The 55,868-nt window shown below is 71.8% G+C and carries 51 protein-coding genes (1 of these 51 running past the window's edge); 26 read left to right on the top strand and 25 right to left on the bottom strand.

Going from position 1 to position 55,868, the window contains the following annotated elements:
• Positions 1-49 precede the first annotated feature (49 nt).
• The 5 genes from ACZCAH_RS12695 to panD all read right to left on the bottom strand — a co-directional run bounded on the left by ACZCAH_RS12695 (position 50) and on the right by panD (position 5,161).
• Positions 50-1,465 carry an extracellular solute-binding protein gene (locus ACZCAH_RS12695; protein WP_464341423.1) on the bottom strand — a complete coding sequence of 472 codons (1,416 nt, stop codon included), beginning with the start codon at positions 1,463-1,465 and terminating at the stop codon, positions 50-52.
• Positions 1,462-2,385, bottom strand: coding sequence for a carbohydrate ABC transporter permease (locus tag ACZCAH_RS12700; protein WP_464341424.1), 924 nt, complete (start codon positions 2,383-2,385; stop codon positions 1,462-1,464). Before ACZCAH_RS12700 ends, ACZCAH_RS12695 begins: the two co-directional genes overlap by 4 nt.
• 13 nt (positions 2,386-2,398) lie before the next feature.
• Positions 2,399-3,412, bottom strand: a complete 1,014-nt coding sequence (locus ACZCAH_RS12705) for a carbohydrate ABC transporter permease (protein ID WP_464341425.1) — start codon at positions 3,410-3,412, stop codon at positions 2,399-2,401.
• Between the two features lie 292 nt (positions 3,413-3,704).
• Positions 3,705-4,631: an AEC family transporter gene (locus tag ACZCAH_RS12710; RefSeq protein ID WP_464341426.1), complete on the bottom strand. Its 927-nt coding sequence runs from the start codon at positions 4,629-4,631 to the stop codon at positions 3,705-3,707.
• 104 nt (positions 4,632-4,735) lie between these two features.
• On the bottom strand, positions 4,736-5,161 hold the full coding sequence (panD, locus tag ACZCAH_RS12715) for an aspartate 1-decarboxylase (RefSeq protein WP_329744965.1): 426 nt from the start codon (positions 5,159-5,161) through the stop codon (positions 4,736-4,738).
• Between the two features lie 69 nt (positions 5,162-5,230).
• Here panD and ACZCAH_RS12720 point away from each other — a divergent pair, with 69 nt between their 5' ends.
• A complete protein-coding gene (locus ACZCAH_RS12720) occupies positions 5,231-6,913 on the top strand; it encodes a DEAD/DEAH box helicase (RefSeq protein ID WP_464341427.1) in 1,683 nt (560 codons plus the stop codon).
• Positions 6,913-8,316 carry an L-serine ammonia-lyase gene (locus tag ACZCAH_RS12725; protein WP_464341428.1) on the top strand — a complete coding sequence of 468 codons (1,404 nt, stop codon included), beginning with the start codon at positions 6,913-6,915 and terminating at the stop codon, positions 8,314-8,316. Before ACZCAH_RS12720 ends, ACZCAH_RS12725 begins: the two co-directional genes overlap by 1 nt.
• Here ACZCAH_RS12725 and ACZCAH_RS12730 read toward each other — a convergent pair.
• Genes ACZCAH_RS12730 through ACZCAH_RS12740 form a run of 3 tightly spaced genes read right to left on the bottom strand, consistent with a single transcriptional unit; the run spans position 8,297 to position 11,324 of the window.
• Positions 8,297-9,418 carry an AMP-binding protein gene (locus ACZCAH_RS12730; protein WP_464341429.1) on the bottom strand — a complete coding sequence of 374 codons (1,122 nt, stop codon included), beginning with the start codon at positions 9,416-9,418 and terminating at the stop codon, positions 8,297-8,299. The two genes, ACZCAH_RS12725 and ACZCAH_RS12730, sit on opposite strands and share 20 nt — an antisense overlap.
• Positions 9,415-10,221: an SDR family NAD(P)-dependent oxidoreductase gene (locus ACZCAH_RS12735; protein ID WP_464341430.1), complete on the bottom strand. Its 807-nt coding sequence runs from the start codon at positions 10,219-10,221 to the stop codon at positions 9,415-9,417. Before ACZCAH_RS12735 ends, ACZCAH_RS12730 begins: the two co-directional genes overlap by 4 nt.
• The gene (locus ACZCAH_RS12740) at positions 10,218-11,324 is read right to left on the bottom strand and encodes an NADH:flavin oxidoreductase/NADH oxidase (RefSeq protein WP_464341431.1); all 1,107 of its coding nucleotides are present in this window, start codon (positions 11,322-11,324) and stop codon (positions 10,218-10,220) included. Before ACZCAH_RS12740 ends, ACZCAH_RS12735 begins: the two co-directional genes overlap by 4 nt.
• A gap of 138 nt (positions 11,325-11,462) precedes the next feature.
• Here ACZCAH_RS12740 and acs point away from each other — a divergent pair, with 138 nt between their 5' ends.
• Positions 11,463-13,439 (top strand): acetate--CoA ligase, encoded by a 1,977-nt coding sequence (gene acs, locus ACZCAH_RS12745; protein ID WP_464341432.1) that lies wholly within the window; start codon positions 11,463-11,465, stop codon positions 13,437-13,439.
• Between the two features lie 68 nt (positions 13,440-13,507).
• On the opposite strand, the gene ACZCAH_RS12750 is transcribed toward acs, so the two are convergent.
• Genes ACZCAH_RS12750 through ACZCAH_RS12760 form a run of 3 tightly spaced genes read right to left on the bottom strand, consistent with a single transcriptional unit; the run spans position 13,508 to position 16,514 of the window.
• Positions 13,508-14,452 carry a DUF4097 family beta strand repeat-containing protein gene (locus ACZCAH_RS12750; protein ID WP_464341433.1) on the bottom strand — a complete coding sequence of 315 codons (945 nt, stop codon included), beginning with the start codon at positions 14,450-14,452 and terminating at the stop codon, positions 13,508-13,510.
• Positions 14,452-15,105 carry a LuxR C-terminal-related transcriptional regulator gene (locus ACZCAH_RS12755; protein ID WP_464341434.1) on the bottom strand — a complete coding sequence of 218 codons (654 nt, stop codon included), beginning with the start codon at positions 15,103-15,105 and terminating at the stop codon, positions 14,452-14,454. Before ACZCAH_RS12755 ends, ACZCAH_RS12750 begins: the two co-directional genes overlap by 1 nt.
• Complete coding sequence (locus ACZCAH_RS12760) at positions 15,102-16,514, bottom strand: sensor histidine kinase (RefSeq protein ID WP_464341435.1); 1,413 nt, start codon at positions 16,512-16,514, stop codon at positions 15,102-15,104. Before ACZCAH_RS12760 ends, ACZCAH_RS12755 begins: the two co-directional genes overlap by 4 nt.
• A gap of 97 nt (positions 16,515-16,611) precedes the next feature.
• Here ACZCAH_RS12760 and ACZCAH_RS12765 point away from each other — a divergent pair, with 97 nt between their 5' ends.
• The 4 genes from ACZCAH_RS12765 (at position 16,612) to rlmB (ending at position 20,731) form a co-directional block, all read left to right on the top strand.
• Positions 16,612-17,718 (top strand): LacI family DNA-binding transcriptional regulator, encoded by a 1,107-nt coding sequence (locus tag ACZCAH_RS12765; RefSeq protein WP_464341436.1) that lies wholly within the window; start codon positions 16,612-16,614, stop codon positions 17,716-17,718.
• Positions 17,719-17,812: 94 nt separating this feature from the next.
• A complete protein-coding gene (locus ACZCAH_RS12770) occupies positions 17,813-18,295 on the top strand; it encodes a phage holin family protein (protein ID WP_464341437.1) in 483 nt (160 codons plus the stop codon).
• 29 nt (positions 18,296-18,324) lie between these two features.
• Complete coding sequence (gene cysS / locus ACZCAH_RS12775) at positions 18,325-19,764, top strand: cysteine--tRNA ligase (protein WP_464341438.1); 1,440 nt, start codon at positions 18,325-18,327, stop codon at positions 19,762-19,764.
• 13 nt (positions 19,765-19,777) lie between these two features.
• Positions 19,778-20,731 carry a 23S rRNA (guanosine(2251)-2'-O)-methyltransferase RlmB gene (gene rlmB, locus ACZCAH_RS12780; RefSeq protein ID WP_329749895.1) on the top strand — a complete coding sequence of 318 codons (954 nt, stop codon included), beginning with the start codon at positions 19,778-19,780 and terminating at the stop codon, positions 20,729-20,731.
• A gap of 29 nt (positions 20,732-20,760) precedes the next feature.
• Here rlmB and yczE read toward each other — a convergent pair whose 3' ends face one another.
• The 3 genes from yczE to ACZCAH_RS12795 form a co-directional block, all read right to left on the bottom strand.
• Positions 20,761-21,498 (bottom strand): membrane protein YczE, encoded by a 738-nt coding sequence (gene yczE / locus ACZCAH_RS12785; protein ID WP_464341439.1) that lies wholly within the window; start codon positions 21,496-21,498, stop codon positions 20,761-20,763.
• An 11-nt stretch (positions 21,499-21,509) separates the two neighbouring features.
• Complete coding sequence (locus tag ACZCAH_RS12790) at positions 21,510-22,751, bottom strand: DUF4032 domain-containing protein (protein WP_464341440.1); 1,242 nt, start codon at positions 22,749-22,751, stop codon at positions 21,510-21,512.
• Positions 22,752-22,854: 103 nt separating this feature from the next.
• Entirely contained in the window at positions 22,855-23,940 is a 1,086-nt protein-coding gene (locus ACZCAH_RS12795) for an ABC transporter ATP-binding protein (RefSeq protein WP_464341441.1), read from the bottom strand.
• A 173-nt stretch (positions 23,941-24,113) separates the two neighbouring features.
• Between ACZCAH_RS12795 and ACZCAH_RS12800 the strand changes: the two genes are divergently transcribed.
• Both ACZCAH_RS12800 and ACZCAH_RS12805 read left to right on the top strand, forming a co-directional pair.
• Positions 24,114-24,809, top strand: a complete 696-nt coding sequence (locus ACZCAH_RS12800) for a peptide deformylase (RefSeq protein WP_464341442.1) — start codon at positions 24,114-24,116, stop codon at positions 24,807-24,809.
• A 55-nt stretch (positions 24,810-24,864) separates the two neighbouring features.
• Positions 24,865-25,605, top strand: a complete 741-nt coding sequence (locus tag ACZCAH_RS12805) for a hypothetical protein (RefSeq protein WP_464341443.1) — start codon at positions 24,865-24,867, stop codon at positions 25,603-25,605.
• A gap of 104 nt (positions 25,606-25,709) precedes the next feature.
• On the opposite strand, the gene ACZCAH_RS12810 is transcribed toward ACZCAH_RS12805, so the two are convergent.
• Positions 25,710-26,222 (bottom strand): inorganic diphosphatase, encoded by a 513-nt coding sequence (locus tag ACZCAH_RS12810; protein ID WP_464341444.1) that lies wholly within the window; start codon positions 26,220-26,222, stop codon positions 25,710-25,712.
• A gap of 67 nt (positions 26,223-26,289) precedes the next feature.
• Between ACZCAH_RS12810 and ACZCAH_RS12815 the strand changes: the two genes are divergently transcribed.
• From ACZCAH_RS12815 to ACZCAH_RS12885, 15 genes are all read left to right on the top strand, one after another.
• Positions 26,290-27,699, top strand: a complete 1,410-nt coding sequence (locus ACZCAH_RS12815; protein ID WP_464341445.1) for a D-alanyl-D-alanine carboxypeptidase/D-alanyl-D-alanine-endopeptidase — start codon at positions 26,290-26,292, stop codon at positions 27,697-27,699.
• Positions 27,699-28,793, top strand: coding sequence for a tRNA lysidine(34) synthetase TilS (gene tilS / locus ACZCAH_RS12820; RefSeq protein ID WP_464341446.1), 1,095 nt, complete (start codon positions 27,699-27,701; stop codon positions 28,791-28,793). The genes ACZCAH_RS12815 and tilS overlap by 1 nt, the downstream gene beginning before the upstream one ends.
• A 41-nt stretch (positions 28,794-28,834) precedes the next feature.
• A complete protein-coding gene (hpt, locus tag ACZCAH_RS12825) occupies positions 28,835-29,389 on the top strand; it encodes a hypoxanthine phosphoribosyltransferase (protein WP_329744985.1) in 555 nt (184 codons plus the stop codon).
• A gap of 2 nt (positions 29,390-29,391) precedes the next feature.
• The gene (gene ftsH, locus ACZCAH_RS12830; protein ID WP_464341447.1) at positions 29,392-31,461 is read left to right on the top strand and encodes an ATP-dependent zinc metalloprotease FtsH; all 2,070 of its coding nucleotides are present in this window, start codon (positions 29,392-29,394) and stop codon (positions 31,459-31,461) included.
• Between the two features lies 1 nt (position 31,462).
• On the top strand, positions 31,463-32,032 hold the full coding sequence (gene folE, locus ACZCAH_RS12835; protein WP_464341448.1) for a GTP cyclohydrolase I FolE: 570 nt from the start codon (positions 31,463-31,465) through the stop codon (positions 32,030-32,032).
• A 1-nt stretch (position 32,033) separates the two neighbouring features.
• Positions 32,034-32,894, top strand: coding sequence for a dihydropteroate synthase (gene folP, locus ACZCAH_RS12840; RefSeq protein WP_464341449.1), 861 nt, complete (start codon positions 32,034-32,036; stop codon positions 32,892-32,894).
• Positions 32,891-33,814 carry a 2-amino-4-hydroxy-6-hydroxymethyldihydropteridine diphosphokinase gene (gene folK / locus ACZCAH_RS12845; RefSeq protein WP_464341450.1) on the top strand — a complete coding sequence of 308 codons (924 nt, stop codon included), beginning with the start codon at positions 32,891-32,893 and terminating at the stop codon, positions 33,812-33,814. The genes folP and folK overlap by 4 nt, the downstream gene beginning before the upstream one ends.
• The gene (locus ACZCAH_RS12850; RefSeq protein WP_329744990.1) at positions 33,811-34,320 is read left to right on the top strand and encodes a DUF3180 domain-containing protein; all 510 of its coding nucleotides are present in this window, start codon (positions 33,811-33,813) and stop codon (positions 34,318-34,320) included. Before folK ends, ACZCAH_RS12850 begins: the two co-directional genes overlap by 4 nt.
• 409 nt (positions 34,321-34,729) lie before the next feature.
• On the top strand, positions 34,730-35,191 hold the full coding sequence (locus ACZCAH_RS12855) for a PH domain-containing protein (protein ID WP_464341451.1): 462 nt from the start codon (positions 34,730-34,732) through the stop codon (positions 35,189-35,191).
• Entirely contained in the window at positions 35,188-36,816 is a 1,629-nt protein-coding gene (locus tag ACZCAH_RS12860; protein ID WP_464341452.1) for a PH domain-containing protein, read from the top strand. Before ACZCAH_RS12855 ends, ACZCAH_RS12860 begins: the two co-directional genes overlap by 4 nt.
• A complete protein-coding gene (locus ACZCAH_RS12865) occupies positions 36,813-37,715 on the top strand; it encodes a Rossmann-like and DUF2520 domain-containing protein (protein WP_464341453.1) in 903 nt (300 codons plus the stop codon). Before ACZCAH_RS12860 ends, ACZCAH_RS12865 begins: the two co-directional genes overlap by 4 nt.
• Positions 37,712-38,575, top strand: coding sequence for a pantoate--beta-alanine ligase (gene panC / locus ACZCAH_RS12870; RefSeq protein ID WP_464341454.1), 864 nt, complete (start codon positions 37,712-37,714; stop codon positions 38,573-38,575). Before ACZCAH_RS12865 ends, panC begins: the two co-directional genes overlap by 4 nt.
• 43 nt (positions 38,576-38,618) lie before the next feature.
• Complete coding sequence (lysS, locus tag ACZCAH_RS12875) at positions 38,619-40,127, top strand: lysine--tRNA ligase (protein WP_464341455.1); 1,509 nt, start codon at positions 38,619-38,621, stop codon at positions 40,125-40,127.
• Between the two features lies 1 nt (position 40,128).
• A complete protein-coding gene (locus tag ACZCAH_RS12880; protein WP_329744996.1) occupies positions 40,129-40,332 on the top strand; it encodes a hypothetical protein in 204 nt (67 codons plus the stop codon).
• Between the two features lie 90 nt (positions 40,333-40,422).
• The gene (locus ACZCAH_RS12885; protein ID WP_464341456.1) at positions 40,423-40,761 is read left to right on the top strand and encodes a histone-like nucleoid-structuring protein Lsr2; all 339 of its coding nucleotides are present in this window, start codon (positions 40,423-40,425) and stop codon (positions 40,759-40,761) included.
• Positions 40,762-40,876: 115 nt separating this feature from the next.
• Here ACZCAH_RS12885 and ACZCAH_RS12890 read toward each other — a convergent pair whose 3' ends face one another.
• The 6 genes from ACZCAH_RS12890 to ACZCAH_RS12915 form a co-directional block, all read right to left on the bottom strand.
• On the bottom strand, positions 40,877-41,833 hold the full coding sequence (locus ACZCAH_RS12890) for an aldose 1-epimerase family protein (RefSeq protein ID WP_464341457.1): 957 nt from the start codon (positions 41,831-41,833) through the stop codon (positions 40,877-40,879).
• A complete protein-coding gene (locus ACZCAH_RS12895) occupies positions 41,830-42,606 on the bottom strand; it encodes a LutC/YkgG family protein (RefSeq protein WP_464341458.1) in 777 nt (258 codons plus the stop codon). The genes ACZCAH_RS12890 and ACZCAH_RS12895 overlap by 4 nt, the downstream gene beginning before the upstream one ends.
• Positions 42,603-44,192 (bottom strand): lactate utilization protein B, encoded by a 1,590-nt coding sequence (locus ACZCAH_RS12900; RefSeq protein ID WP_464341459.1) that lies wholly within the window; start codon positions 44,190-44,192, stop codon positions 42,603-42,605. The genes ACZCAH_RS12895 and ACZCAH_RS12900 overlap by 4 nt, the downstream gene beginning before the upstream one ends.
• A 49-nt stretch (positions 44,193-44,241) precedes the next feature.
• Positions 44,242-45,036, bottom strand: a complete 795-nt coding sequence (locus tag ACZCAH_RS12905) for a (Fe-S)-binding protein (protein WP_464341460.1) — start codon at positions 45,034-45,036, stop codon at positions 44,242-44,244.
• A gap of 40 nt (positions 45,037-45,076) precedes the next feature.
• Complete coding sequence (locus tag ACZCAH_RS12910; protein WP_464341461.1) at positions 45,077-46,561, bottom strand: malate:quinone oxidoreductase; 1,485 nt, start codon at positions 46,559-46,561, stop codon at positions 45,077-45,079.
• 84 nt (positions 46,562-46,645) lie between these two features.
• The gene (locus ACZCAH_RS12915) at positions 46,646-47,374 is read right to left on the bottom strand and encodes a DUF624 domain-containing protein (RefSeq protein WP_464341462.1); all 729 of its coding nucleotides are present in this window, start codon (positions 47,372-47,374) and stop codon (positions 46,646-46,648) included.
• An 81-nt stretch (positions 47,375-47,455) separates the two neighbouring features.
• Between ACZCAH_RS12915 and ACZCAH_RS12920 the strand changes: the two genes are divergently transcribed.
• Positions 47,456-48,742, top strand: a complete 1,287-nt coding sequence (locus tag ACZCAH_RS12920) for an alpha-L-fucosidase (RefSeq protein WP_464341463.1) — start codon at positions 47,456-47,458, stop codon at positions 48,740-48,742.
• A gap of 87 nt (positions 48,743-48,829) precedes the next feature.
• Here the strand turns inward: ACZCAH_RS12920 and ACZCAH_RS12925 are convergent, their stop codons facing one another.
• The 4 genes from ACZCAH_RS12925 to ACZCAH_RS12940 all read right to left on the bottom strand — a co-directional run bounded on the left by ACZCAH_RS12925 (position 48,830) and on the right by ACZCAH_RS12940 (position 54,535).
• Positions 48,830-50,578: an extracellular solute-binding protein gene (locus ACZCAH_RS12925; protein WP_464341464.1), complete on the bottom strand. Its 1,749-nt coding sequence runs from the start codon at positions 50,576-50,578 to the stop codon at positions 48,830-48,832.
• A gap of 58 nt (positions 50,579-50,636) precedes the next feature.
• Positions 50,637-52,448, bottom strand: coding sequence for an extracellular solute-binding protein (locus ACZCAH_RS12930; protein WP_464341465.1), 1,812 nt, complete (start codon positions 52,446-52,448; stop codon positions 50,637-50,639).
• Between the two features lie 67 nt (positions 52,449-52,515).
• Positions 52,516-53,532, bottom strand: a complete 1,017-nt coding sequence (locus ACZCAH_RS12935; protein ID WP_464341466.1) for an ABC transporter permease — start codon at positions 53,530-53,532, stop codon at positions 52,516-52,518.
• A gap of 7 nt (positions 53,533-53,539) precedes the next feature.
• Positions 53,540-54,535 (bottom strand): carbohydrate ABC transporter permease, encoded by a 996-nt coding sequence (locus ACZCAH_RS12940; RefSeq protein WP_464341467.1) that lies wholly within the window; start codon positions 54,533-54,535, stop codon positions 53,540-53,542.
• Between the two features lie 234 nt (positions 54,536-54,769).
• Between ACZCAH_RS12940 and ACZCAH_RS12945 the strand changes: the two genes are divergently transcribed.
• Positions 54,770-55,868, top strand: the 5' portion of a protein-coding gene (locus ACZCAH_RS12945; RefSeq protein WP_464341468.1) for an enolase C-terminal domain-like protein. Its footprint extends 224 nt past the window's final position; the window shows 1,099 of its 1,323 coding nt (coding positions 1-1,099); its start codon is at positions 54,770-54,772; the stop codon falls past the right edge of the window.

A 55,868-nucleotide genomic window follows, 5' to 3' on the forward strand; every position in this document is an offset into this window, starting at 1 on the left:
CTTCTCCGCCGGGCGGCGGTGACGGGGCACGCGGGGGGACGGAGCGGGATCAGCCGACGTCCGCGGCATCCTCCTGGGTGAAGTTCGGGTCCGGCTCGCCGAAGCCCTCGGGCAGGGAGATCGGGCAGAACTGCTGCATCGTCGGGTCCACGTACTGCTGGGCCTCCTTGACCAGGTTCTCCGGGGTGTCGGAGCCCTGGTTGAGGCTGCCCTGCATGGTGAACATGGCGTCCCACAGCTTGGTGCCCACCGGCAGCGGCGGCCGGGACTTCGCCACGCCCATCAGTTCCACGAAGAACTTGATGTCCGGGCTCCACCCCTGGGGGTCCTTGATCGTCTCGATGTTCGTGGGGATGTTCGTGAGTTTCGGCATGAGGATCTTCTGGCCCTCGTAGCCCGCATAGAACTTGAAAAAGTCCCAGGCCGCCTTCGACATGCTGGCGCCCTTCGGCATCGCGAGCGCGAAGCCGCCGGCCCAGGTGAAGGGGTCGTCGCCCTCGTTGGGAACGGGGAGATACGTGAGCCCGTAGTCCATGTCGGGCTTGTACTGCTTGAGGCCCTTGACCGCCCAGGACCCGGTGATCTGGAACAGCTGACGGTCGGAGAAGAAGCTGGTCTGAGTGGGCGGTGCGTTGGGCGGCTGGTACGTGGCCTTGAACGCATCGAGGCGCGCGAAGTCCAGGCGCTCGACCCATCCGGCGTACATCTTTGCGACCGAGAGCATCTCCGGCGAGTCCAGCAGCACGTGGCAGGACTCGTTGGAGAACATCGGGACGTCGTTCGCCATCGCCCACATGAGCAGCGACGCCTGATCGTCCCAGGGGATCCAGGTGACCTTCTCGTAGGTGCCGCGGTCGTCCTGGACGTTGAACTGGTCGTTGATCTCCCAGATCTGGTCGTAGGACATCGGTCCGTTGGCAGGGTCCAGGAGCGCCGGGTCGATCCCGGCCTCCGTCGCGAGAGTCCTGTTCACGAACAGGGCACGGGTGTCGGTGTCCACCGGGAGCCCGAAGTACTGCCCGTCGTAGAACAGCTCGTCGGTGGCGAACTTGATCCACTGGGACATGAACTCCTCGACGCTGACGCCCTCGTACTCCTCGATGAGGCCGTCGATGGGCTCGAGCAGGCCGAGGGAGGCGAACTGGGCGCCGTTGAAGCGGTCCACGAAGTACACGTCCGGGCCGGTGCGACCGCGGACCGCGGTGATCGCGCTGGACGCATCGCCCTGACCGTTCGACGGGACCTGGGAGACCTCGATCTTCACATCGGGGTTCTGCTCGGTGAAGGCCTCGATGATGAGGGCCTCGAGCTCGGCATTGGTGCCGCCCTGGCCCCACAGCTTGACGACGTTGGGGTCGCGCTGGTCCCCGACGGGACGGCTCGTGCAGCCGACGATCGAGCCGCCGGCGACGGTGACGCTGGCTCCGGCGCCGAGGGCGCGCAACAGGGTGCGACGGTTGATCACTTGAAACCTCCGAGGGTGATGCCGCTGATGAAGTAGCGCTGGAACATGAAGAACAGGAGCACCAGCGGGAGGAGCACGAGGAACGAGGCCGCCATGAGCAGGTTGAACTGGATGTCCTGCGAGTTGACGGAGCGGAAGACCTGCATACCGATGGAGAGCGTCTGCTTGTCCTGGTCCTGCAGGTAGATCAGCGGACCCATGAAGTCGTTCCAGGTGCCGACCGCGGAGAAGATCGCGATCACGGTGACCGCGGGGCGGGCGGTGGGGAACACGATCCGCCAGGCGATCGTCCACTCGCTGGCGCCGTCCACCCGGGCGGCGTCGAGCATGTCGCGCGGGGTCTGCAGCATGAACTGTCGCAGCAGGAAGGTGAAGAACCCGCCGGCGAAGAGCGCCGGGGCGATGAGCGGGACGAAGGTGTTCACGAAGCCCAGCCCGGCCCACATGTCGAACATCGGGATGAGGGTCACGGGGAAGGGCAGGAACAGGGTCGCGAGCACGATGAAGAAGACCCGGTTGCGCCCGGGCCAGTCGATGCACGCGAAGCCGTAGGCCACGATGAAGTTCGAGACCACGCTGAAGACGACCACGCAGATCGTGATGATGGCGCTGTTCCGGAAGAAGGTCCAGAACGGCATGATCGTCACGGCGTCCGAGAAGTTCTGCCAGCGCAGCTCCGTGGGGAACAGCGTGGGCGGGAACTGCGCGAGCTCCTCGGGGGTCTTCAGCGCCGAGATCAGCATCCAGTAGAGGGGCAGCGAGAAGAGCAGGAGCACGACGAGCATGACGAGGCGCGAGATCCAGGCGCTCAGCGCGCTGGGTCGGGAGCCGTCGGGGTTGCGCCCGTAGTTCGAGCGGGACTTGATCGAGGCGCCGGAGCCGAGGTTCTGCGCTCCGGTGCTGACGGTGTTGATGGCCATGTCGGGGTCCTCCTCAGCCGGCCGAGACGTCGTAGTTCACGAACCGGCGGGAGAGCCAGTAGATGAGTCCGGCGAGCACCATGCCGAACAGGAACAGCAGCACCGCGAGCGCCGAGGCGAAGCCGAGCTGACCGTAGGAGAAGGCGTTCCGGTAGAGGTACAGCATGTAGAACAGCGTCGAGTTGTCGGGACCGCCGTTGGTCATGATGTACGCCTCGGTGAACACCATCATCGCGCCGGAGACACCGGTGATCAGGTTGAACAGGATCGTCGGGGTGAGCAGCGGCAGCGTGATCGCGGTGAACTGACGGAAGCGGGAGGCGCCGTCGATGCGGGCCGCCTCGTAGAGGGTGTCGGGGATGTTGCGCAGGCCCGCGAGGTAGATCAGGGCGGCGTTGCCCGCACCCAGCTGGGCCATCACGATCATCACGATCTTCGCGTACCGCGGCTCGCCCAGCAGGTTCGTGTCGGGCATGCCGAACAGGCCCAGGAACTGGTTGACGATGCCGAACTGCGGGTTGACGAACACGATGAAGATGAACGACATGGCGAACATCGGGATGAGCGAGGGCAGGTACAGCAGCGTCCGGTAGATCGCCACCTCCCGCACGTTGCGGTTCATCGCGATCGCAAGCAGCAGGGCCACGACCATGCCGACCGGTACGGCCAGCAGCATGTAGTAGACGGTGTTGCCGACCGAGGTGCGGACCATCGGGTCGACGAAGGCCGAGATGTAGTTCCGCAGGCCGATGAAGGTCGGCGTCTGCATCCCGGAGTACTGGGTCAGGCTGATCACGAAGGAGTAGATCAGCGGGTAGATCACGAACACTGCGACGCCGATGATCCACGGCGAGATGAACAGCAGTCCGTTGCGGAGGTTGCGCTTCTCCCGTCCGGTGAGGGGCCGGCGCGTGGGCCGCCCGCCTTCGGAAGGGGCCCGTGCCCCCGTCCCTGTGTTCTGGTCGCTGACGGCTGCGGTGCCCGGTGTGCCCGGTCCGCCCGTCGCGACGGCGTTGCTCGCGCTCATCGCTCTCCCTTCGCTGGGCCGCCGCACCCTCGTTGGTGCGGTGGAGGGATCAAGGCCGACCGGCCCTCGGCCGCCCGCGATCACGGGACGGCCGAACCCTGTGACGGAGGTTACTCACAACGATGGACTAATGCAATGGGGCGCGGGACGGCGTGCCGGAGCGTCCGGTGGACGGTGGCGGAGCAGCGCGCGCCGAGGCGCGGCAACATGCTGTGTGGGGCCGAGGCGCGGCAACACTCCGTGTGGGGCAGAGGGGCAGGGTGGAGGGGCGGGACGCGACCCGGCCCCAGGCTCAGATCCCGGCGACGCCCGAGATCAGCAGCAGCACCAGCACGGTGCCGATCGTCGTGATCAGCACGGTGTCGCGGGCGAGGTTCTCGGCGGCGCGGTACCGGGCGGCGGCGACGAAGACGTTCTGCGCCGTGGGCAGGGCCGCCATCACGACCACCTCGTAGAGTCCGGCGCCCCGCAGTCCCAGGGCGAGCCCGACCCCGAGGGCGATCACGGGCATGGCGAGCAGCTTCGCCGACGAGGCCACGGCGATCAGTCCGCGGTAGCCGTCGTCCTTCGCGAGCGGCTTCGATCCGTACAGCGACAGGCCGTAGGCGAGCAGCATCGCGGGGATCGCCATGTCCCCGAGGGACTGGAAGGGGTCCAGCACCACCTGCGGGACCTTCACGTGGAGCAGGGCGAGGGCCACGCCGACGGCGGCCGCGATGATGGTCGGGTTGGCGCCGATGCTGCGCAGGATCCCGGCGGGCCCCTGCGCGTCCTTCTGGGTCACGTGGTGCAGCGCGAAGAGATAGAGCGGCGTGTAGATCGCCTGCTGGAAGAGGATCACCGGCAGGGCGTGGGAGATGTCCCCGAGCACGTACGCCGCGATCGGGAAGCCCATGTTCGCGCCGTTGACCACGGAGCCGCTGATCGCCGTGACCACGAGCTCGGCGCCGCGGCGCTTCGTGAACAGCCGCACCCCGAGCAGCAGCAGGGCGCCGGTGAGCACGCCGGAGATCCCGGCGACCGCCATCGGCGCGGAGAAGATCTCGGCGAGCTCGGAGTCGAGCAGCCCCACCAGCACGAGCGCGGGGGAGCAGAGGAAGAAGGTCGAGCGGTTCAGGACGTACCGACCGTGCGGACCGAGGATCCCGGTGCGGCCGGCGATCCAGCCGACGCCGATGATCGACCAGACGATGAAGAACCCGGCGAGGACCCCGCTCATCGGCGGCGGAGGGGCTGGGTGCAGGTCACCCGCGAAATCCTATCGGGTTCGCCGAGGGCGAACGGGTCGCGTCCGGTTCCCGGACCGCTCGGCGCCGCCTGCCGTCAGTGACGGCCGACGGAGGTGCGCCCGTTGATCTGATCGGGCATGCCGGGGACCGGCTCGGCGCCGTCGTCCCCGATCGCCACGATGCGGTTCTCGCCGTCGACGTGCACCACGCGCGGGTGGTGCCCGGGGATCTCGGCGGCCTCGAGCTGCCCGTAGGCCATGATGATCACCAGGTCGCCGGGGCTGACGAGGTGGGCGGCCGCGCCGTTGATCCCGATCACGCCGCTGCCGCGCTCGCCGGCGATCACATAGGTGACGAGCCGGGCGCCGGAGGTGATGTCGGCGATGGTGACCTGCTCGTGCTCGACCAGGCCCGCGGCCTCGACGAGATCGGCGTCGATCGTCACCGACCCGACGTAGTGCAGGTCAGCCTGCGTGACCGTGGCCCGGTGGATCTTCGAGGTCATGAGAGTGCGCATCATCGGGACCAGTCTCCCACGCCCCGTCCATGCGCGATGATGGGCACTGCCCGCTTCGTCAGGAGGATCACCATGCCCAAGGCCCGCCGCCGCTCGGCGGACAGCTCCGAGCGCTTCGAGGACATGGCGCTGCCGGACGAGCTGCTCGGCGTGCTCGCCGAGCAGGGACTCTCGCGCGCCTTCGAGATCCAGGCCGCGATCCTTCCCGACGCCCTCGCCGGACGCGACGTCCTGGCCCGGGCGGAGACCGGATCCGGCAAGACCCTCGCCTTCACCCTCGCCATGACCAGCCGGTTCCGGGGGCGCAAGCAGCATCGTCGGCGTCCGCTCGGCGTGGTGCTGGTGCCCACCCGCGAGCTCGCGGTGCAGGTGGTCGACACCATCCATCCCTTCGCGCGCGCGGTGGGGCTGCGGGCCCAGCTGGTGGCGGGCGGCATGAACATCGAGAAGCAGGCCGAGGCCGTCGCCCGCGGCGTCGCGATAGTCGTCGCCACCCCGGGCCGACTCATCGACCTCGCCGAGCGGGGTGCGCTCCAGCTCGACCTCGTCGAGACGACCGTGATCGACGAGGCCGACCACATGGCCGACCTCGGGTTCCTGCCGGCGGTGCGCGACATCCTCGCCGCGACCACGATGGGCACCCAGAAGATGCTGTTCTCCGCGACGCTCGACGGACAGGTCGAGGAGCTCGTCGACAGCTTCCTCGTGGATCCGATCAGCCACGAGACCACCCCCGTCGCCGCGGCCGTGAAGACCATGACGCACGAGGTGCTCGCGATCGCCCCCGCCGCGAAGCGCGAGGTCACCGCCCAGCTCGCCGCCCGGAAGGGCCGCACCCTGATGTTCACCCGCACCCAGCTCGGCGCCGAGCGCGTCGCCCAGGAGCTCGTCGAGGTGGGGGTGAGGGCCGCGGCGCTGCACGGCAACAAGCAGCAGGGCCTGCGCACCAACGTGCTCGCCGGCTTCCGCGAGGGCGCCTATCCGGTGCTCGTCGCGACCGACGTCGCCGCCCGCGGCCTGCACATCGACGACGTGACGATGGTGGTCCACGTCGATCCGGCCGATGACGTCAAGGAGTACGTGCACCGCTCGGGCCGCACCGCCCGCGCCGGGGCGCAGGGCACCGTGGTGACCCTCGCCCTCCCGCACCAGACCGGCTCGACCCGGCAGATCCTCGAGGCCGCCGAGGTCGAGGGCGTCTGGTCCGATGTCGTCGAGGCCGCGGATCCCGCGCTCGAGCGGCTCGGCGGCCGTGCTCCGAGCGGCGAGCCGGCGGAGGACCCCGCGCTCGAGAAGCACAAGGGCGCCCCGCGCAAGCTGGACTTCAAGCGCGGTGGTGCGAACCGGCGCCTCGCCGAGGAGCGGCGTGCCAACGAGGAGCGGCGCGCCTCCTGGGAGGAGGAGCCCGAGGCGGCACCGGGAGATCGCCGCGGCGGCCGGTCCGGGCAGGGCGGCGGCCGCGGAGCGGCCTCGCGCGGTGCGTCCCGCGGTGCGAGCGGCACCCGCGGCGCGAGCACCTCGCGCGGCGCGGGCGGCGGACGCGGGGCGACGGGCCGGTCCGCCGGGTCCCGCGGTGCCGGCACCCGCGGCGAGACTCCTCGAGACGGTGGCGCACGCGGCGCCGGCGGTCGCGGAACCGGCGGTACCGGGGGCCGGGGAACCGGCGGCGCGCGCGGGACCGGGGGTCGCGGAGCAGGCGGCACCGGAGGGCGTGGCCCCTCGGGCCGCGGCGGCGGACGGGGCGGTGGTCGCTGATGAGCATCAGCACCTTCGACCTGTTCAAGATCGGGATCGGTCCCTCGAGCTCGCACACCGTCGGCCCCATGCGCGCGGCCGCGACCTTCGCCCGCGAGGTGCTCGCCGATCCCGCGACCGGAGCGCGCGTCGACGACGTGGCGGTGCACCTCTACGGCTCGCTCGCCGCGACCGGCGCGGGGCACGGCACCCTCGATGCCGTGGTGATGGGGCTCGAGGGCGCTGACCCGGAGACCGTCGATCCGGTCGCCGGGCGGGAGCGGGTCGCACGGATCGAGGCCGAGGGCGGTCTCCTCCTGGACGGGCGGGTGCCGGTCTCCCTGCGGCCCTCGACGATCGTGCTGCATCCCCTGACCTTCCTGCCGCAGCACTCCAACGGCATGACCTTCGTGGCCCTGGACGCCGCGGGGGACGAGCTCCTGCGCCGGCCCATGTTCTCCGTAGGCGGCGGCTTCGTGGTCGACGAGGCGGACATGGACCAGTCCATCGCCGAGGTCGCCGCCGAGGAGCAGGGGCGCACCATCTTCACCACCGGCGCCGAGCTGCTGCGCGTGTGCGAGGAGCGGGGGATCTCGATCTCCGAGGCGATGCTGCTGCGCGAGCGGCAGTGGCGCAGCGACGAGGAGATTCGTTCCGGGCTGCTGGGCATCTGGCGCGCCATGCACGACTGCATCGAGCGGGGGATCCGCAGCACCGGGATCCTCCCCGGCGGGCTCGAGGTGCGCCGTCGCGCCGCCTCCTGGTACGACTCCCTCTCCGCCGAGGACCCGGTGCGTCTGCCGATGAACTCCTTCGAGTGGGTCTCCCTCGCCGCACTCGCCGTGAACGAGGAGAACGCGGCGGGCGGCCGCGTGGTCACCGCGCCCACCAACGGCGCGGCCGGGATCATCCCGGCGGTGCTGTTCTTCGCCACCACCTACATCGAGGGCGTCGACCCCGACGAGATCGCCGTGCGCTTCCTGCTGACGGCCGGGGCGATCGGCTCGCTGTACAAGGAGCACGCGTCGATCTCGGGCGCCGAAGTGGGATGCCAGGGCGAGGTCGGGTCGGCCTGCTCGATGGCCGCCGCCGCCCTCTGCGAGGCGATGGGCGGCAAGCCCGCCCAGGTGGAGAACGCCGCCGAGATCGCGATGGAGCACAACCTGGGCCTGACCTGCGACCCCGTCGGCGGGCTGGTGCAGGTGCCGTGCATCGAGCGCAACGCCATGGCGGCGGTCAAGGCGATCACCGCCGCGCGCTTCGCCCTGCGCGGCTCGGGCGAGCACTTCGTCTCGCTCGACACGGTCATCGAGACCATGCGGCAGACCGGCAAGGACATGAACGAGCGGTACAAGGAGACGGCGATGGGCGGCCTCGCGATCACCGTCGGCCCGGGGGTCCCGGTCAGCGTCCCGGACTGCTGAATCGCAGCTCGCGGGGTACCGCAGCCGCCCCGAGCCGGTCCCGCACCAGCGCCCTCAGCGCCGCGGGCGACAGGGCGTCGGCCTGCAGCGCCGCGGCGTCCTCGGGGCTCAGCGAGGGGTCGAGGGTCACCTCGGCGACGGTCCGAGCACCGAGGCGCGCATCCTCCACGACCCGCAGCCGGACGGTGTCCACGCCGCGCTGAGCACGCAGCAGACGCACCACGTCCGTCGGGTGGTGGATCATCCCGCTTGAGGCGACCGAGCCGTCGGCCCGGCCCAGCACCCGCACCCTCCCGCGCGCATCGACCGTGCCGCGGTCGGTCACCAGCTCCCTGCCCGCGGTGAAGGGCGTGCGCGCCCGGAGCAGCCCGTCCACGGCGCGGATCCGCACCCCGGCGAGCGGCCGGCCGTCGACCGTGAGCGATCCGGTCTCGGTGGTGCCGTAGACGTCGTGCACCCGGGCCCGGAACCGCCGTGCGAGGTCGGCCCGGAGGGCGGGGGTGAGGACATCGGATCCGGAGACCACGCGCGGGATCCGCAGGGCCCGGTTGCCACCCCAGGTCGCCTCCGCCTCCAGCAGGTCGTACAGGTGCACGGGCAGCCCGGTGAGGACATGCGGTCCGGTGCGCTGCAGCAGCTCGACCCGTCGTCGGGGTGGCAGATGGGTGAGGTCCACGAGAGGGCAGCGCAGGGCGAGGGCGCCCAGCGCCATCAGGAGGCCGTGCCCGTGAACCCCGGGGGCGAGGGAGGCGACCACGCGCCCGGGGCGCATCCCGACCCGACGGGAGAGGTCGAGGAGCTGGGCGAGCTGGGCGGGGGAGACCGGGCCTCGGCGCTGGGTACGCGGGGTGCCGGTGGAGCCCGACGAGCGGGGCTCGAGGGTGCCGTCCCCGGCGAGCACCGTGAGCAGCACCTCCCGCAGCGGCGCCTGCGGGGGGAGATCCGCCAGCCGCAGCGGGGCGGCACCGCGCCGCGAGCGCAGGTGGACCTGCCCGAGCAGGTCCCCGGCGCGCAGCTCCCCGCGGTCATCGAGGAGCACGACCGCCCGGGGACGTGTCGCGGCGCGCAGTCGCAGCGCCGTGCCGGCCTGCAGCAGCCTCATCGTCGGCCGTCCCGGCGCAGGCTGCGCTCGGCGAATCGACCGGCGAGGCCCACGCCCCGCGCGGACAAGGTGGGGGCGGCCTGGGCGAGCACCGCCCCGAGGCGGGCCCAGGCGGGGGAGGCGAGGTCGGTGCCCCGGTCGAGGCAGCGCAGCACCCGCTCGGCCGCCTGCTCCGGACGGAGCGCCCCGCGCGGAGCGGTCCCGTAGACGGGCTCCGCCATCGAGGTCGCGACGAGCGGGAGCTCGAGGATCGAGATGCCCACCCCGGCCGCGGCGGCCTCGGGGCGGAGGGCCCGCAGCCAGGAGTCCAGGCCCGCCTTGGACGCACCGTAGGCGGCCCAGCCGGGGGCGGGGATGCGCGCCGTCGCGCTCGTGACGGCGAGGATCCGGCCGCGACCGGCCGAGATCATCGGCCCCAGCAGCCCGAGGATCAGCGTGGCCGGGCCGAGCAGGTTCGTGCCAGTGAGCCGCACCAGGTCGTGGGGCCGGTCGAGCGAATCGGCGAGGGGACGGCGGATCGAATGCCCCGCGAGGGAGAGCACCGCGGCGGGCGCGCCCAGCTCGGCGGGGATCCGGGCGGCGAGATCCTCGACCGCAGGCTGGTCGCGCAGATCGCAGGGGTGCACCACGGCGCTCCCGCCGCGGGAGCGCACCTGGTCCGCGAGCGCTGCGAGCCGGATCTCGTCGCGGGCGGTAAGCACCAGGAGCTCGCCGCGCGCGGCGAGGCGCAGCGCGAGGGCGGTGCCCACGCCGCCGGTCGCCCCGGTCAGCACGATCGGCGCTCGCGCGCCCGGGGAGCTCACCACGAGCCGCGTCGGTAGGCGCCGGGATAGAGGGCGGCGTCGCGCACCCCGAGCTCGTGGGCGGCGCGCAGCGGCCAGGCGGGCTCGCGCAGGGCGGCGCGTCCGATGGCCACGAAGTCCGCATCGCCCCGGTCGAGGACCGCCTGCGCACCCGTCGGATCGGTGATGAGCCCGACGGCGGCGACCGGCAGGGAGACCGCCTCGCGCAGGGTGCGGGCGAAGCCCACCTGGTACTCGGGGCCCACGGCGATGTCGGCGATGACCGCCCCGCCGGTGGAGACGTGGAGGGCGTCGACGCCGACCGACTCGAGCTCCCGGGCGAGCTCGGCGGACTGCTCGACGTCCCAGCCCCCGTCGATCCAGTCCGTCGCGCTGAGACGCACGATGAGCGGGCGATCGGCGGGCCAGCGCTCCCGCACCGCGACGGCGATCTCCCGGGCGAGGCGGCGCCGGCCCGGACCGTCGCCCCCGTACTCGTCGGTGCGGGTGTTCACGAGCGGGGAGAGGAACTCGTGCACCAGGTAGCCGTGGGCGAAATGCAGCTCGAGGGCGTCGAAGCCGGCCTCCTCGGCACGCCCGGCGGCGGCCACGAAGTCCGCGACGACCCCGGCGATCTCCTCCCGGCTGAGGGCATCAGGGGCGTCGAGCCCCGGGAAGGGGTCCGTGGTCGGGCCGACGGTCCGCCAGCCGGCGGCGAACTCGGGCACGGTGCCGCGGCGGCGGGAGTAGGCGGGCAGCGCCGGCCAGGTCGAGGCCTTCCGACCCGCGTGCGCGAGCTGCACGGCGATGCGCGATCCCTGCTCCTGGCAGAAACGGACGATGCGAGCCCAGGCGCGGGCCTGCTCGTCGCTCCACAGTCCCGTGTCGCGCGGGCTGATCCTCCCCTCGGGGGCAACGGCCGTCGCCTCGGTGATGACGAGGCCGAAGCCGCCGGCGGCGCGGGAGCCGAGGTGCACCAGGTGCCAGTCCGTGGGCACCCCGTCCTCGGCCTCGACCATGTACTGGCACATCGGGGCGAGCCAGATCCGGTTGCGCAGCGGGAGCTCGCCGAGTCGGACCGGCGCGAGGAGCGAGGGGGAGGGGGCGCCGGGGGAGAGCTGCATGGCCCCACGGTAGTCGCCCGGGCGCTGCCGACCCCGGGGCGCCCGGCGGCGGACGACAGGCGTGACGTGCATCTCCTGCGATACGGTGACCCCGTCCATCCCGCCCCGCACGTCGGGGCCCGTCCAGCAGGAGAGCCGATGTCCGACGCAGCCCCCGGGATCGAGAACCTCAGCCAGGAGAACCGCACTTTCTCCCCGACCTCCGAGTTCGTGCAGAACGCGGTGGCGCGTCCCTCGCTCTACACCGAGGCCGAGCGCGACCGCCTCGCCTTCTGGCGTTCGCGGGCGAGCCTGCTGAGCTGGCGGACCCCCTTCACCGAGACCCTGGACTGGTCCAACCCGCCCTTCGCCCGCTGGTTCGGCGACGGCACCCTCAACGCCGCCTACAACTGCGTGGACCGCCACGTCGAGTCCGGGCACGGCGGCCAGGTCGCCCTGCTCGCCGAGTACGAGGACGGCTCCGACGCCCGCTTCACCTACGCCGACGTCAAGGACGAGATCTCCCGCATGGCCAATGTGCTCGCCGACCTCGGCGTGCGCACGGGCGACCGGGTCGCGATCTACCTGCCCATGGTCCCCGAGGCCGTCTTCGCGATGCTCGCCTGCGCGCGGCTCGGCGCCCCGCACTCCGTGGTCTTCGGCGGCTTCAGCGCCGAGGCGCTGCGCAGCCGCATCGAGGACGCCGAGGCGCGCGTGGTGATCACTGCCGACGGGCAGAACCGCCGCGGCAAGCAGATGCCCCTCAAGCCCGCCGTCGACGAGGCGCTCGCCGGGGGCGCCTCCTCGGTGCAGAAAGTGCTCGTGGTGCGCCGCACCGGCGGCGAGGTCGACTGGACCGAGGGTCGGGACGTGTGGTGGCACGAGGCACGCGAGACCGCCTCGACCGAGCACGAGCCGGTGTGGGTCGAGGCCGAGCACCCGCTGTTCATCCTCTACACCTCGGGGACCACCGGGAAGCCCAAGGGCATCGTCCACACCACCGGCGGCTATCTCACCCAGGCGGCCTACACCCATCGCAACGTCTTCGACCTCAAGCCGTCCTCGGACGTCTACTGGTGCACCGCGGACGTCGGCTGGATCACCGGCCACTCGTATGTGGTGTACGGGCCGATGGCCAATCGCAGCACCCAGGTGATCTACGAGGGCACCCCGGACACCCCGCACCAGGGTCGCTGGTGGGAGATCGTGGAGAAGTACGGCGTCTCGCTGTTCTACTCCTCGCCCACGGCGATCCGCACCGCCATGAAGTGGGGCGAGGACATCCCGGCGAAGCACGACCTCTCCTCCCTGCGCCTGCTCGGCAGCGTCGGCGAGGCCATCAACCCCGAGGCCTGGATGTGGTACCGCCGCGTCATCGGCCAGGACCGCTGCCCGATCGTGGACACCTGGTGGCAGACGGAGACCGGCGGCATCATGATCTCTCCGCTGCCGGGCATCACCGCGGCCAAGCCCGGCTCGGCCCAGGTGCCGCTGCCCGGCATCAGCGCCGACGTCATCAACGACGCGGGGGAGTCGGTCGGCAACGGCGAGGGCGGCTATCTCGTCCTCGACCAGCCGTGGCCGGGCATGCTGCGCGGCATCTGGGGCGACCCGGAGCGGTTCAAGGAGACCTACTGGTCGCGCTTCCCCGGCTACTACTTCGCGGGCGACGGCGCGAAGCGCGACGAGGACGGCGACATCTGGCTGCTGGGCCGGGTCGACGACGTCATGAACGTCTCCGGGCACCGCCTCTCCACCATGGAGATCGAGTCGGCGCTGGTCAGCCACGAATGGGTGGCCGAGGCCGCCGTCGTCGGCGCGGCCGACGACACGACCGGCCAGACCCCGGTCGCCTTCGTGATCCTCCGCTCCGGGAACGATGCGGCGATCGAGGCGGCGGGCGGGGAGGAGAAGGTGTCCGAGCTGCTGCGCGCCCATGTCGGCAAGGAGATCGGCCCCATCGCGAAGCCGAAGAAGGTCCTCCTGGTCACCGAGCTGCCGAAGACCCGCTCCGGGAAGATCATGCGACGCCTGCTGCGCGACGTCGCGGAGAACCGTCAGGTCGGCGACACCCAGACCCTCGCCGACGCCTCGGTGATGGATCTGATCCAGCAGGGACTCCAGCCCAAGGGCTGACCCGCCCCGCAGGACGGAGGACCCCGGGGTCCTCTCCGCGATCGGGCCCCGTCGTGCGGGGCCCGGGCTCAGCGGGTGACGTCGACGTCCCCGACGGCGGCGCTCACGCGCAGGGTCCCGACGATGTCGCCCGAGGCGCCGGTGATGCGGGAGTCGATACGGGTCTCGCCCACCTCGGCGGTGGCCTCGACCTGACGCCGTGCCGAGCCGGGCACCTGGACCGTGACGTCCCCGGTCTCCGCGGTGATGTCGGCATCGCCCTCCGCATCGGGAGCGAGGCGCAGCGTCACGTCGCCGACCGAGGTCGCCAGATCGATGCCGCCGGGCACGGGGCCGGCGAGGGAGACGTCGATCCCCCCGACGTCGGCGCGGATCCCGAGGCCGTCGGGGGCGGTGACCTGATCGAGGGTCACCTCGCCGAGTCCCGTCTCGAGCGTGATCGAGGAGAAATCCCCGGTCAGATCGATGTCGCCGACGTCCGCCGTCAGAGTGAAAGCGGGCGCGAGGGCCGCGGGGACGACCACGAGCAGATCGTGGGTCTGCCGCTCCCAGGGGAGTGCGGAGTCGCGCAGCGGCTCCCGCACCGTGACGCTCTTGGAGGTTCCGTTCGTCTCGACGGCCAGCTCGGCCCGGACCACGGTCCCCTCGGGAGGGACCGTGCTCGCCCCCGTCTCGACCAGGGACACCGTCACCTCCGTGGCGTCGTCGCGGCGGATCACGCGGACGTCGTTCACCTCGCTGTCGATCTGCAGCGCGGTGGGGGCGCCGAGATGCGCCGTCGCCGGGACGTCGGAGTAGGAGCGGGCATCGAGCCGCGGGGCGAGCGACCAGTCGGCGAGACCGACCAGCAGGAGCAGGACGATCAGCGCCGCGCCGATCGCGGCGGCCACGCGCCACAGCGCGTCCAGTCCGGGGTCGGGGCGGAGCCTGCGGGCGGGATCCAGGCGGGTCCCGCGCTGGTCGTCCGGTGCGGTGCGGGGATCGGGGGCGGGGGCGAGATCGGTGGGGGTCATCATCGGTCCTCGGACTCCAGGTAGCGCAGCACGGCCATGACGCGTCGGTTCTCGCCGTCGACCGGCGGGAGATCGAGCTTGGTGAGCAGCGAGGAGATGTGTTTCTCGACGCTGCCGGCAGAGACGAACAGGGTGTCGGCGATGGCTTGGTTGGATCGGCCCTGCGCCATGAGGGAGAGCACCTCCCGCTCGCGCGGGGTGAGCGCCTCGAGCACGCGCCGCCGCCGGGATCGGATGAAGATCTGCTGGACCACCTCGGGGTCCAGCCAGGTGCCACCGGCCCCGACCTCGTCGACCACGCCGAGGAAGTCCTCGACGTCGGCGACACGGTCCTTGAGCACGTAGCCGAGCGAGCGCGGCGAGTCGGCGATCAGCTCCGAGGCGTACCGCTCCTCGACGTACTGGGAGAGCACCAGGAGCGCGACGTCGGGATCCTGGCGACGGATGAGCGTCGCCGCGCGCACCCCCTCGTCGGTGAACGTGGGCGGCATGCGCACGTCGACCACGGCGAGGTCCGGGCGGTGCTCAGTCACCGCGGAGAGCAGCGCGGTCGCATCGCCGACGGCGGCGAGCACCTCGTGCCCGGCCTCGGTCAGCAGGCGCTCGAGCCCTGCCCGCAGCAGCACGGCGTCATCAGCGATCACGATCCTCATCGGGGGTCCTCCTGGGCGGGCGTGTGGGCGGGAGCGGCAGCGGGCACAGCAGCGGGCACAGCAGCGGGCGCTGCGGCGCGGTCCGGGACACGCACGGCGTTGGGCAGCGCGCGGGGGCGATCCGACGCGGACGCGGCGGTCGCGGCGGCCGACGGGGGCGTCGTGGGGATCTCCGCGAGGAGGAGGGTGCCGCCGCTCGCGGGGCTCGACACCTCGAGCCGGCCGCCGGTGGCGCGCACGCGGTCGGTGAGCCCGGCGAGCCCGGTGGAGACCCCGTCGCGGCGCACCCGGGCGCCGCCGCGGCCGTCGTCCTCGATGCGCACTCGCAACGTCGACGGATCCTGGGTCACGCTGACCCGAGCCCGCTGGGCACCGGCATGCTTGGCGATGTTCGTCAGCGCCTCGGAGACCACGAAGTAGGCGACGGCCTCCCGTTCGGCGTCGAGGGGACCGTGCAGCTGCACCTCGAGGTCCACGGGGGTGACGGAGCGGGCGGCGAGGGCGGAGAGCGCCGCGTCCAGACCGCGGTCGGTGAGCACGGCCGGGTGGATGCCGCGCGCCAGCTGGCGCAGATCGGTGATGACGGCCTTCGCCTCGGAGTGCGCCTCGGTGACCAGCTCGGTGGCCCGATCGGGGTCGGTGCGGATCGCGGAGCGGGCCATACCCAGGGTCATCGCGAGGGCGACGAGCCGCGGCTGAACCCCGTCGTGCAGATCGCGCTCGATCCGCAGCCGCTCCTGGGCGGCGGCGTCGACCGCGCCCTGTCGCCGGGTGGCGAGCTCGGCCACCTGGCCCCGCAGGTCCTCCTCGTTGCCCGAGATCAGGCCGCGGGCGAGGCCGCGGTCGGCGAGTCCGCCGAGGACCAGCGCCAGGATCGCCAGCAGGATGCTCCCTGCGCCGATCAGACCCAGACCCCAGCGAGGCAGGGTGGCGGACCCGAGCTCGAGCGCGCCGTGGCGCAGCGCGATGTCGGTCGCGGTCCAGCCCGTCCAGACCAGGACGAGGGCGAGTCCGGCGAAGACCGCGGCGACCAGCAGGGACAGGTGATGGTGCAGGACCCCGCGCCAATACGGGCCGGAGGAGACCTCGAGCCAGGCGTCGTGGATCCAGCCACCGAGACCGGTGCGCCGGCTCCGGCGGCGCTGCGGGACGATGACCTCCATGCGGTGCACGGCGACCACTCGTCGGCGCTCCAAGCGCACGACCACGCGCATCAGCAGCAGCCAGGGCACGAGCAGCAGCACACCGGCACCGAGGGCGGCGAGGCCGCCGAGACCGGACAGCAGCAGGGTGATGCTCACGACCCCCCAGGTCCAGGCGAGGAGCGAGGCGGGGAGCACGCCGAGCACGGCGGTGAAGGTGAGCCGCGGTGGGCGCGAGCGGGGCGGCGCGGCGGAGGTGTCGTCCATGGCATCGACAGTATGGCCGCGCGAGGCGCCGACCCACCGGGAGCGCCCGCCGCTCCGCCGGGGGATATCCCCCGGAGGGATGCGGTTCAATGGACCCATGAGCACCCAGGACAGCACCTCCGCCGACGAGCCCCAGTCTTCCGCCGAGCCGGCCGGCTCCCGCGCGACCCTCCGCGACGTCGCGGACTCGGTCGGCATCTCGAGCGCCGTGGCACTGCGCGCCCTGCGCGGCTCGGACGAGATCAAGCCGGTCATGGCCCGGCGCGTGCGCGAGGCCGCCGAGCGGCTCCGCTTCCCGCTCGAGGAGCTCAGCGACGCGGACGACCACCGCGGCGTCGTCGCGGTGCTCGTCAACACCATGCGCAATACCTGGATCTCCGATCTCGTGCGCGCGATCCGCATCGAGCTCGCCGCGACCGGCCGCTCGGCCGTGGTCGTCCCCACCCGGCGTCGGCTCCCCGAGTACCCGATCGCCGCGGACACCGAGGCGATCGAGTCGCTCGTGAGCCTCGGCGTCGACGGCTTCCTGATGGTCTCGGACCTCGCGGACATGGACGGCGTGCTCGCCGCGACCGGGGACCGCCCCTTCGTCGGCATCGGCTGCTCCCAGGAGTTCGTGGGGCGCTTCGACACGGTCCGCATCGACGACGAGGTCGGGCAGGGGCTGCTGGTCGATCACCTGGTGGGCCTCGGGCATCGCGAGATCGCCCACGTCGGCGGGGTCGGCGCGGCCGTGGCCCGCGAGCGCGCCGACGCCTTCCGCAAGGCGATGGCCCGCCACGGCCTCGAGGACACCGCCCGCGTGGAGCCGGGCGACTTCACGGAGCAGGTGGGGCAGACCGCCGGCTCGATGCTGCTGCGCGGCAGCCGCGTCCCCACGGCCGTCACCTGCGCGAACGACGTGACCGCCCTCGGCGTCCTCTCCGCCGCGCGCGACGCCGGCTACTCGGTGCCGGATCAGCTGGCGGTCGCCGGCTACGGCAACACCTCCCTCGCCGACTCCGGGATCTCGCAGCTCACCAGCGTCGATCCCAACTCCGACCGGCTCGGCGCGATCGCCGCGCAGTTCCTCGTCGAGCGCGTCTCCGGCCACGAGGTCGCCCCCCGCGATCTCGCGGTCGCTCCCTCCGTGGTGGTGCGCCGCTCGACCTCGGCCGGCCCCCGTCCCGAGTCCACCAAGCGCAAGCGGATCTCGGTCGACTGACCCGTCGGCCGTTCCGGCGAGCCCGCCGCGCCACCGCGGCGGATCCGCTGTCCCACCCCCCCTCACCTGCTCATCCCTGCGATAGGCTCCGACCATGATCAACACCACGAACGACCCGAGCACGCCGCCCACCCAGCGGTCCATCGGCGAGCTCGTCCAGTCCATCCGCGACGAGGCCCTCGGCGTCGTCCACCACGAGATCGACATCGCGAAGAAGGAGCTCACCGCTCTCGGCATCAAGGTCGGCATCATCGCCGCCTGCGCCGCGGTGCTGCTGTTCCTGCTGCTGTCGGCGTGGGTGATGCTGCTGTTCGCCGCGGCGAGCGGGCTCGAGGCCGCCGGGATCCCCGCCTGGGGCGCCTACTTGATCGTCGCGGGCGTGTTCATCCTCCTCGGCGCGATCGCCGGGCTCCTCGCGTTCCTCGTCGTGAAGCGGCTCAAGGCCCCCGAGACCACGATCGAGACCGCCCAGTCCGCGGTCCAAGCCGTCCAGGGCAAGCGCCGCACCGCGGCGGTGTCCTACGACGACACCTTCGAGGAGCTCTACGGCAAGCAGGTCAGCGCGCGCTCCGAATGAGCCCCCACCAGGGCAGTACCCTGGTCCCTGTGACTCTCCATCTGCACGACACCGCCACCCGCACCACTGCACCGTTCACCCCGGTGCGCGAGGGGGCGGTGTCGCTGTATGTCTGCGGTCCCACCACGCAGGGCGCCCCGCACCTCGGCCACCTGCGCACCTTCCTCGCCTTCGACGTGCTCGTGCGCTGGCTCGAGCGCAGCGGGTACACGGTCACGCACGTCCGCAACGTCACCGACATCGAGGACAAGATCCTCGCGAAGTCGGCGGAGGCCGACACGCCCTGGTGGGCGTGGTCGCTGCGTTTCGAGCGCGAGTTCCAGGACGTGCTGGACCGCATCGGGAACCGTCGCCCCACCTACGAGCCGCGCGCGACCGGGCACGTCCCGGAGATGATCGAGCTGATGCAGCGCCTCATCGAACGGGGCCACGCCTACGCCGACGGTGAAGGCTCGGTCTACTTCGACGTCGCCTCCTTCGCGGACTACGGCGCGCTGACCCGTCAGTCCCTCGAGGCCATGCAGGACGCCGGCGAGGAGATGGAGCCCGGCAAGCGCGACCGGCGCGACTTCGCCCTCTGGAAGGCCGCGAAGGCCACCGAGCCCGAGACCGCCTCGTGGGACACCCCCTTCGGACGCGGCCGACCCGGCTGGCACCTCGAGTGCTCCGCCATGAGCCGCAAGTACCTCGGGGAGACCTTCGACATCCACGCGGGCGGTCTCGACCTGCGCTTCCCCCACCACGAGAACGAGCAGGCCCAGTCGCGCGCCGCGGGCTACGGCTTCGCCCAGCGCTGGATGCACTCGGGCGTGCTCACCGTGGACGGGCTGAAGATGGGCAAGAGCCTCGACAACTTCGTCACCGCCGCCCGCGCCCTCGCCGACCACCCCACGGCCGCTGTGCGCCTGGCGCTGGTCAGCGGGCACTACCGGGCGACCGTCGAGTACAACGCCCGCGCCATGGCCGAAGCGGAGGTGGTGTGGGAGCGGTTCACGCAGACCGCCCGCCGTGCCGCCGAGCTGCTGGTCGGGCACCCCCTGGCCGCCGTCGACGCCCCGCTCGCGGAGGTCGAGCTCCCGGCCGCTTTCGTGGCCGCGATGGACGACGACCTCGCCGTCCCCGAGGCGCTCGCGGTGATCCACCGGGAGCAGTCCGCCCTGAACACGCTGCTCTCCGAGGGATGGGCCCAGGACTCCGTCGCCGCGGGCCTCGGCAGGCTGCGTGCGATGCTCGACGTGCTGGGGCTGGACCCGCTCGGGGCCCGCTGGGCCGCGGCCGCGGGGGCCTCCGGCGCCGAGCACGCGGCGCTCGACGCCCTCGTCACCACCCAGCTCGCCGCCCGCGAGCAGGCCCGCGCCGCGAAGGACTGGGCCCGCGCCGATGCCCTCCGCGATGCACTGGTCGCCGCGGGGATCCGCATCGAGGACGGTCAGGGCGGAGCCCGCTGGACTCTCGAGACCACCCACTGAGGAGAATCACCCCATGGCAGGAAACAGCTCGCGCCGCGGCGCCATGCGCCACAGCAAGAAGGGCGCGACCGTCGGCTCCGGCGGCGTGCGCCGTCGCGCCCTCGAGGGGAAGGGCCCGACCCCCAAGGCCGAGGACCGGCCCTATCACAAGGCCTACAAGGCACCCGCCAAGGGCGGCGCCGGCCGGGGCGGCAAGAACGCCCGCAAGGTCCCCGGCAGCGATCAGGTCGCCGGCCGCAACGCGGTGCTCGAGGCCCTCTCCGAGAACGTCCCCGCAACCCAGCTGACCATGATGCAGCGCCTCGAGGTCGACGAGCGCGTGCGCGAGATCATGCGCCTGGCGACCGCGCGCGGCCTGCCCATCGCGGAGGCCTCCCGCACCGACCTGGACCGCCTCACCGACCACGCGGTGCATCAGGGCGTGGCCCTCACCATCCCGCCGTACGAGTACGCGAGCCTCGACGACCTGCTGCAGATCGCCTCCGACGCCTTCGAGCCGCCGCTGCTGGTGGCCCTCGACGGCATCACCGACCCGCGCAACCTCGGCGCGATCCTCCGCTCGGCCGACGCCTTCGGCGCGCACGGCGTGATCCTGCCCGAGCGCCGCAGCGTCTCGATGACCGCGAGCGTGTGGAAGGTCGCCGCGGGCGCGGCCGGCCGGGTCCGTGTCGCCCAGGTGACCAATCTCAACCGGGCGCTCGTCGAGCTCAAGGAGCGCGGCGTGTTCGTGCTGGGCCTGGATGCCGACGGCGACGTCACCTCGCGCGAGCTGAGCCTCGGCACGCAGCCCGCGGCGCTCGTCGTCGGCGCCGAGGGCAAGGGCATCTCCCGACTGGCGCGCGAGACCTGCGACCAGGTGGTGTCGATCCCCATGAGCGGCCGCACCGAGTCGCTCAACGCCTCCGTGGCCGCCGCGATCGCGCTCTACGAGATCTCGGGGGTGCGCGCGGAGAAGGGACGCGCCTGAGCTCGGGCGGGCAGCGCCGCGTCTCCGTCTCAGGCGGGCAGCGCCGGGGGATCCTCCCCGGCGCCGTCATCGTCCCCACGGCTCGGGGCCGCGGCAGGGCCGACCGGCCGCCCGCCGACGGTGCGCACCGGGATCGTCACCCAGGGGAGCGTCGCCTGGATCACCGGCCCCAGGCCCAGGGCGTAGACCACCGTCCCCACGCCGAGCGGACCGCCTAGGGCCCAGCCGGTGAGCAGCACGGCGATCTCGAGCACGATCCGCACCGGACCGACGGGTCGCCCTAGCCTCCGGCTGAGACCTGTCATGAGGCCGTCCCGGGCCCCCGGCCCGAGCTGCGCCCCGATGTACATCGCGGCGAAGATCCCGTTGAGCAGCACGCCCAGCAGCATCATGCCGATCCCCGCGGCCGGGCCCGAGACGCTCGGCAGCAGCCACAAGCCGAGGTCGATGCTGGCTCCCACCCAGATCGCGTTGGACACGGTGCCGATCCCGACCTGCTCCCGCAGCGGGATCCAGGCGAGCAGCAGCACGAAGCTCACGGCGATGCTCATGAACCCGACGCTCGTGCCCAGCAGGTCCGCCAGCGCGGTGTGCAGCACGTCCCAGGGGGCCGCACCGACGCCCGCTTCGAGCAGCAGGGCGAGGGACAGGCCGAACCCGGTCAGGCCCACCATCATCAGGGCCACCCGCCGGGGGAGACGATCCACCCGCAGCTGATCGCGCAGGGACAGGTTCGCGAGCGCACGGTCACGCGGGGTCGACGCCATCGGGGCCGGGCTCAGCTGTCGAAGATCGGCAGAGCCGAGGTCTCGGTGGTCACGAGCGACTTCTCGTCGGGGCGATGGATCAGCACGTTGAGGATGTAGTGGCGCACCGTCTCGTCGAGGCTGACATCCTTCTCGGCGGTCTCCGACAGGAACCACTTGTGCTCGAGCACCTCGTGGAAGAACTCCGGCGGCTGCAGCTTCGAGCGCATCGAGCGGGGGATCGCCCGCACCACCGGCTCGTACTGGCGCTGCAGCCACTCATGGGCCACGAACTCCTCCTCCTCGGCCTGCTGCTCGGTCGCCGCCCGGTACTGGTCGAGGTCGTTGAGCAGCCGACGGGCCTGGTTCTCCTGGGCGTCGATACCGGTCAGCCGCATGAGCCGCCGGGCGTGATGACCCGCATCGACCACCTTCGGGCGGATGCTCAGCGAGGTGCCGTCGAGATCGGTGGTGATCTCCAGCTCGCCCACGTCGAAGCCCAGCTCGTTGAGCCGCTCGATGCGGGCCGAGACCCGCCAGCGCTCATCGGCCGCGAAGCGCTCCCGCGCGGTCAGCGCATCCCACAGGGACTCGTAGCGACGCACCAGGTCGTCGCCCACCTCGACCGGATCCGCTTCGGGATCGAACATCTCGCCGGCCTGGAGGTCCATCAGCTCGCCGATGATGTTGGTGCGGGCGAGGTCCACGTCGTAGCGGCGCTGGCCGTCGCTGAGCTTCTCGTAGAGGGTGCCCGTCTCGACGTCGACGATGAAGGCGGCGAAGGCGCCCGCGTCGCGGCGGAACAGGGTGTTGGACAGCGACACGTCGCCCCAGTAGAAACCCTCGAGGTGCAGGCGCACCAGCAGCACGGCGAGGGCGTCCAGCAGGCGGTGCGCGGTCTCCTGCTGCGACACCTGGCTGAACAGGGAGCGGTAGGGGAGGGAGAACTGAAGGTGCCGGGTGATTAGCACTGCGTCGAGCTCCTCCCCGGACGCCGAGGTGCGACCGGAGACGACGGCGAAAGGCTCCACGCAGGGAATCCCCAGCCGGCCCAGGACGCGCAGCATGTCGTACTCCCGGCGCGCCAGCTCGTGGTTGATCTCCTTGAGCGCGAGCACGCGCCCCGAGACCCGCACGAAGCGCACGACGTGGCGCGAGATGCCGCGGGGGAGCGCGGCGAGCATCTCCTCCGGCCAGTCTTCGAGCGGTCGTTCCCAGGGCAGGTCAAGGAGTGCCGGATCCGCCCGGGACGCAGTGATCTCCAGTGGTGCCATTGCTCCATTCTCCCCCGAACTGCCAACGGGTGCGCGCGGAAGCCCGCGGACGGAGAAGATGTCCCTCCCGCGGAGACGGCGACGGGCGCTGGGTCGAGCGGGGTCAGTCGCCCAGGCGCTGACCGGACTTCACGTCGAACAGGTGCAGGTGGCCCTGCTTCGGACGGAAGTAGACGGTCTCGCCCTTGGCCGGGGGACGACGGCCGTCGACACGCGCGATGAACGGCTTGGCCGTCTCGTCGCTGCCGGCGCGGCGTCCGTAGATGAACGCGTCGGCGCCGAGCTCCTCGACGACGTCGACCTCGACCGCGATTCCCTGCTCGTCGCTGACCAGCTCGAGGTCCTCGGGGCGGACGCCCACGGTGACCGAGGTCTGGTCGGTGCCCGAGAGGGTCGCACGATCCACGGGCAGCACGGCACCGCCGAAGTGGACGCCCTGGTCGGTGAGGGACTCCTCGAGGAGGTTCATCGCCGGGGAGCCGATGAAGCCGGCCACGAACACGTTGTTCGGGTGGTCATACATGCGGCGGGGCGAGTCGATCTGCTGGAGCACGCCACGGTCGAGCACCGCCACGCGATCGCCCATGGTCATGGCCTCGGTCTGGTCGTGGGTCACGTACACGGTGGTGACGCCGAGTCGACGCTGCAGGGAGGCGATCTGGGTACGGGTCGAGACGCGGAGCTTGGCGTCCAGGTTGGACAGCGGCTCGTCCATGAGGAACACCTGGGGCGAGCGGACGATCGCACGGCCCATGGCCACACGCTGGCGCTGACCACCGGAGAGCGCCTTCGGCTTGCGGTCGAGGTACTCGGTGAGGTCCAGGATCGCGGCGGCGTCCTCGACGCGCTTGCGGATCTCGGCCTTGGGGGTGCCCGCGATCTTCAGGGCGAAGCCCATGTTGTCCGCGACGGTCATGTGCGGGTACAGGGCGTAGTTCTGGAACACCATGGCGATGTCGCGGTCCTTCGGCGGGACGTCGGTGACGTCGCGATCGCCGATCAGGATGCGACCCGCGTCGATCTCCTCGAGGCCCGCGAGCATGCGCAGCGAGGTCGACTTGCCGCAACCGGAGGGGCCGACGAGGACGAGGAACTCGCCGTCACCGATCTCGATGTTGAGGTTGTCCACCGCGGGGCGCTCCTGGCCCGGGTAGATGCGGGAGGCGTTGTCGAAAGTGACTGTTGCCATGGTGTTTCTCCTTCACCGGCAGGTACGTGCCGGACGATCCGTTGTGAAGTGAATAGGTCACCGGTCCAGGGGATTCGCATCCGTGAGGGTGCGTCCTTGCACCGGCGTGAAGAGTGTATCCCATCTCTCACCGGCCCCGGACGCGACCGTCCGGACTGCGGGATACTGGCGCGGTGGACATCACCCAGCTGACCCGGAAGATCCTCGATCGTCGCGCCCGACCGACGGACCCCCTGCGCATCGTCCAGGCCGGGCACCCGGCCCTGCGCCGCACCGCCGTCGACGCGCGCGATCGCCTCGAGCCCGAGCTGCTCGGCGAGCTCGTCCGCGCGATGGCCCTCACCATGCGCGAGGCGCCGGGCGTCGGCCTCGCCGCCCCGCAGGTGGGCCTGCCGCTGCGGCTGTTCGTGATCGAGGACCGCTACGCAGGCGAGGACGGCGACCCGGAGGACCAGCTGCTCGAGCGCACCCCCGTGCCCCTGCGCGCCCTCCTCGACCCCGTCGTCGAGCCCCTCGGCGACGAGCGCGTCTATGCCTGGGAGGGCTGCCTGTCGGTCGACGGCTGGAGCTCGATCGTGGCCCGCTCCCGCCGCGTGCGGCTCACCGCCCTCGAACTGCTCGGCGACGGGAGGATGCGCGAGGTCGACGAGGAGCACGTGGGCTGGCCGGCCCGCATCCTGCAGCACGAGACCGATCACCTCGCGGGCACCCTCTGCCATGACGTGTCCGTGCCGCGCTCCTTCATCGAGACCGGCTACGTGCACCACTACGCCGACCTCCCGGAGGCGGTGCGCCGCCTCCGGCTGACCGGCGAGATCACGTCGCTCGGCGAGGGCGAGGTGCGCGTCTCGGGGCCCGTCCGGCGGTAGCGTGATCCTGTTCCCCGGAGCCCTCCGGGACCCGTCCGACGAAACGGAGCCGACCGTGACCTCGAGCCCCCAGCACCTGCCCGAGCCCTCTCAGCTCGCCGACGAGGGCTTCGCCGACCAGCTCGACGAGCGCTGGCTGGCCGTCCTCGACACCGCCCTGCGGGTCCAGGCGCCGCTGGCCCACTCCTACGTCCTGCGCCTGCGCGAGAAGCATCCCGAGGCGACCGACCGGGAGCTGCTGGAGAAGGTCACCGGGCGCTTCACCGGCCTGATGACCCTCACTGGAGCGGGCATCGGCGGCGTCGCCGCCCTGCCCGGTCTCGGCACCGCCGCCGCCGTCGGCCTGAGCGTCGGCGAGGGCGTCTCCTTCGCCGAGGCGTGCGCCTTCCTCACCCTCGCCGCGGCGGACATCCACGGCCTGGACATGTCCGACCGCAACACCCGCCGCCTGGTGCTGATGAGCGTGCTGTCGGGGGAGCGGGGCGCCGAGATCATCGCGCGCTCGCTCGGCAAGCAGGGCGTGCGCTGGTCCTCGCTGCTCGGCGGGGGCGGCGGCGGGCTGATCCCCGGCTTCGTCTCGCGGGAGATCTCCCGTCGGGTGCGCCGCACCGTCGTCCGCCGCGCCGGCGGGCTGTGGCTGGTGCGCCTGCTGCCCTTCGGCATCGGCGCCCTGCTCGGCGGGCTCGGGGCGCGCGCCGTCTCGCGCTCGGTGGTCGAGGCGATGCAGGAGATCTTCTCCCAGGCCACCCTCCTCGAGGGCGAGATCGCGGGCGACCCCGGCCACCTCGAGGCCTGAGCACGCGGGACTCCGCGGCTCGCGCCGCTGCCCACGACGTCTGACGACGCAGGAGCGGGCGGCCCGCTCCTGCACTGCCGGGACCGAGGACGGCCCCGCGGGGATCAGACGTCCTGCGTGAACTCGTTGGCGTGCTCGGTGCCGAGCGCGCGCTGGTAGGAGCGGCGGATCTCCGCCTCCGCGTCGGAGCGGCCCTCCCAGTGGGCGCCTTCGACGCTCTTGCCGGGCTCGAGGTCCTTGTAGACCTCGAAGAAGTGCTGGATCTCGAGGCGGTGAAACTCCGAGACGTCGGTCAGCTCCTGGCGGCGCACCTGGCGGCGGTCGCCCACCGGCACCGCGATGATCTTGTCGTCGCCGCCGGCCTCGTCGCGCATGCGGAACATGCCGAGCGCGCGGCAGCGGATCAGGCAGCCCGGGAAGGTGGGCTCCTCGAGCAGCACCAGGCAGTCCAGCGGGTCGCCGTCCTCGCCGAGGGTGCCCTCGATGAAGCCGTAGTCGTCCGGATAGCGGGTGGCGGTGAACAGCATGCGGTCCAGACGGATGCGCCCGTTGTGGTGGTCCACCTCGTACTTGTTCCGGTTCCCGCGAGGGATCTCGATGGTCACGTCGAATTCCACGACAGCCGCTCCGTTGCTCCGGCCCTGGGGCCTTGGGTATTGACCGGGACACCATATCGTTAAGGCCATGGGCTTCAGGGCATCGGACCGGGTATGGCGGGCGACGGCGATCGTGCTGTGCGCCGCGGTGCCGGCGAGCTTCTACGTGCTCGGCGACCTCACCGACGCCTTCCCCGGTGTGCTCACCCTCGAGCGCCGGGAGGAGGGGACCGCGGCGGGCCCCCCGGCTCGCGCCGAGGACTTCGAGCGTGTCACCCCCGCCGAGCCCGGCCCCACCGTCTCCTCCGGCGTCGGTGCCGAACAGGCTGCTGACCTGGAGCAGCGCATGGCCGCCCATGCGGATCTGCCGGTGGTCGCCGGCGGTCTCGCCTTCTCCGTCGTCGACGTCGGGACCGGGGATCAGATCGCCGCGCGGGACGCCGACACCGCGCGGATCCCCGCCTCCACCCTCAAGCTGCTCACCGCCGCCGCCGTGCTGCGGCTCTACACCGGCGAGGAGGTGCTCACCACGCGGGCGGTGGTGCAGGACGGCACCATCACCCTCCAGGGAGGGGGTGACATGACTCTCTCCGAAGAGGACCTGCGCGGGCTCGCCGAGGACGCTGCGGCCCTCGCCCGGGAGCAGGGCACGACCGAGGTGTCCCTCGTGCTCGACGCGGACTACATCGTCGGCGGGCAGAACCCGGCCTGGGGCGCGAACGGCACCGCCGGCGGCTGGGTCGCGCCCACCGCCTCCCTCGCCGTCGACGAGGGGTGGCTGGATGCGGAGCAGTACGGCCCGAAGTCCACCGACCCCGCGGGCGACGCCGCCGCGCTCTTCGCCCAGCTCCTCGGCGAGCAGGGCCTGACGGTGATCGGCGAGATCAGCGCGGGCCAGGCCCCGGCCGACGCCCCCGCCGCCGAGGTGCACTCCGAGAGCATCGGCGAGATCGTCCGCCACACCCTGGAGATCTCCGACAACACCACCGCCGAGCTCCTGGCCCACCTCGTGGCGCTGGGCCGCGGCGAGGCGACCACCCCGGAGTCCGCGGCGGCCGCCGTCGAGGCCGAAGTGCGCGAGCTCGCCGCCGAGGCGGGCGTTCCCGAGGCGGACCTCGAGGCGCTCGTGATCCGGGACGGCTCGGGGCTCTCGCGCGACAACCGTGTCCCGCCCGCCCTGCTGGCCGCGGTTCTCGGCGAGGTGGCCGCGGGGACAGTCCCCCAGCTGCAGCAGATCCTCTTCGACGTCCCGATCGCCGGGCTCTCCGGGACCCTCGCCTCCCGCTTCGACGAGGAGGACACCGAGGTCGCCCGCGGCGTGGTGCGCGGCAAGACCGGCTATCTCGGCGGCGCCTCGACCCTCGCCGGGGTCACGGTGCTGCCCGACGGCCGCATCGTCGCGTACTCGATCGTCGTGCACGGATTCGACGGTGCCGACGCCGCGGCGGCCCGCGCCGCCGTCGACCAGGTCGCCGCCGAGATGGTGCAGGACTCCTGATGGCCGGTCCGCCCCCCGTCGTCGCCCGGGCCCGCACCGCGGTGCGCGCCGCGCTCACTGCGCGCCTCGAGCAGCTGGCCGACGACACCGCCGCCGGGACTCTCGCCCCCCGGCTGCTCGTGGGCGTGAGCGGCGGCGCGGATTCCTTGGCGCTGCTCGCGACCACCCGCTGGGTGGGGGAGCGGATGGGGCTGGAGACCGAGGCGGCGATCGTGGACCACGCCCTGCAGCACGACTCGGCGCAGGTCGCCGAGCGCGCCGCCATCCAGGCCGAGCGGCTCGGCGCCACCGCCCACGTGCTCCGCGTCGCCGTGGACCGCGACGCCCCCGGTGGACTGGAGAGCGCTGCCCGCGACGCCCGCCACGCCGCCCTCGAGCTCCTCCTCGGCGACCGGGGCGGCCTCGCCCTCCTCCTCGGCCACACCCTCGACGACCAGGCGGAGCAGGTGCTCATGGGGCTCGCCCGCGGTGCCGGACCGCGCGCACTCGCGGGCATCCCCCGGGCGCGCGGCCCGCTCCTGCGGCCCTTCCTGGGCACCGGCCGGGACGAGACCACGGCCCTGCGCCGCGGAGACACCGAGGAGATCTGCCGCCTCCACGACCTCGAGTGGTGGGAGGACCCGATGAACGCCGACGAGACCCTGCTGCGAGCGCGCGTGCGGCACCGGGCGCTGCCGCTGCTGCGGGAGATCCTCGGCGAGCAGATCGACGAGAACCTCGCCCGCACCGCGGACCTCGTGCGACCCGACGTCGACCACCTCGACGCCGCTGCCCGCGACGGGCTCGAGGCGCTGCGGCGGGACGGCGGCGCGCTGCGGACCGAGGACGATCTGCTGCTGCTCGACGTGCACGCCCTCGCCGCGCTGCCCGCCCCGGTCCGCACCCGGATCCTGCGCGATGCGACCCGTTCCGCACAGGCCGCGGCGCGGGAGCTCGGTGCCGTCCCGGCGACCAAGTCCCTGTTGCGCCGTCAGGTGCTCGCCCTCGACGCCCTCGTCGTCTCATGGCACGGTCAGGCAGGCGTGCCTGTTCCGGGTAGGATCGAGGTCGCTCGCCGCGACGGCCTGCTGGTGTGGCGCCGGTCGGATCCGTGAGCCGCGGCGGCGCACCTACACCTTCCACCGAGGAGTACCGCGTGCCCCAGACGCACATCCACCCCGATGTCGAGCGGGTCCTGCTGGATCAGCAGCAGATCAGCGACCGGCTGAGCGAGATCGGCGCACAGATCGCCGCGGACTACGCGGACGAGCCCCCGATCCTCGTGGGCGTCCTCAAGGGTGCGGTCATGGTCATGGCCGACCTCGCGCGCGCCGTGGACCTCACGGTGGAGATGGACTGGATGGCCGTCTCCTCCTACGGATCGGGCACCAAGTCCTCCGGGGTCGTCCGCATCCTCAAGGACCTCTCCGCGGACATCTCCGGACGCAACGTGCTCATCGTCGAGGACATCATCGACTCGGGCCTGACGCTCAAGTGGCTGCTCTCCAACCTCCGCTCCCGGGGACCGAAGTCCGTCGAGATCTGCACCCTGCTGCGCAAGCCCGAGGCGGCGCGCGTCGAGATCGACGTCCGCTACGTCGGCTTCGACATCCCCAACGAGTTCGTCATCGGGTACGGGCTCGACTACGCCGAGGTGTATCGCAACCTGCCCTACGTCGGCGTCCTCAAGCGCTCCGTCTACGAGAGCTGATCATGGCCGAGACCTCCTCCCGCGGCCGCAGGAAGCGGCCGTTCACCTCGATCGCCCTGTGGATCCTGGTGGCCCTGCTCCTGGGCATGGCGCTCTTCACCCTCTTCGGCCGCGACGGCTACCAGCAGATCGACACCGAGCAGGGCCTCGCCCTGCTCGAGGGCGACACCGTCGAGCAGGCCCGCATCATCGGCGGCAACCAGCAGCGTGTCGACCTCGTGCTGACCGAGCCGTACGTCGACGGCGAGGAGGACAAGGGCACCCAGGTCCGCTTCAGCTACGTCGACGCCCGCGCCGAGGCCGTGGTGCAGGCCGTCGACGCGGCGCAGCCCGAGAAGGGCTACACCGACGAGATCGCCACCTCGTCCTGGTGGTCCACGCTGCTGCTGTCCTTCCTCCCGCTGCTGATCTTCATCGGCCTGTTCTGGTTCCTGATCATGAACGCCCAGGGCGGCGGCCGGGCGATGCAGTTCGGCAAGTCCAAGGCGAAGCTGTTCAACAAGGAGGCCCCCAAGGTCACCTTCGCGGACGTCGCCGGCGCCGAGGAGGCCGTCGAGGAGCTCGACGAGATCAAGCAGTTCCTCGTCGACCCGGGCAAGTACCAGGCGGTCGGCGCGAAGATCCCCAAGGGCGTGTTGCTCTACGGCCCGCCCGGCACCGGCAAGACGCTGCTGGCCAAGGCCGTCGCCGGCGAGGCGAACGTGCCCTTCTACTCGATCTCCGGCTCGGACTTCGTGGAGATGTTCGTGGGCGTCGGCGCGAGCCGCGTGCGCGACCTGTTCACCACCGCGAAGGAGAACGCCCCGGCGATCATCTTCATCGACGAGATCGACGCCGTCGGCCGCCATCGCGGCGCGGGCATGGGCGGCGGTCACGACGAGCGCGAGCAGACCCTGAACCAGATGCTCGTGGAGATGGACGGGTTCGACGAGAACCAGAACGTCATCCTCATCGCCGCCACGAACCGCGTCGACATCCTCGACCCGGCGCTGCTGCGCCCGGGCCGCTTCGACCGCCAGATCGCGGTGACCGCCCCGGATCTCAAGGGCCGCCTGCACATCCTCGGGGTGCACGCCAAGGGCAAGCCGCTCGCGCACGACGTCGACCTCGAGGCCGTCGCCAAGCGCACCATCGGCATGTCCGGCGCGGACCTCGCCAACGTGCTCAACGAGGCGGCGCTGCTGACGGCCCGCTCGGGCAACCAGATCATCGACAACCGGGCGCTCGACGAGGCGATCGACCGCGTCTCCATGGGCCCGCAGCGCTACTCGAAGGTCATGACGGAGCGCGAGCGCCAGATGACCGCGTACCACGAGGGCGGCCACGCCCTGGTCGCGGCGGCGATGAACAACTCCGCCCCGGTCACCAAGGTGACGATCCTGCCGCGCGGCCAGGCCGGCGGCTACACGATGGTCGTGCCCACCCAGGACCGCAACTACCAGTCCCGCAACGAGCTGCTGGACCGCCTCGCCTACGCGATGGGCGGCTACGCGGTGGAGGAGTCGATCTTCCACGACGTCACCACCGGCCCCAGCTCCGATCTGCAGAACGCCACCAAGATCGCCCGGACCATGGTCATGCAGCTGGGCATGAGCGAGGCGGTCGGCCAGGTCGCGCTCTCCGGCGACCAGGACGAGGTGTTCGTGGGCATGCAGCAGGGCCAGGCGCCCCGCTTCAGCGGCGAGACCGCGACCCTGGTCGACCAGGAGGTGCGCAAGCTCCTCGACGCCGCGCTCGACGAGGCCTGGGCCGTGATCGTGGAGAACCGGGACGTGCTGGACCGCCTGGTGGAGGAGCTCCTCGAGAAGGAGACCCTGAACGAGGCGGAGCTCGCCGAGATCTTCCGCGACGTGCGCAAGCGCCCGCTGCGCGAGGTGTGGGTCTCGAGCGACGAGCGCCCGGCCCTCGAGGCCCCGACCGTCGGCGCGACCACCACCGCGACCGGCGCGGAGTCGCATGACGCGGGGGAGTCCCTGCAGCCCGGCGCTCCCGAGCTGCCGCATCCGGGCGGTGACGGCCCCGCGATCCCCGGCGCCCCGGGGCACGACGCGACCGGCGGGACGGACCACTGAGATGGCCGTCGACCACGCCCGTGTCGAGGCCGCGGTCCGGGAGATCCTCGCCGGCATCGGCGAGGACCCCGATCGCGACGGCCTGAGGGACACGCCCGCCCGGGTCGCCCGTATGTACGCCGAGGTCTTCGAGGGCCTCGATCAGGATGCGCGCGAGCCGCTCTCGACCCGCTTCGAGATCGAGCACCAGGAGCTGGTGCTCGTGCGGGGCATCCGCTTCCACTCGATGTGCGAGCACCACCTGCTGCCGTTCATCGGCACCGCCCACGTGGGGTACATCCCCGGCAGCGGTGCCGTGACCGGACTCAGCAAGCTCGCCCGCCTGGTGCACGTCTACGCCCGGCGCCCCCAGGTGCAGGAGCGCCTGACCTCCCAGATCGCCGATGCCCTCGCCGAGGAGCTGGGCGCCGCCGGGGTGATCGTCGTGATCGAGGCGGAGCACATGTGCATGTCGATGCGCGGCGTGCGCGCCGAAGGTGCCGACACCGTCACCAGCGCCGTGCGGGGCATGCTGCGCGACAGCGCGAGCACCCGTGCGGAGGCGATGAGCCTCATCCATCGAGGACGCTGAGATGGACCGCACCCCGCGACGCGGCCCCGACGGTCTGCCCGCCCGGCTCGGCGGCGACGACACCCTCGTCATGGGTGTCCTGAACGTCACGCCCGACTCCTTCTCCGATGGCGGGGAGCACGATCGCGCGCCGGAGGCGATCGCCCACGGTCGACGGCTCGTCGCCGAGGGAGCGGACATCGTCGACATCGGCGGCGAGTCCACCCGCCCGGGCGCGCCCCGCGTGGACGAGGAGGAGGAGCTGCGCCGGGTGGTCCCGGTGGTCCGAGCCCTCGCCGCGGAGGGCGTCGTGGTCAGCGTGGACACGATGCGCGCGGCCGTCGCGGTGGCGAGCGTCGAGGCCGGCGCCCTGATCGTCAACGACGTCTCCGCGGGGCTCGCCGACGCCGAGATGGGCACCATCGCCGCCACGCTGCGCACGCACCGGGGCACCCCGCCGGTGTTCGTGGCGATGCACTGGCGCGGGCACAGCGACGTGATGAACCGGCTGACCGACTACGGCGATGTCGCCCGCGACAGCGCCGCCGAGCTCGAGGACCGGCTGACGGCCCTGCGCGCGGCCGGCGTCGAGGACCGCTTCCTGGTCGCCGACCCGGGGCTCGGGTTCTCGAAGACCGGCGAGCAGAACTGGGAGGTCCTCGCCGACTGGGACTCCCTGACCTCCCACGGTCTGCCGGTGCTGATCGGGGCCTCCCGCAAGCGATTCGTGAGCGCGCTCGGCGTGGATCGCGACGCTGCGACCGCGGCGATCAGCGCCTACAGCGCCGAACGCGGCGCCTGGGCCGTGCGCGTCCACTCCGTGCCGCCCACCGTGGCCGCGGTGCGGGTCGGGGATCGTCTGCGCCGGAGCAGGCGCGCATGAGCCCGATCGAGCAGAGCGTGCCGCGCGACGGCGCAGACGGCCTGCTGGACCGCATCGAAGTGTCCGGTATCCGCGCCTGGGGCCGCCACGGCGTGCTCGCGGCGGAGAAGGAGCTGGGGCAGGAGTTCGGCGCCGACGTCACGCTGCACCTGTGGACCGGCCCCGCGGGCCGGGCGGACGCCCTCTCGCGCACGGTGAACTACGCGCTGGTCGCCGAGGCGGTCGCCGAGGAGATCACGACCGGCTCCTACGACCTCGTGGAGACGCTCGCCGAGCGGATCGCCGCGCGGATCCTCGAGCAGGTCGGACATCCGCTGGTGCGCCGGGTGGGGGTGCGGATCCACAAGCCCGCGGCACCCGTCGGCCGACCCATCGGCGATGTGACCGTCACGATCGAGCGCGACGCGGCCCCGGTGTCCGGCGTGCTCGCCCTCGGCGGCAACCTCGGCGATCGCGCGCAGATCCTCGAACGGGCCCTCGCCTCCCTCGCCGCGCACCCGCTGGTGGACGTCGAATGGACCGGACCCGTGCTCGAGACGGCCCCCGTCGGCGGTCCCGACGGGCAGGGGGCCTTCCTGAACTCGGTCGTCGGCGTGCGCACCGCGCTGGGCCCCTTCGCCCTGCTGGACCTCGCCCACCGTCTCGAGCGGGAGGCGCGCCGGGAGCGGCTCGTGCGCTGGGGGCCGCGCACCCTGGACGTCGACCTGATCGCCTACGGCGACCTGCGCAGCGCGGACGAGGAGCTCACCCTCCCGCATCCGCGCGCCCACGAGCGCGCGTTCGTGCTCGCCCCGTGGCATGCGGCCCGGCCGGAGGCCGAGCTGCCCGGACACGGCTCGATCGCGGTCCTGCTCGAGGGCGCCGCGGATCGTGGCGATCTCGCCCCGGGCCCCGAGATCGCGGGATTCGGGCGTCCATGAAGCCGCTGAGCATCCCGGCGCTGGTGCTGATCACCGTCGTCGGCGCCGGACTGGGCGCGCAGATGATGGAGACCCTCGCGACGCGCGGCCACTCGCTGCCGATCGCCGGCTGGCTGACCACGCTGGTCGAGCTGGTGCTGTGCGCCGTCCTCCTCGCCTACGGCCTGCCGATGCGCCGTTATCTCGCGGAGAGCGAGGAGCGGCGCCGGCACCCCAGCCTCACCCCGCGCCGGCACCAGATCGACCTGCCCACCGCGTATCGCACGGTGCTGCTGGCCCGGGCCTGCGCGTACACGGGGGCCGTCGTCGGCGGGCTGTTCAGCGGCCAGGCGCTGTTCCTGACCATCACCGGCACCGGCGACCCGCTGAGCGGGATCCTGCCCACCGCCGCCGCGGCCCTCGCGGGGCTGGCCCTCGGGGTCCTCGGCGTGGTCGTGGAGCGCTGGGGGACGCTGCCGCCCGAGGACGGCGAGCACGGTGCCGAGGGGGCCGGGGCCGGCTCATGAGGACGCGGGCGCCGGGTCCTGAGCCGGACCCCGTCCAAGGGCCTTCCCGACGAGGCGGTGGGGCCGACGATGATCGCCGCGGAGATCGACCATCGACGGGTCATCCCGCGCCGGGCGTCGCAGGCCGGGTTCCCGCGAGGATGACACGATGGGGCGCATGACCGACGCGCCCGATCCGGCTCTGCCCGCGCCGCCGCCCGCCGCACCCCGACCCACGCCGCAGCCCGCCGCTCCGGTGCCGACGCCGCAGCCTGCCGCCCCGGTGCCCGCGGCCGCGCCGCCAATGCCTGTAGCCGCGCCGCCGATGCCCGCGGCTGCGCCGCCAATGTCCGCCACGACGCCGCACGAGCTCTCGCGGACGTCGCCGGAGATCTCCGACGCGCCGCCCGCCCGGCTCGGTGCGGCCGGGATGACCCCCGTCTCCGAGAAGCTGATCCCCGCGCGGTATCTCGGCGGGATCCCCGGCTATGCGTTCGGGCTGCTGCTGGTCGCCGGGGCGATCGTGGGCGCGGTTGTGACCTCCTGGTGGTGGATCGGGGCGCTCGGCGCGCTGCCGCTGATCGTGGTCGTGCAGGGGCTGCTGTTCACCCCTCGGCGTGTGCGCGCGCTCGGCTACCGGGTGGGGGAGGAGGACCTCACCGTCGTCTCCGGCATCCTCTTCCGCACGGTCGAGACGGTCCCCTTCGGGCGCGTGCAGTCGGTGAACATCGGCGAGGGCCCCGTGGAGCGCCGCTACGGGCTCGCCACGATCACCCTGGGCACCGCCCACAAGGACTCGGCGATCACGCTCCCCGGACTGCCCCGTGAGGAGGCGGAGCGGCTGCGCGCGCTGCTCACCGCGCGCGGCGTCGAGCTGATGGCGGCGCTGTGAGCACTTCCGAGCCCGCACCGGAGCGTGCCTCCGCCGCGGCCGGCGGATCGGACGCGATCCAGGCCCCGCCATCCGCCGCGGAGACTCCTCGGCGGCGCACTCACCCGATCACCCCGCTGGTGACCGGCTGGAAGGTTGTCGTCGCCATCATCGCGGTGGTTACGGCGCAGAACATCTCGCAGCTGGTCGGCGAGTTCGACCCGCGCCGCCTCCTGATCGGCCTGGGCCTGGTGACCCTCGCCATCGTGGTCGGGGTCCTCTTCTCGACGCTCAGCTGGTGGTTCACCACCTATGCGGTCGATGACGACGGGGTCTCCGTGCACCACGGGGTGATCAGCCGCTCGCGCGAGTACGCCCCGCGCGCCCGCATCGAGTCGGTCTCGGTCGAGCGCCCGCTGCTGGCTCGGATCCTGGGCCTCGCGAAGGTGCGCGTCGAGGTCGCCGGCGGCGGCGAGTCCTCCCTGGACATCGAGTACGTCAGCTCCGCGCGGGCCGAGGAGCTGCGGCTCGGCATCCTCCAGATCGCGGCGGGCGGGCGGTCCGAGAAGCCCGCGACGGAGAACGGCGGCGAGGCCGCTGCGCCGGACGCCGCGACCGCCGCCCCCCGACACGACGAGGGCGGTGCGGAGGCGGCGGCGGCCCCTCGGGGCGGCCGGCTCGACGCGCTGCTGCACGACGGGGTCACCGACGGCGAGCTGATCGCCCGCATCCCCACCGAGCGCCTGGTGCGCTCCCTGCTGCGGGACCTCGGCTTCCTCACCGGGGTGCTCATGAGCATCCTCGGCGTGGCCCTCGCCATCGGCCTCGCGGTCTGGCAGGAGGGCTTCTCGCCCGCGATCCTCCTCGCCCTGCTGCCCACGGTGATCGCCGTGCCGCGATACGTCTTCGGTCGCATCGACGCCGGGTGGGGCTTCGTCTCCCGCGACACCGACCGCGGCCTGCGGATGCGGCGCGGCCTGCTGAACACCCGCACCGACAACATCGCGGCCGGCCGCATCCAGGGCCTCGAGCTGCGCCGACCCGTCCTCTGGCGGGCACCCGGATGGACCGCCGTGACGGCGACCGTCGCCGGGATCGACGCGGACGACGAGAACGGACCGACGAGCGTGCTCCCCGTCGGCACCCGCGGGGAACTGCGCGACACCCTCCGTCGGCTCAGCACCCCGCTCGGCACGGCCGACGACCTCGCCGTCGTCGAGCACCTGCTCACCGCCCCGGCGCGCAGCATCGAGGGCCTGCGCGCCCCCGTGCGCTGGGCCTGGATCGCGCGGCGCACCCGCGTCACCGTGCTCCTCCCCGCGGCTCTGGTGCACCGCAGTGGGCTCCTCGCGCGCCGCCTCGTCATCGTTCCCCGCGAGCGGATCCAGCAACTCTCGGTCGGGGACGATCCGATCGCCCGTCGCCTCGGGATCCTCGACCTCACGGTCCGCACCGCGGGCGACGAGCTGACCCTGGACAGCCTCCCGCGGGCCGAGGTGCTCGGTCTCCACGCGACCCTCGCCGCCGACGCCCGCACGCTGCGCCGCTACCGCGATCGGGACAGCTGGCCGCAGCCGCTGCTCGCCGCGGGAGCGGTCGATGGCCCTGCCGAACCCGTGCACGCCGCCGAGGAGGCCGGGCGATGACCCCGCCCCGCCTCGGCATCGGCGTGATCGGCGCAGGTCGCGTCGGCGCCGTGCTCGGAGCTGCCCTGCGCTCCCAGGGCCACGGGATCCTCGGCGCGTACGCCGTCTCCGACGCGTCACGGACCCGGGCCGCGGAGCTGCTGCCCGGCGTCCCCCTGCTCGACGTCCCCGCGATCGTCGAGCGCAGCGAATTGCTCCTGCTCGCCGTGCCCGACGACCAGCTCGGCCCGCTCGCGGCCGGGATCGCCGCGACCGGCCTCGTTCCCGGGGGACAGCTCGTCGTCCACACCTCGGGCCGCTACGGCACCGAGGTGCTCGCCCCGCTCGCCGAGGCCGGCTGCGCCCCGCTCGCGCTGCACCCCGCCATGACCTTCACGGGCACCTCCGCGGACCTCCCGCGCCTGGTCGGCTGCCCCATGGCCGTGACTGCCGCCGAGGAGTTCCTGCCCGTCGCGGCGGCTCTCGTCGTCGAGCTCGGCGGGGAGGCGGTGGTGCTTCCCGAGGGGGACCGGCCGACGTACCACGCCGCGCTCGCCCACGCCGCGAACCACCTCGTGGTGCTCGTGGACCAGTCCCGCGAGGTGCTGCGCCGCCTCGGGATCGACGACCCCGGCGCCTACCTCCGACCGCTGCTCGAGGCGGCCCTTGACGAGTCGCTGCGACGCGGGAGCCGGGCGCTCACCGGACCCGTCGTCCGCGGCGACGCGAGCACCGTCGCCGCCCATCTCGCGGCCCTCGAGGACCTCGACGCCACCGCCGCGGACCCGGCCACCGCCGATCTCGGTGCGACCTACCGGGCCCTCGCGCTCGCGGCCCTCGCCCGTGCGACACTCGCCCCGGGCGACCGGGACGCGATCCGGGCGCTGCTCGCGGAGAGCACCACCGAGGAGGACGCATGACCCCTGCCGCCGGCACCATCCCCGCCACGACGCTCGTGAGGACGAAGGCGGAGCTGCGCACCCGCCGCGCCGCGCTCCGCGGGAGCGTCGCCCTGGTCCCCACGATGGGTGCCCTGCACGACGGGCACCTCGCCCTCGTCGCCCGCGCCCGGGAGCTCTGCGACCACGTGATCCTCACCGACTTCGTCAACCCCCTGCAGTTCGGGCCCGGAGAGGACTACGAGACCTATCCCCGCGACCTCGAGGCGGACCTCGCCGCCGTCGACGGCCTCGTCGACCTGGTCTTCGCCCCCTCGGCCGAGGAGATGTACCCGGTCCTGCCGCCGACGGTCTCGGTCACCGCGGGCGCGGCCGGCACGATCCTCGAGGGTGCCGCCCGGCCCGGCCATTTCGACGGGGTCGTCACCGTGGTCACCAAGCTGCTCCAGCTGACCGCCCCGGACGTGGCGGTCTTCGGGCGCAAGGACGCCCAGCAGCTCGCGATCATCCAGGCCCTCGTCGCCGATCTCGACCTGCCCGTGCGGATCGAGCCGGTCGAGATCCAGCGGGAGCCCTCGGGCCTGGCCCGCTCGAGCCGCAACGTGTACCTCAGCGACGCGGGACGGGAGCGCGCCCTCGTCCTCTCCCGCACCCTGGCCGCCGCCCGCGCCGCCGCCCCCTCGAACGCCGCCCTCCGCGCCGTGCTCCACGACGCCCTCGAGCGCGCCGAGATCGACTGGGCCTACGCCCTGGCGCTCGACCCGGCCACGCTCCAGGAGATCGACGCCGCCTATCGCGGCGAGGTGCTCGTGACCCTTGTCGGCCGCGTCGAGGGTGTGCGCCTGCTCGACGCCGCTGTGGTGGTGGTGACAGAGGCCTGAGCCTGCAGGCATCGTCCGGGGCGCGGATGAGACAATCGCGGCCATGAGCGAGAACCTCCCTGCCCCGGACCAGACCGACACCTCCGACCAGGTGGCGGTCCGCAAGGCCAAGCGGGAGCGCCTGCTGGCGCGCGGGGAGGAGGCCTACCCCGTCTCCGTCCCGGTGACGACGAGCATCGCGGCGGTGCGCGCCGCGTACGGCCACCTCGAGGCGGGCCAGGAGACCGAGGACGTCGTGGGCGTCGCGGGGCGCGTCGTCTTCCAGCGCAGCACCGGCAAGCTCGCCTTCATCACCCTCCAGGACGGCGCCGGCGAGCGGCTCCAGGTGATGGCCTCCCTGGCCGAGATCGGAGAGGAGCGCCTCGCCGACCTCAAGGCCGATGTCGACCTCGGCGACCATGTGTTCTTCCACGGTCGCGTCGGCGCCTCCCGCCGCGGGGAGCTGAGCATCTTCGCCGACTCCTGGCAGATGGCCGCGAAGGCCGTCCGCCCGCTCCCGGTGCTGCATGCCGACCTCTCGGAGGAGTCGCGGGTGCGTCGCCGCTACGTCGACCTCATCGTGCGCCAGCAGGCGCGGGACACCGTCCGTCAGCGCGCCGAGGTCATGCACTCCCTGCGATCCTCCTTCCGCGAGCGGGACTTCGTCGAGGTCGAGACCCCGATGCTGCAGGTCGTCCCCTCGGGGGCGGCGGCTCGTCCGTTCGTGACCCACATGAACGCCTTCGACCTCGACCTCTTCCTGCGCATCGCCCCGGAGCTCTTCCTCAAGCGGGCCGCCGTGGGCGGACTGGAGCGAGTGTTCGAGATCAATCGGAACTTCCGCAACGAGGGCGCCGATTCGACCCATTCCCCCGAGTTCGCGATGCTCGAGGCATATCAGGCATACGGGGATTACGACTCGATCGGTGATCTCACCCGATCCCTCGTCCAGGAGGCGGCGGAGCAGGCGACGGGATCGCAGATCGTCACCCTCGCCGACGGCTCCGAGTACGACTTCTCCGGGGAATGGAGGCAGATCACCGTCTACGGATCCCTCTCGGAATCCCTCGGGCAGGAGATCACCCCCGAGACCTCCGTCGAGGAGCTGCGCGCGATCGCGCGATCGCTCGATCTCGACCTGGACCACCCGCGCTTCGGGCACGGGAAGCTGGTCGAGGAGCTGTTCGAGCATCGCGTGGGCGACCACTTGTACGAGCCGACGTTCGTGCGCGACTTCCCCGTCGAGACCAGTCCGCTCGTGCGCGCCCACCGCTCCACTCCCGGCGTGGTCGAGAAGTGGGACCTGTACGTGCGCGGGTTCGAGCTCGGCACCGGCTACTCCGAGCTCGTCGACCCCGTCATCCAGCGCGAGCGCTTCGCCCAGCAGGCGCAGCTCGCGGCCCAGGGCGACGACGAGGCGATGCGGCTGGACGAGGACTTCCTCGAGGCGATGGAGTACGCCCTGCCCCCGACGGGTGGGATGGGCATGGGCGTGGATCGGCTGCTGATGGCCCTGACCGGCCTCGGGATCCGCGAGACGATCCTCTTCCCGCTGGTCAAGCCGGGGGTCTGAGATGGACAGCGGATTCTGGTTCGAGGCGGGGTCGCTGCTCCCGTCGATCGGTGTGGGCCTGCTCTTCTGGTTCGTGATCCGGGCGATGATGCGCGCGGATCGCGGGGAGCGGGAGGCGGACCGAATTGCGGAACACGAAATCCGCGAGGCGATGTCCCGCGAGGATTCCGTGAAGAATCAGACCCCGACACGCGAAATGGATTGATTCTCGCTCGGAGCATGTGGATACTGTGTGCAATCTCGGACTGATTCGGTCCGGAGCGCATTGCACCCCCATCGACGAGGGAGAACCCCTGTGGCACGAAAGACATTTGTGGAGCTCATCGACGACCTTGACGGCGGAAAGGCCGAGCAGACGGTGAGCTTCGCCCTGGACGGCGTGGCCTACGAGATCGATCTCTCCGAGGAGAACGCCGCGAAGTTCCGCGAGGAGCTCGGCGCCTGGGCCGAGAAGGGCCGCCGCGTGGGCGGTCGCCGCGGCGGTCGCGCCGGCGGCTCCGCCTCCGCCAAGTCGGGATCCAACGATTCCTCGCGCATCCGCGAGTGGGCCCGTTCGGCCGGCTACGAGGTGCCCGACCGCGGTCGCATCTCAAGCACCATCCGCAAGGCCTACGAGGACGCGCACAAGGACTGATCACCGGACGTTCCGCGCGTCCCGGACAGCGCACGAGGGCCTGTCGCCGATCGGCGACAGGCCCTCGTCGTGCTTACGGGGGTGGGACTCACCGGGGGATCCCCGGGGAGACGCCTCACCAGCCGCGGATGCTCCAGGAGGCCTCGTGCTGCTGGCCCGGGGCGAGGCGCACCACGTCCGTGCCCGAGCGGAAGGCATCCGGCGGGCAGGTCATCGGCTCGACCGCGACCCCGAGGCGGTTCTCCTCGGGCTCGGGCCGGTCACCGGTGTGCACCTGGAGCCAGCTGCACTCGGTGCCCGCGCTCATCTCCACCCCGGTGCCGCCGGGGGCGTCCAGGCGCACGCGGAAGGTCCCGTCGTCCTCACGAGCCAGGTCGGTGAAGGCGTGATCGATGAAGAGATCCGCGATCGGCCGCGGTGACCGGAAGTCGAAGGGGTCGCCCGGTCCGACCGGCGCCGTGCCCGTCGGCAGCAGGCGGTCCTCGGTCACGGTCATCACCGTGCCGGCGCCCATCGTCAGGCTCCAGGTGTCCAGCGGCTCGGGGCCTGCGACGAGGTAGGGGTGCGGGCACACGCCGTAGGGCGCGTCCTGGCCGCCGAGGTTCAGGGCGGTGACCGTGCTGACCAGCCCGGCCTCGGGCTCGACGGCGTGGCGGACGGTGAGCAGCAGATGGAAGGGGTAGCCGGGGGAGGGGAACAGCTCGGTCCGCAGCACCACCTCGTCCCCGGAGACGCTGACCGGGACGAAGGCCTGGAAGGACACCAGCCCATGGAGGGCGTTGCCGCGGTCGGGCTCGGTCAGGGCGGTCTGGATCTCCTGCCCGTCCCAGGTGTAGCGGCCGTCGCCGATCCGGTTCGGCCACGGGGCGACGATCGCACCCCGGTAGAAGCGCATCGGCCCCGACTCGGGGCTGCGCACCAGCAGGTCGCGGCCGTCGACGGTGAGGTGCTCGACGGTCGCGCCGACCAGCGAGACACCGGCGCGGTAGGGACCGGCCGCGATCTCGAGCAGGTCGCCGCGGTCACGGGCGGCGACGGGGGTGCGGTCGGCGGGGACGGGGGTCTCGCTCATGCGGTGCGCTCCTGGCGGGGACGGGCGACGGGGGAGGGTGCTGCGGTGACGGGCTCGGGCTCCGGCTCGGGCTCCGGTTCGGGGTCGATGAGGACCACGTCGAGCCGGCGCGGTCCGTGCACGCCCTCGACGCGGTCCAGCTCGATGTCGCTCGTGGCGCTGGGCCCGGAGATCATGGTCCATGCCGCGCGGGCGTCCTCGGCCATTCGCTCGATGCCCTTCGGGACGCCGAGCACGACCTGCTCCGCCTCGACGACGATCACGTGATGGTCGGGGACGAGCGAGATCGCGCGACGTCCGCCGGTCCCGTCCCCACGCAGCACGATGGTCCCGGTCAGCGCGATCGCCGTGTGGCAGCCGGTGAGCACGGCGTCGATCCGGTCGAGATCCCGCGGGCTGGCGGTGCCATCGTCGGTGGTGATCTCAGCGGTGACGTCTCTCGTCCACTCCGCCGGCAGGTCGGCGGGGACCACCGCGGTGCGGGCCTCCCCGAGGGCGGCGGCGATCGTGGCCGCCGCACCGGAGGGCGTGGTGCGGTGCACGGTCGCGGTGTAGTCCTCGAGCCGCTGGACGAGGACGTCGCGGATCTTGCCGGGGTCGGTGGAGACCTCCTGCTTGTCGTCGGCCCGTTGGTAGTCGCGGGGGACGTCCTCCGCCTCGGTCACCGCATCGCGGCGCGGTGCGGCCAGCGCCGTGCGGACGCGCGCGAGGATCTCCTCCTTCGCGCTCATCCCCGGGGTGCGGGTGGGGCGGGAGTCGGACCACTCGTTCATGCCTGCTCCTGTCCGTCGGCCGTGGGCCCGTCGGCGCCGTCCTCGGCGGCGGGGGCTGCGGAGGTGCTGCCACCGCGGGCCTTCTCCTTCTCCCGCGCGTCCCACCAGGAGCGGAAGGACTGCCCCGGCTTGGGGAGATCGCGGTGGTCGGTCCACCCGGGCACGAGCGGCAGGATCCCGGGGAGCTTGCCGATGTTCGCGCCGGGCAGCACCTTGGCGAGGGTCCCCGCCGAGCGGACCGCGGCGTCGTAGGCGCGGGGCGAGGACATGAGCCGGCTCGCCCCCTTCAGTGCCACGTCCCAGGTGCCGTGGAACTCGCCGCGGGTCTCCCGACGGCGGTCGACGTCCTCGGCGCGCAGGTGCACCAGGATCTCGGGGATGTTGATCTTCACCGGGCACACGTCGTAGCACGCGCCGCACAGACTCGAGGCGTAAGGGAGTGTCGAGTTCGGGTCGTCCGTGCCCGAGGTGCCGGTCATCTGCGGGGAGAGGATCGCCCCGATCGGCCCGGGATAGGTCGAGCCGTAGGCATGGCCCCCGGCGCGCGCGTATACCGGGCAGACGTTCAGGCAGGCCGAGCAGCGGATGCAGTGCAGGGCGCTGCGTCCCTCGGGGTCCTCGAGCACCGCCGACCGGCCATTGTCCAGCAGCACCAGGTGGAACTCCTCGGGGCCGTCGCCCTCGTGCACCCCGGTGAACAGGGTGGTGTACGGGTTCATCCGCTCACCGGTCGAGGACCGGGGCAGGAGCTGCAGGAAGACCTCGAGATCCTGGAAGGTCGGCACGATCTTCTCGATCCCGACCACGGAGATGAGGGTCTTCGGCAGGGTCAGGCACATGCGCCCGTTCCCCTCGGACTCCACGACCACCAGGGTGCCGGTCTCGGCGACGGCGAAGTTCGCCCCGGAGATCGCGACCGACCCCGGCATGTCCAGGAACTTCTCGCGGAGGAAGCGGCGGGCGGCCTCGGCCAGCTCCTTCGGCTCGTCGGTGATCGACGGATCCAGGTCCGGCATCGCGGCGAGGAAGATCTCGCGGATCTCTGCGCGGTTGCGGTGGATCGCGGGGACCAGGATGTGCGACGGGGTGTCGTCGGCGAGCTGCACGATGAGCTCGGCGAGATCGGACTCGATGGCCCGGATCCCGGCGTGCTCGAGGGTCTCGTTCAGGCCGATCTCCTGGGTGGCCATCGACTTGACCTTGAGCACCTCGGTGGCCTGCCGCTCGAGGCAGAGCCGGGTGACGATGTCCCCCGCTTCCTCGGCGTCACGGGCCCAATGCACCACGCCGCCCGCTGCGACGACGGACTCCTCGAGCTGCTCCAGCAGCTCCGGAAGATGATCGGTGACCTGCCACTTCAGCGCCGAGCCGGCATTGCGGAGCTTCTGCCAGTCACGCACCTCGCGGACCACCCCGGCGCGCTTGGCCTGGATCGTGGTCGTGGCATGGCGGAGGTTGCCGCGAAGGGTCTCGTTGCGCAGCTCGTCATGGGCCGCGGCCGGGAAGCCGCGCCCCCCGCGCAGGTTCGAGGAAGGGGAGGCGTGCTGCGGGCGGATGGTGGGGATGCCCAGGTTCACGGTGCTCATGAGGTCATCTCCTCCCGCTCGTTCCTCGCAGTTCGTCGACCGACCGTGCTCATGAGATCGCTGCGCTCCGTCCGAGGATCGTCTCCGAGGGGATGAAGGGTTCCTCGCGGGTGGAGGCGAGGATCTGCGCGAGATGCACGGGGCGCGGAGTCGCCCCGGTACGGCGGAGCTTCCCGCCGATGTTCATCAGGCACGAGGCGTCGCCCGCGACCACGAACTCGGCGCCGGAGGCGACGACGTTCTTCGCCTTGTCGGTGACCATCGCGTCGGAGGTGTCGGCATTCTTCACCGAGAAGGTGCCGCCGAAGCCGCAGCAGGTGTCGGACTCGGGGAGGTTCTTCACCTCGATGCCCTCGACGGCCCGCAGCAGCTTGAGCGGACGCGGGCCCACCTTCAGGACGCGCATCGAATGGCACGTGGGGTGATAGGTCACCGAGTGGGGGAAGTAGGCGCCGACATCGGTCACCTTGAGCACGTCGACCAGCAGCTCGGACAGCTCGTAGGTCTTCGCGGCGACCGCGGCGGCGCGCTGCTCCAGCTCCCCGTCCGCTTCGTGCCGCGCGACCAGCGCATGCTGGTCCCGCACGCAGCCGGCGCAGGACCCGGACGGCATGACGATCGCGTCGACCGTCTCGAGCGCCGGCTCATAGGTGTCCACGAACTGCCGCACCACGGGCGCGGCCTCCGTGTAGTAGCCGGTGTTGGTGTGCATCTGGCCGCAGCAGGTCTGCCGCTTGTCGAACACCACCTCATGGCCGAGCCGTTCGAGCACGGTCACCGTGGCGCGCGCGACATCGGGTGCCATCACGTCGACCAGGCACGTGGTCATCAGGGAGATCCGCATGGGAGGTCCTTCTTCCGGGCCGCGGTCCGGCCGCGGCGGTTCAGGGGTGGTCGAGGCCGAGGGAGGCGGCGGTGTGCTCGAGGGAGCGGTGGGCGACCGCGGGGTCGTCCGAGAGGCGGGTCCCCCAGCTCGGAACCATCTGCGTGATCGTCGGGCGCCAGGCCTCGATCCGCTCGGGGAACATCCGGCCCAGCATCGTGAGCATGATGTCGGTCGCGGTGGACGCGCCGGGCGAGGCGCCGAGCATGCCGCCGATCGACCCGTCGGCCGCGGTGATCAGCTGGGTGCCGAACTGCAGCACGCCGTGCTTGGTCGCGTCGGGCGCGATGACCTGCACCCGCTGGCCGGCGGTGACCTGCTCCCAGTCCGACTCGCGGGCCGAGGGCATGTACTCCCGCAGCGCCCCGAAACGCTGCTTCCGGGTCGCCGCGAGCTGCGAGCCGAGGTAGACCATGAGATCCAGGTTCGGCGGGGCGACCGCCATCATCTGGGTCACGTTCGAGGGCTTCACCGAGGCGAAGAGGTCGGTGTAGCTGCCGGTCTTGAGGAACTTCGGGGACCAGCCGGCGTACGGGCCGAACATGAGCGAGCGCTGCCCGCCGATGTAGCGGGTGTCCAGGTGCGGGACGCTCATCGGCGGGGCGCCGACGGCGGCCTTGCCGTACACCTTCGCGTCGTGGCGGGCGATCACCTCGGGGTCGGTGCAGCGCAGCCACTGACCGGAGATGGGGAAGCCGCCGAAGCCGCGGATCTCGTCGATCCCCGACCTCTGCAGCAGCGGGAGGGCGTTGCCGCCCGCGCCGACGAACACGACGGGGGCCCGCAGCACGCGCACCGAGTCGTCGGCGGTGGAGCGCACCATGATCCCCCAGTCGGTGCCGAGGCGGCGGAGGTCCACGACCTCGGAACCGGTGGAGACGGTGGTCCCGACGCGGGAGGCGAAGTCCAGCAGCAGCCGGGTCAGGGTGCCGAAGTCGACGTCGGTGCCATCGGGCGACCAGGTCGCCGCGATGGTCTCGGTGACCGGGCGATCGGCGGCGACCAGCGGCGCCCACTCGGCCAGACGCGCGTGCTCGGTGGTGAACTCCATGCGGTCGAACAGGGGGTTCGCCGTGAGGGCCTCATGGCGCCGGCGCAGATAGTCGACGTTGTCGAGCCCGTGCACGAAGCTCATGTGGGGCACGCGGTGGATGAAGGCCGCCGGGTCCCCGATGCGGTCGTTCTCCACCAGGTGCGCCCAGAACTGGCGGGACACCTGGAACTGCTCGTTGATGGTGATCGCCTTCGCGGGGCTCACCGAGCCGTCCACGTCCTGCGGGGTGTAGTTGAGCTCGCACAGGGCGCTGTGGCCGGTGCCGGCGTTGTTCCAGCCGTCGCTGGACTCGAGGCCCAGGGCGTCGAGCTTCTCGAGGACGACGATCCTCCAGTCGGGCTGCAGCTCGCTCAGCAGCGCCGCCAGGGTGGCACTGGCGATGCCGCCTCCGATCAGCACCGCATCGGCACGCGTCACGTCCAGGTCAACCATGTCTCTCCGTTCCAGCTCGCAGATCACCCCCGGGGCGGTGGAGCCGTGCTCCTCGCGCGACCTCGGGCGGGCGTGCCGCCCAGCCTATCCCTCGTGGCCCGGGGTCGCGTCCGGCGCTGCGCTCTGGGATCCGGCCTGGGCGGCACGGGCGGTCGCGCTCTTGTCCAGGTCCTCGAGCAGCACGCGGATGCGGCGGGAGAGCACCGAGACCGCCAGCAGCACCGCCACCGGCGCCCCGAGCAGCAGGGCGAGCGGCCAGGCGAGGGAGCACACCACGAGCCACACCATCAGCAGCAGGAGCAGCCCGATCGCGCGCAACGGCATCGCGCCCGGCAGCAGCAGGGCGAGCCGCCAGGTGACGAGCAGGTCCTGGCGGCGCACCCGCGGGGCGGCGACGATCACCGCGAGGCTCACGGTCGCCCAGGCGCCGCTCACCGCGGCGAGCACGCCCGTCGCGAGCAGGGCGAGCGGCCCGTCGGACAGCCCCGCCGAGACGGTCCAGAGCATCGATCCGGCACCGGCCTGGACCAGCAGCAGCGGCAGCATCCGGAGGTTCCCGCGCACCAGCTCCTCCCGCCAGGTGGACCACATGCGCGAGACCACGCGGGGTCGCTCCCCGTCGCGCAGCGCGAGCTGGACGTCGGCCGCGGCGCTGGTCGCCGGTCCGATGCCGAGCACGACAAGTCCCAGGAGGGTGAGGGCCAGCCACATGATCCCGGTGAGCAGGAGGGTGAGGAGCAGCTCGATGGCCTCGTTCATGCGGACCGCCCAGCCGGGCATCTCCGTCGGGCCGGCGCGGCGGGTGTCTTCCATGTGAGGCAGGGTACACAGGAGGGTGGGGAGATTCCCGGACGCCCCCTACCTCAGACACCCGATGTCTGATGGGATGGGCCCATGTCCACTGCTGCACATCCTCCCCTCCTCGCCCCGACTCCCAGCCAGCTCGCCTGGCAACGGGACGGACTCGGCGGGTTCTTCCACGTCGGCGTCAACACCTTCGCGGGCCTCGAATGGTCCGATGGGACGCTGTCCCCGGAGATCTTCGATCCCTCCGATCTCGACACCGACGAGTGGGTGCGCACCGCCGCGCGGCTCGGCGCCCGCTACGTGGTCCTCACCGCCAAGCACCACGACGGGTTCTGCCTGTGGGCGACGGCGACCACCGACTACTCCGTCGCCTCCTCCCCGTGGCGGCAGGGAGGCGGAGATCTCGTGCGCGAGCTCGCGGACTCCTGCGCCCGCCACGGCATGAAGCTCGGCCTCTACCTCTCGCCGTGGGACCGTCACGATCCCCGGTACGAGGACCCGGCCGCGTACGACGAGCTCTATCTCGCCCAGCTGCGCGAGCTCTGCACGGACTACGGCGAGCTCCATGAGCTCTGGTTCGACGGCGCGGGCTCCGCGGGCCGCGAGTACGACTGGGAGCGGATCGGGGAGCTCATCGAGGAGTTGCAGCCGCAGGTGATGGTCTTCAACATGGGCCCCGCGACGATCCGCTGGGTCGGCAACGAGGACGGCCTCGCCGCGGATCCCGTCGAGTACGTGACCACCAGCGCGGACCTCAACAACTACGACGAGGACACCATCGAGCGGGACGCCCCGCGGTACCTCCCGCCCGAGTGCGACGTGTCGCTGCGCAAGGGCTGGTTCTGGCAGGAGGGGGAGGAGCCCAAGTCCCTGCCCCACCTCCTCGCGATCCACGACCGCTCGATCGGCCTGGGGGCGAACCTGTTGTTGAACATCCCGCCGGATCGGCGCGGCCGCATCGATCCGGCCGACGCCGCGCGCGTCGAGGAGCTCGCGCAGGCGCTCGAGGCACGATTCGGGCGGCCCGTGACCGGAGAGATCCTCGGTCAGGCCGACGGGGCCGTGCGGGTGCGTCTGCCGGAGGGCACCCGTCTCGACCACGTCGAGCTGCGCGAACGGCTCGAGGAGGGCCAGCGCGTGCGCGGGCACCGCGTCCGCACGGCCGACGGCGAGATTCTCGCCGAGGGCCTCACCGTCGGCGTGCGCCGGATCCACCAGCTCGGGGAGGCGCGGACGCTCTCGGAGCTGGTGATCGAGATCGACGGGGACGAGCCCGTGCTCGAGCAGGTGCTCGTGCACGATGCGACCGGGGCGCCGGTGCCGGACCTCGGCGACTTCTACGCCGCGAGCACCGAACGGCCGGACGCGGGCTGAGCCCGCCCGGGACGACGCAGCGCCCCCGCCCGGACGGACCGGACGGGGGCGCTGTCTTCGGAGCCGGGCTCCGCTCGCGGGTCGCGCTCAGGCGCGCTCGCGGTCCGCCTCGGTGAGGACCTCGAGGTAGCGCTCGAGGCCCGCATTGGTGATCGAGGCGACGTAGGTCTCCCAGTCGGCGTCGTCGTTCGGGTCGAGGTCGCCGAGCACCATCTGCGTCGACACCTGTGCGAAGGCGCTGTCGATGTTGGTGCGCAGCTCGCCGATCTCCGCGGACTGGTTCGCGTCGAAGAAGGGGCTCGCGAACACCGCCGAGAGGTCGTTGCGGTACGGCTGGTACAGCTTGCCGGCGTCGTAGAGCATCGGCTCGATGGAGCTCGCGGGGTCCACCGCCTCGCCGTGCCGGACGTCCATCCCCAGGTTGTAGGGGCCGAACTCTGGCCAGGTGAGGTTCGAGGGGCCGTCCTCACCCTGGGGGATCTTCGTGTAGACGGCGCTCCTCCCGTCGATGCCGAGGTCGTCCGGGCTCGCCCAGGTCCACTGCTCCTCGAGGACTCCGAGGCGCATCTCGAGGGTGGGGAGGAGGCCCAGCTGGAAGTCGGCCCAGCGGACCAGCATCGCGGGATCCTCGCAGGCGTTCGTGATCACGAGGCCGGTCGCATCGCCGTGGGACTCGTTCCAGGGGATGATCGGATCGCCGTTCGGCCCCTTGAAGGGGGCGAGCGGCACGAACTCGCGGTAGCGCGCCGCGGGGTCGGAGTAGTCGATGTCGGCGAACCCACCCTGGGAGCCCATCTGGACCACGCCGGTCTTCGAGCCGGCGGGATCCATCGTGAGGCGCTTGAGCTGGTCGCCGTCCTGCGTGAACGCGTTCGGGTCGAGGAGGCCGTCGGCGACGAAGCGGTGCATCGTGATCAGCACCTGGCGGAACTTCTCGTCGACCGGCGTGTACACGATCTGGTCCCCGTCGCGGCGGAGCCAGTTGACGCCGATGTCCAGGAACGCCGCGCCGATCAGCCCGAACGGGGGCGTCGACTTCTCGCCGCTGAAGGGGCGGTACGCCGGGTCGGAGCCCTTGAACGCGATGAGCATCTCCTCGAACTCGTCGAGAGTCGTGGGTTGGGAGCTGATCCCCACCTTGTCGAGCGTGGGCTGGTGGACCCAGGTCCGCACCGCCGACGAGGCGCAGTGGTAGCACTGGTTCACAGCGGGCATCGCGTACATGACGCCGTCCGGCGCGGTCCAGGTCGCGCGGAGGTCCGGGTTCTGCTCGAAGAGCTCCTGGAGCTGCGGGGCGTACTCGTCGATCAGCTGGTCCAGCGGCTGGAAGAGACCCTGCTGGCCGTAGACGTACAGCTGCGCCTTCGTGAAGCCGCCCATCCACTCCGGGCCGAGCATGAGCGCATCCGGGAGATCGCCGCTCGAGATGACCGCGTTGACCTTCGGGGCGCCCTCCTCGCCCTGGGGCACGGTCTCGTAGGTGATCTTCACGCCCGTCTTCTCCTCCAGATAGAGGGAGTGGGTGTTCTTCGCGAGGTCGAGGTTGGTCTCGCTCCGGGTGAGGATCGTGAACTCGGCGCCGTCGCCGAAGGGCTCGGACTCCCGTGCCTTCGGGCCGACATAGCCCTCCGGGTACGGGACGCCGTCGATCTCCGGGCCGAGCTCGACCTTGAGCGAGGAAGAGCCCTGCACGTACTCCGCCTGCGGGACGTCGCCGCCGGATCCGCTGGATCCGCCGCCCGAGCAGGAGGCGAGGGCGGCGAGGCCGGGCAGCGCGCCGAGGCCGATCAGCAGGCGCCGGCGGTCGAGGAGGGCGGCGGGGGTGGACGTGGTCATGGTGGTCACCGAGGGGGTGAAGGCGTGGAAGGGGAGCACGGTCGGGCGCGGGGCGGTCTCAGCCCTGGGCGTCGTACGCCGACTGCGTGATCTCGAGATACCTCTCGAGCCCCATGGACGAGAAGGTCTCCACGAAGGCGCTCCAGTCGGCGTCCTTCGAGGCGTCGGCCTTCCCGGTGCCGAAGTTCGCGAAGCTCTGGGTGAGGTGCTGGTTGAGGTTCGCCTCGATCTCCCCGATCTCGGCGGACTGGTCGAGGTCGAAGGCGAGCTCGGGGATCTTGGACTCCTTGGGGATCCGGTAGGGCTCGTACGCCGCCGCCGACTCGTAGAGCGACGGCTCGATCGAGGTGGTGCCCTCCTGGACCGCCTCGCCGTGGCGCTGGCCCATCGACTTGTAGTACGGGCCCCACTCCCACCAGCCCGTGTTCTTCAGCTCGGTGCTGCCCGGGACCACCTCGTAGACGGCCTGCTCGCCGTCGATGCCCACAGTGCCCTCGCCGGCCCACACCCAGCCGGGGCCCTCCTCGCCGCGACCCATGGCGGTGGTGAGGGTGAGTTCGAACTGGTAGTCGGCCCAGCGGATCATCGTGACCGGGTCCTGGCAGGAGCTGGTGATGACGAAGTTGGGGCTGCCGATCGAGTACCACTCCCAGTCGGTGGTGCGCACCCCGTTCGGGCCCTCCAGCGGCGGCAGCGGCACCATGATCGAGGCGGGGTTGCGGGGGTCCGAGGGGTCGGCGGCGGAGCTGAAGGAGCCCTGCGAATTGCCGTAGGTGATGCCGAGCTGGGGCCCCTCGGGGGAGTCGGCGAGGCGCTTGATCTGGTCCTCGGTGGCCGAGAACATCGCCGTGTCGAAGTGGCCCTTCGCGAACTGCTCCTGGATCCAGATCATCCCCTCGCGGTACTCGTCGAGGGTCGGCAGCCAGGTGACCTTCCCGTCGCGCAGCAGGCGGCTGTCCGCGGATATCTCGAGGAAGGAGCCGAGGAAGAAGGTGAGCAGGTTCGTGACCGTGTCCGAGGTCGTCGTGACGAGCTGGGAGCCAGCCGCCCGGGAGGGGAGTCCCTTCCACTCGGCGAGCAGGGCGTCGAGATCGTCGAGGGTCTGCGGCACCTCGGCCCCGACCTCCGTCAGCCAGTCGGTGTTGTACCAGGTGCGGACGGAGCCGATCTTGCAGTGGTAGCAGTCGTTCATCGATGGGACGGCGTACATCCGACCGTCGGGGGAGGTGAACAGCGAGCGCATGTCGGGGAAGGTGTCGAACATGTTCCGGATGTGCGGGGCGTGCTCGTCGATGAGCCGGTCGACGGGCTGGAAGAGGCCCTGCTGGCCGTACACCGCGACCTGCGAGGTGCTGAACAGGCCCATGCCGGTCATCATCGCGTCGGGCAGATCGCCCGCGGAGAGGATCGCGTTGACCTTCGTCTGGCCGTCCTCGCCGAGCGGCACCTCGAGGTACTCGACCTTCACGCCGGTCTTCTCCTCGACGAGCCCGGCGTAGTAGTTGGTGGAGTAGTCGAGGTCGGGGATGGTGCGGCCGAGGATCGTGAAGGTGGTCTCGCCGTTCCCGAAGGGCTCGAGCTGCCGGGCCCGCGGCCCCTGATACCCCTCGGGGTAGAGCACTCCCTCGATCTCGGGACCGAGCTCGACCTGCAGCGGGGCGCTGCCCTGCTCGTAGTCGGCTCCGCCGCCCCCGTCGCCGCCGCTCCCGCCGGAGTCGGAGCAGGCCGCGAGGGCGCCGGAGCCGGCCACGAGGGCGGCGCCGCCGAGACCGGCGCGGGCGAGGAAGCCGCGCCGGGTCGTGCCCGGCGCCTGATCGGGGACGGTCCCGCTGCTGGGCAGCGAGGGGGTCGGATCGGTGGGTGCGGTCATGGCGGAGCTCCTGACGACGATGTCCGGTGTGCTGGTGAGGGTCGGCCGGGGCCTCCGGCGGGGAGGATCAGAACAGGCCGGCCTTGGCGACGCGGCGGGAGAAGGCGTTGACGGCGATGAGGAGGAGGAGGCCGACGACGCTGCGGAAGAGGCCGATGGCGGTGGCGTAGCTGTATTGGGGGATGGGGCTCTTGAGGCCGACCTCGTAGACGTAGGTGTCGATGACCTGGGAGGTGGTGAGGTTCAACGGGTTCTGCATGAGCAGAACCTTCTCGAAGCCGACGGACATGATCGAGCCGACGGAGAGGATGAGAAGCACCATGGCGATGGGCATGATGGCGGGGAGGTCGATGTGCCACATGCGGCGCAGGTGGCTGGCGCCGTCGACCTTGGCGGCCTCGTGCAACTCCGGGGGGACGGACGAGAGGGCGGCGAGGTAGATGATGGCGCTGAAACCCGCGGTCTGCCAGATCCCCGACCAGACATAGGTGTGGCGGAACCATTGCGGGTCGGTGAGGAAGGCGGGCGGGTCGATGCCCAGCAGGGAGAGCGCGTGAGGCACGATGCCGGTCTGCGGGTCCAGGAGCATCACGAGGATGCCGACGACCACGACGACGGAGATGAAGTTGGGGGCGTAGGTGATGAGCTGGACGACGCGCGAGAAGTACTTCTGGCGGATGCCGTTCAGGGCGAGCGCGAGGATGATCGGCACGGGGAATCCGGCGATGAGCTCGTAGAAGGCGAGGACGAGCGTGTTGCGGATGAGGGGCCAGAAGTTGTAGCTCTCGACGAAGCGCTCGAAGTGCTTCATGCCGACCCAGTCGGAACCGGTGATACCGCCGACGGGGGTGAAGTCGCGGAAGGCGATCTGGATGCCGTACATGGGCCAGTAGGCGAAGATCGCGACCCAGAGGACGGCGGGCAGGAGCAGCAGGTACAGCTGCCAGGAGCGGAGGATCCGCTGAGAGCGCGGCCGCTTGCGCTGGGGGAGGACGGGCGGGGCGTCCTTGCCGCCGCGGCGCCTCGGGGTGTCGTCGACGCGGAGCTGGTCGACGAACGATGCCTGGGACTGGTCGGTGGTCATCTCTGTCTCAACCCTTCAGGGAGCCGATCATCATGCCCTTGACGAAGTGCTTCTGCACGAACGGGTAGGCGAGGAGCGGGGGGACGGACGCGATGATGATCAGCGCGTACTTGAGCTTGTCCGCGAGCTGCTGCATCGCGGCGATCCTGGTCGGGTCGGCGTTGGACATCTTCGAGGGGTCGAAGGTGTTCTCCAACAGGATGTTCCGCATGACCAGCTGGAGGGGGTAGAGGGACTCGTCGGTGAGGTAGATGAGGCCGTTGAAATAGGCGTTCCATGTGGCGACGCCGTACAGCAGCAGGTTCACGGCGATGATCGGCTTGGACAGGGGCAGCACGATCTGGGCGAAGAAGCGCAGGTCGTTCGCGCCGTCGAGGCGGGAGCACTCGAGCAGCTCGTGGGGGATGGTGACCTGGAAGAAGGTGCGGGTCACGATGAGCTGCCAGACGCTGACGGCGCCGGGCAGGATCATCGCCCAGATGGTGTTGAGCATCCCGAGGTCCTTGACCACGAGATAGGTGGGGATCATGCCGCCGGAGAACATCATGGTCAGCACGAAGATCATCGTGATCGGTCCGTTGCCGACGAGGTCCTTGCGGGAGAGGGCGTAGCCGCCCATCAGGGTCACGGCGGTGCCCACGAGCATCGCGGAGCCGGAGTAGAGCAGGGAGTTGAAGAAGCCGCGGGTGATCGCGGGGTAGTCGAGGACCGCCTGGTAGGCGTCGAGGCTGAACCCGACCGGCCAGAGCCACATCTCCCCGGAGATCACCGCCGTCGGATCGGAGAACGACGCGCTGACGATGTAGACGAACGGATAAACGATGGTCAGCGTGAACAGGCACAGCAGCGTCAGCATGATCGCGTGCAGGATCTTGTCCGAACGGGGTTCCCGGATGCGGCGGGGGGACGCCGTGGGGGCGTCCGGCGGTGCGACTGCGGTCTCGACGGCCATCGTTGTCCCATCTCTCTCCAGACCCTCCTCGTCGAGGGTCGGCGACATCATGGCACAGGTCCGAGGTCTTGCCAACGTTGGTGCCCGGAGTGTGGGATGACCATGCCGACTCTTCGGGCGGAAAGCCCGAATTCGCCGGTCAATTCAGAGATGGCACCCTTCCGCGGGGAACTCGCCGGCGAAACCGAGCCAGAGTTGTCCGATGTTTCGGCGGCCCCTACACTTCAAGACATCCGATCACTGGCGGTCTTCTGCACGCCGTGACCATCTGGCCCTGGAGACGCGATGACCACCCCCAGCACCCTGATCGACCTCCGCGTGAGCGACGTCCGCTTCCCGACCTCCCGGGACCTCGACGGTTCCGACGCGATGAACCCCGACCCCGACTACTCGGCCGCCTACGTCGAGCTGCTCACGAGCGACGGCGACGCCGGCTACGGCTTCGTGTTCACGATCGGCCGCGGCAACGACGTGCAGTGCGCCGCGATCGACGCTCTCCGCGGGCATGTCGTCGGGCGCGACGTCGAGACGCTGCTCGCGGATCTCGGCGGCTTCTCCCGCGAGCTGGTCGGCGACTCGCAGCTGCGCTGGCTCGGCCCGGAGAAGGGTGTCATGCACATGGCGATCGGGGCCGTGGTCAACGCCGCCTGGGACCTGAGGGCGCGCCGCGCGGGCCTGCCGCTGTGGAAGCTGCTCGCGACCATGACCCCCGAGGAGCTCGTGGACCTCGTCGACTTCCGCTATCTCACCGACGCCCTCACGCGCGAGGAGGCGCTCGAAATCCTCCGCCGCGGCGCGGTGGGCAAGGCGGAGCGGATCACCGCCCTCGAGGCTCACGGCGTCCCCGCGTACACCACGACCCCCGGCTGGCTCGGCTACAGCGACGAGAAGCTCGTGCGCCTCCTGCGCGAGGCACGCGACGAGGGCTTCCGGATGGTCAAGCTCAAGGTCGGCGCCGACGTCGAGGACGACGTGCGCCGCCTGCGCCTGACCCGCGAGACGCTCGGGGAGGACTTCCCCGTCGCGACCGACGCGAACCAGCGCTGGGACGTCGCCGACGCGATCGCGTGGCTCGAGCGGCTCGCGCCCTATCGCCCCGCCTGGATCGAGGAGCCGACGAGCCCCGACGACGTCCTCGCCCACGCCGCGATCCGCCGCGCCGTCGCCCCGCTGCCCGTCGCGACCGGCGAGCAGATGCAGAGCCGCATCGTCGCGAAGCAGCTGCTGCAGGCCGGCGCCGTCGACGTGCTCCAGCTGGACGCCGCCCGCGTCGGCGGCGTCAACGAGAACCTGGCCATCCTGCTGCTCGCCGCGAAGTTCGACGTGCCGGTCTGCCCGCATGCGGGCGGGGTCGGCCTCTGCGAGCTGGTCCAGCACTACGCCT

Source organism: Brachybacterium sp. B718/18 (assembly GCF_055454375.1).

What these genes read in the sequence shown, in the direction of transcription:
- ACZCAH_RS12700 (WP_464341424.1), bottom strand. Translation starts at nt 2,385, where the DNA reads ATGGCCATCAACACCGTCAGCACCGGAGCGCAGAACCTCGGCTCCGGC.
- ACZCAH_RS12705 (WP_464341425.1), bottom strand. Translation starts at nt 3,412, where the DNA reads ATGAGCGCGAGCAACGCCGTCGCGACGGGCGGACCGGGCACACCGGGC.
- ACZCAH_RS12710 (WP_464341426.1), bottom strand. Translation starts at nt 4,631, where the DNA reads ATGAGCGGGGTCCTCGCCGGGTTCTTCATCGTCTGGTCGATCATCGGC.
- panD (WP_329744965.1), bottom strand. Translation starts at nt 5,161, where the DNA reads ATGATGCGCACTCTCATGACCTCGAAGATCCACCGGGCCACGGTCACG.
- ACZCAH_RS12720 (WP_464341427.1), top strand. Translation starts at nt 5,231, where the DNA reads ATGCCCAAGGCCCGCCGCCGCTCGGCGGACAGCTCCGAGCGCTTCGAG.
- ACZCAH_RS12725 (WP_464341428.1), top strand. Translation starts at nt 6,913, where the DNA reads ATGAGCATCAGCACCTTCGACCTGTTCAAGATCGGGATCGGTCCCTCG.
- ACZCAH_RS12730 (WP_464341429.1), bottom strand. Translation starts at nt 9,418, where the DNA reads ATGAGGCTGCTGCAGGCCGGCACGGCGCTGCGACTGCGCGCCGCGACA.
- ACZCAH_RS12740 (WP_464341431.1), bottom strand. Translation starts at nt 11,324, where the DNA reads ATGCAGCTCTCCCCCGGCGCCCCCTCCCCCTCGCTCCTCGCGCCGGTC.
- acs (WP_464341432.1), top strand. Translation starts at nt 11,463, where the DNA reads ATGTCCGACGCAGCCCCCGGGATCGAGAACCTCAGCCAGGAGAACCGC.
- ACZCAH_RS12750 (WP_464341433.1), bottom strand. Translation starts at nt 14,452, where the DNA reads ATGACCCCCACCGATCTCGCCCCCGCCCCCGATCCCCGCACCGCACCG.
- ACZCAH_RS12755 (WP_464341434.1), bottom strand. Translation starts at nt 15,105, where the DNA reads ATGAGGATCGTGATCGCTGATGACGCCGTGCTGCTGCGGGCAGGGCTC.
- ACZCAH_RS12760 (WP_464341435.1), bottom strand. Translation starts at nt 16,514, where the DNA reads ATGGACGACACCTCCGCCGCGCCGCCCCGCTCGCGCCCACCGCGGCTC.
- ACZCAH_RS12765 (WP_464341436.1), top strand. Translation starts at nt 16,612, where the DNA reads ATGAGCACCCAGGACAGCACCTCCGCCGACGAGCCCCAGTCTTCCGCC.
- ACZCAH_RS12770 (WP_464341437.1), top strand. Translation starts at nt 17,813, where the DNA reads ATGATCAACACCACGAACGACCCGAGCACGCCGCCCACCCAGCGGTCC.
- rlmB (WP_329749895.1), top strand. Translation starts at nt 19,778, where the DNA reads ATGGCAGGAAACAGCTCGCGCCGCGGCGCCATGCGCCACAGCAAGAAG.
- yczE (WP_464341439.1), bottom strand. Translation starts at nt 21,498, where the DNA reads ATGGCGTCGACCCCGCGTGACCGTGCGCTCGCGAACCTGTCCCTGCGC.
- ACZCAH_RS12790 (WP_464341440.1), bottom strand. Translation starts at nt 22,751, where the DNA reads ATGGCACCACTGGAGATCACTGCGTCCCGGGCGGATCCGGCACTCCTT.
- ACZCAH_RS12795 (WP_464341441.1), bottom strand. Translation starts at nt 23,940, where the DNA reads ATGGCAACAGTCACTTTCGACAACGCCTCCCGCATCTACCCGGGCCAG.
- ACZCAH_RS12815 (WP_464341445.1), top strand. Translation starts at nt 26,290, where the DNA reads ATGGGCTTCAGGGCATCGGACCGGGTATGGCGGGCGACGGCGATCGTG.
- tilS (WP_464341446.1), top strand. Translation starts at nt 27,699, where the DNA reads ATGGCCGGTCCGCCCCCCGTCGTCGCCCGGGCCCGCACCGCGGTGCGC.
- ftsH (WP_464341447.1), top strand. Translation starts at nt 29,392, where the DNA reads ATGGCCGAGACCTCCTCCCGCGGCCGCAGGAAGCGGCCGTTCACCTCG.
- folE (WP_464341448.1), top strand. Translation starts at nt 31,463, where the DNA reads ATGGCCGTCGACCACGCCCGTGTCGAGGCCGCGGTCCGGGAGATCCTC.
- folP (WP_464341449.1), top strand. Translation starts at nt 32,034, where the DNA reads ATGGACCGCACCCCGCGACGCGGCCCCGACGGTCTGCCCGCCCGGCTC.
- folK (WP_464341450.1), top strand. Translation starts at nt 32,891, where the DNA reads ATGAGCCCGATCGAGCAGAGCGTGCCGCGCGACGGCGCAGACGGCCTG.
- ACZCAH_RS12850 (WP_329744990.1), top strand. Translation starts at nt 33,811, where the DNA reads ATGAAGCCGCTGAGCATCCCGGCGCTGGTGCTGATCACCGTCGTCGGC.
- ACZCAH_RS12855 (WP_464341451.1), top strand. Translation starts at nt 34,730, where the DNA reads ATGACCCCCGTCTCCGAGAAGCTGATCCCCGCGCGGTATCTCGGCGGG.
- ACZCAH_RS12865 (WP_464341453.1), top strand. Translation starts at nt 36,813, where the DNA reads ATGACCCCGCCCCGCCTCGGCATCGGCGTGATCGGCGCAGGTCGCGTC.
- panC (WP_464341454.1), top strand. Translation starts at nt 37,712, where the DNA reads ATGACCCCTGCCGCCGGCACCATCCCCGCCACGACGCTCGTGAGGACG.
- lysS (WP_464341455.1), top strand. Translation starts at nt 38,619, where the DNA reads ATGAGCGAGAACCTCCCTGCCCCGGACCAGACCGACACCTCCGACCAG.
- ACZCAH_RS12880 (WP_329744996.1), top strand. Translation starts at nt 40,129, where the DNA reads ATGGACAGCGGATTCTGGTTCGAGGCGGGGTCGCTGCTCCCGTCGATC.
- ACZCAH_RS12890 (WP_464341457.1), bottom strand. Translation starts at nt 41,833, where the DNA reads ATGAGCGAGACCCCCGTCCCCGCCGACCGCACCCCCGTCGCCGCCCGT.
- ACZCAH_RS12895 (WP_464341458.1), bottom strand. Translation starts at nt 42,606, where the DNA reads ATGAACGAGTGGTCCGACTCCCGCCCCACCCGCACCCCGGGGATGAGC.
- ACZCAH_RS12900 (WP_464341459.1), bottom strand. Translation starts at nt 44,192, where the DNA reads ATGAGCACCGTGAACCTGGGCATCCCCACCATCCGCCCGCAGCACGCC.
- ACZCAH_RS12905 (WP_464341460.1), bottom strand. Translation starts at nt 45,036, where the DNA reads ATGCGGATCTCCCTGATGACCACGTGCCTGGTCGACGTGATGGCACCC.
- ACZCAH_RS12910 (WP_464341461.1), bottom strand. Translation starts at nt 46,561, where the DNA reads ATGGTTGACCTGGACGTGACGCGTGCCGATGCGGTGCTGATCGGAGGC.
- ACZCAH_RS12915 (WP_464341462.1), bottom strand. Translation starts at nt 47,374, where the DNA reads ATGGAAGACACCCGCCGCGCCGGCCCGACGGAGATGCCCGGCTGGGCG.
- ACZCAH_RS12920 (WP_464341463.1), top strand. Translation starts at nt 47,456, where the DNA reads ATGTCCACTGCTGCACATCCTCCCCTCCTCGCCCCGACTCCCAGCCAG.
- ACZCAH_RS12925 (WP_464341464.1), bottom strand. Translation starts at nt 50,578, where the DNA reads ATGACCACGTCCACCCCCGCCGCCCTCCTCGACCGCCGGCGCCTGCTG.
- ACZCAH_RS12930 (WP_464341465.1), bottom strand. Translation starts at nt 52,448, where the DNA reads ATGACCGCACCCACCGATCCGACCCCCTCGCTGCCCAGCAGCGGGACC.
- ACZCAH_RS12935 (WP_464341466.1), bottom strand. Translation starts at nt 53,532, where the DNA reads ATGACCACCGACCAGTCCCAGGCATCGTTCGTCGACCAGCTCCGCGTC.
- ACZCAH_RS12940 (WP_464341467.1), bottom strand. Translation starts at nt 54,535, where the DNA reads ATGATGTCGCCGACCCTCGACGAGGAGGGTCTGGAGAGAGATGGGACA.